This window comes from Pseudoclavibacter sp. RFBA6 (assembly GCF_002931575.1).
Classification (GTDB): Bacteria; Actinomycetota; Actinomycetes; order Actinomycetales; family Microbacteriaceae; genus Pseudoclavibacter; species Pseudoclavibacter terrae.
On the sequence record NZ_PSUA01000002.1, the window covers coordinates 1 to 41,076 of the forward strand.

Here is a 41,076-nt window from a genome sequence, read left to right on the forward strand (position 1 = left end):
GGTCGGAGCCGGGGCCGTGAACGCGTGGGCTGGGTCGTTGTCGGTGACCTTTGTGCCCTTCGGCGTGGTTGCCTCGACGGTCATGGTGTTGACGTGCTGGACGCCAGCACCCAGCGCGGGCAGGATCGCGGTGCAGTTCGTCGAAGCACCTGGTGCGAGCTCGTACGTCTCGCAAGTGATCTTGTCTGCGGCGATCACGTCGTCCGTGACCTTGATCGTCACCGGAACCTTGAGGGGGTTGGTGACGACGCCCTTCACGTTGCCGTCCTCGTCGGGCTTGAGCTCGACGGCATCTGCCACCGTGTTCGCGTCCTTGTCGTTGATGAACTTCACGATGTTGATGCCCGGGTTGTAGGCGTTCGCCGGGTCCTCATCCTTGACCGGCGTTCCACCGTTCGGAGGCGTACCGATGACGGTCAGCGTGTTCTTGTGCCACTCGCCCGGCTTGAGCACGTCGCCCGTGGCCTTGCACTCGGTCGACGCGAACGGAGCAAGCACCATCGTTTCGCAGGTGAATGCACCCTCCGGCAGCACGTCATCCTGGAGCGCGAGGTCAAGCGTGGTGCCACCCTTGTTCACGATCGTCGCCGTGAACTCGAGCTTTTCGCCGTCCTTCACTTCGGCGGCGGTGTCGGGGTCGTTTGCGTCCTCACCGTTGACGTACTTGGTGACCTCGATGGCTGCCGGGATGAGCGGCACGGTGAGCGCGTCGCGTGCCTCGACCTTCTGGAAGGCCCAGTCGTCCATGATGCGCATGTCGCCCCACGAGCCGGTGCGGCCGTTGTTCTGGTTGGGCGAATCGCCACCGGCGTCCCAGCCGTGCACGCCACCGTTGGAGGCCGTGCCGTTGCTCTTGAGCTCGGGCGTGGTCGACCAACGCTCAGCGCTCGTCGCACCCTCGAACATCGTGTCGTCCCAGTAGAGGGACGAATCGCCAGCTGAGGGGCCGTTCAGCGTCGTGATCGACAGGCCGCCGATGCTCGTCTCCGTGTCGTTGCGGATGAAGTGCAGGGGGTTCGCCTGCTCGGTCGCGACCTCGATGTTGACCGGGACCTCGATGTTGACCGGATTACCAGCCGCGTCGAGGCCGTCCCACTTGAGCGAGAACGGGCCCTCCTCGAGGACCTGGACCTTCTCGTGACGATCGACAGCATCGGAATAGGACCCGTTGCCGTCAGCGTCGATGTTGACCGAGACAACGCCGGAGCCACCGGTCATCTCGCCGGTGATGGTGCCCGCGTTCGCGGTTTCCGCATCGCGCGTGAAGCCGGTGATCTTAAGGCTCAGTTCCTGAAGAGCTGGGTTGACCCATGTGTCGCTGCTCCGACCATCGCCCCAGTTCTCGACCGAGGCGGGGAGATCCGCTGCCGGCTCGTCGAGGAACAGTCGGAAGGAGTCCAGGCCTTCGACCTCGCCGGCCGTTGCGGGCGTCCAGTAGTCCGCACCCGCACCGTCGAGCTCCGGGCTGTGCTGCTGCGGCACGGACTTGAAGACGCTGACGCCTTCGCCCTTCTTCGCGTTGCCGATGTTGTTCATGACGAGCGTGGAGTCCACGCCGTCGTAGCCGTTCAGGTCGATCTTGTACTTGGCGCCCGCCGAGTTGATCGCGTAGACAACGTGATCTGCGACACCGGATGAACGGATCGCGAGGGACTCCGACCACACGCGGCCCGGCTTGGACTGACCATCAGCGCCGAGCACGGCTACCGACCACTCCATGTTCGCGGCCACGTAGTCGTCGGCTGGCTGCGTCTTGAGGTCGATGATGTCGATGGACCAGTTGCCGGAGACGGTGGACGTGAAGGTGCCACCGAGGGTGGCGGATGGGGCAGTGACCTCGCCGGAGTCATAGACCACGGCACCGGCCGGGTCCTTGATGACGACGCGGCCACCCTGAGTTGCCGGGTTCTCGGCAAAGTGGTGCGCCTCGAACTCTGCGTGCAGCTGCTCGCCGGCAGCGGCGAACGCGAAAAGCGTTGTCGTGCCGGCGTTCGGCTTCCCACCCTGAATGAGGGTGCCGTCGAGAGTGGACGTCGCTGAGCCAGCAGGAGTCGAGACGGCAGCGTTGGCACCAACGCCACCGCTGATGACCGATCCCGCGAGCACGGCGAACGCCAACGCTCCGAGTGTTGCCCGTCGAGCGCGCTGGCGCTTCGTTGGAGCCTTAGTAGTGGTTTCCATGGTTCCCTCCCGGCACGACTGAGGCGCGCCGTGTGGACGTGTACGTACCGCACAGGCTTCGATTAAAGCTGTACTGTTACAGTAAATCTCACTACTAACATTTAGTGCAAGTCCAGGTTTGGTCGTCTCGGCACCACGCGAGCCGGACCGCACGTTCCGATAGAAAGGGGTCACAATGGGGGCGTGCCTTCGTATGTATCCGACTATCCCGAGCCAGAGGTGGCGGGTGCTATGGCACAGCGCGGCCTGCTGATGCAGCCCATCCGCAGCAAGATCGTGAGGTTCCTCGTGCGTCAAGCCGAGCCGGTCACGGTGCCCGAGATTGCTGCGTCGATCGAGGTCGACTACCACCCGACGCTGCGACACGTGAAGGAACTTGTCGCCATGGGGTGGATGGACCCCGTGCTGAAGGCCGAGGACAACATTCGGCGCTACACGCTCAATATCGATTCGGCCGGTGAGGCGATGCTCGAGTACGTGCATGACACGCTGGGCGAAAGCTTCGACGAGCTACTGCGAGTCCACCTCGACAAGACGACCACGGCGCGCAATACGCAGGAGTAGATGCGCTAGACAACGAGGGTGGGGCAGGAATCCAATTCCTGCCCCACCCTCGTTGTCTATGACTGGCGACTAGTCCGCTGTCTCGCCGCCCTCAGCTGCCAACACAGCCCGTTCGATGCGCCGGAGGTCCGCTTCGGTGAGGACCTGACCGGATGCGACAAGCTCGGCCAGAAGGCGGCCGATGCGGTTGAGTGCCTTCGTGTGCTCGCGCAGGGGCTTGAGTAGTTGAGGTTCCAGCTGCCGCGGGTCGGCGGGCGGATTGTCCTTGCGTGCCTCGATCTGGCGGTTCACGAGTTCACGCGCCCAACGAGCGATCTGCCCGTATCCGTCCTGGCGAGACTCTGACTCCCATGCGCGGCGTTCGGCGTCGTCGAGTCGCACGGACACAACATGCTCGCGGTGCGCGCCAGACTTAGCCATGAATCTCCCGGTTGATCGTTGCGCGCAAGCATACCGATTCCCGAAAATCCGTCACCGCCCCACTTCATCGCGGCACCTAGCGGTCGCCGGCCACGAGACAAGTGCGGCAGTCCCATTCCCCGCGAGCTAAGAGTTCTTCCTGCCACCGGAGCTTGGGCCACATGGACGTGAGCAGATTCAGCACCGCGTGGATGTTCAGTGAATACAAGCCGGCCTCCTCGATTACGAGGCCGAACGCTACGTGCTCGTCGAGCATCTCCTGTGCGGCTGCCGGGCCCAGGCACAGGTGGCGGGCAATGTCACCCACGTTCTTAGGTCCGACGGCAAGCATGTGCAAGAAGTGCCCTCCTTGATACCGGGGCCACCGGTCAAGGTCAGGGGCCGGCACAACGAGCTCAAGGTAGTGCGACGACGGCGCGAGTGATTCTGGTTGAACGGAGGGGGCCCCGTGTAGCTGAGCGTCAATCATGAACGCACACTACCGCACCTATAAGTGGCCTTTTACCGCTACAGATGCTCTAGAAGGTCGCTTCTGTTGTGTGTCAGGCAACTCATCCATGGACGATACGCCTGGGGGGCCCGTGGATCTGCGGAAATCCCCCGATTGCGACATATTGGATCACTTTTGCGCATCCCGGAGAAATCTGCCGGGGTGGACAGTCGTTCGAAAATAGTCCGGTGCAATCGTCCACTCGTTCTCGTTTGCTGAGATTTTCGACGATGACTCATTCGTGTGTTACGTCACTGCCGCCAGTGTTAGAGTGGTCGCATGTCCGAAGTAGACGAAGCGTATGCGTGGCTCAAGGCTCACATCACATCCGGCCGTGTAGCCATCGGTCGGCGCCTGCCGTCCATTTCTGAAACCCAGCAGGCCGTCCCCGGGACAAGTACCCGTCACGTTCGCGCTGCGGTGACACGACTGCGCGATGAGGGCATGGTGTGGGTCGAACACGGCCGCGGATCGTTCGTCGTCAGCACGGAGCGCCGGCAAGACAAGGACGTGGCCGAGCTGCTCGAGCTCGCAGGGCAGCAGCTCGCGAGCGCCCGCCGGTTGATCGCTGCACAGAACCACGATGCCCTTGTCATCGACCTCAATGACGAGGCGGAGCTCACGGTGCTCTCAGGAGCTCTGGATGCCTACGAGAGTCAGTGCCAATCCCTCATCGACGACCGCTGGAACGAAACCGAGGCCAGGCAGCATCTCGCCGTCGTACATCACCTCCGAGTGCGCATGGGGCTCGCAGGCGGTTCGGAACCTGAGCGTTGACCAGGCGAGGTTCGTGAGCTCACCGCTACTCTCGTGCCCCGACTAACAGAATGAGGACCCATGCCCGAAACTGACCTGCTCAACATCGAACGAGCCTCGGCCTACGCCGCACGCTACGGGATCACCCGAGCACGCCTTGAAGAGGCGTTGAGGGCGAGCGAACTCCCCGCCGGCATCCTGCCTCGCGGGGGATGGGTTATTGCTGCTTCCGACCTGGAGGCGTGGGTGGATGCAGAGGGGCACTGAGTCGTAACGGGGCGACCGCGCCGAAATCGATCGTTTCCGACGCGGCAGCCTCCGAGGTCGTCGACGACGCCGACATGCCGCCCCTCGTTGCGTCGGAACTCCGCGCCGAAACGCAAACGCGCCGTAAGTTCAATCGCACCCATTGCGGCGCGCGCGGATAACCTCACCTCATGAGCAGCATGATCGGATACGCGCGAGTCTCGACCAGGGATCAGAGCGTCGACGCCCAGATCGCGGAACTTGAAGCCGCGGGCTGTGCTCGAGTGTTCGTCGACCATGGCCAGTCCAGTCGCAGCGCCAACCGACCCGAGTGGCATGCATGCCTCGACTACGTGCGTGAGGGCGACACGCTCACGATCAGAGCGCTCGACCGCATCGCCGGCACCGAGCAAATGGCGATCGAGCAGATACGAGCCCTCGCTGCGCGTGGTGTCCGCCTTAAGAGCCTCACTGAGTCCTTCTTGGACATAGACCCCTCAACAGCCATGGGCGAGGCCATGCTCGGCATCATGGCCGTGCTGGCGCAGCTGCGCGTCTCGTCTATCCGAGAGAACACGAAGCGCGGAATTGCACACGCTCGAGAGCAAGGCAGGGTCGGCGGGCGCCCGACAGTGATGACTGATGACAAGACCCGCGAAGCGTTGAGGATGCGAACTGAAGGCGGTATGAGTCTGCGCCAGATTGCCAACGTCCTCAGCGTGGGGGAGGCATCGGTACGTCGAGCTCTCGCCCGAGCAGGCGACGTCGAGGCTGCGCAACTCTCGGAGGTCGCGGCCGGCCTGCATCCTCCCGCCCTGACCGGGATGTAGTCGGGGCGGGAGTCGGGATCGTCGAGCGCTCCGCGGGCGAGGATTACACCCGACGTGGCAGTCGCTCGAAGGTCAGGATGAAACCACGCAGAGCATCCAGCGCCTTCGTGGGGTCAGTAGTGGTCCGGTCGTCACCACCCCTGCCGTTGGTCGGTACGTAGCCAACACTGGGGCCACCGTCCGAGAACTGCACTTCGATCCTGACGCGGGGGGAGTCCTTGCCGGAATGGTCATTCGTGATTGCCGAGATTCGCACGATGTGTTCGGTATTCAGAATCTCGGTCTGGTTCGTGTCAACGTTGGTCAGCGGAAAGAAAGCCATGGCCGTCTCCTTGGTTCGGTGTGGATGGGTAGCTGATTGTTGCAGTTACCACCGACATTCCCGGAAGGGTGTCACGTCCACCCACGCGCAAAGAGAGCACCTCCCAATAGGGAGATGCTCTCTCGCGTAGCCCGTTACTCGGGTGAAGAGTCAGAGGCCCCAGTCGTTGGTGCCGGCGGGGCGGGTCATCGTGAAGGTGTGTGACTTATACCCCACGCGTCCGTAGTCCAGTCGGTCGAGGCGCTCGATCTTCTGGCTCTTCGCATTGAATACCCACGCGGTCACGCCTGCAGCGCCGTCACTGAATGTTCGCTGCCATCCGATGACGGGGGCGTAGTCCAGGTCGCTCGCGTCGCGGCCGCGCTGCTCGTACTCGAACGCTGCCCACCAGCCCGAGACTGGCGTCATTGGATCTGTTCCGTGCGCGGCGACATTCGGGCCTGTCACGGAGAGCCATGACTGTGGCGCGAAGGTGATGATGGACACCTCTCCGATCTCCGCGGGAGTTCCTGGGAGCTTGGGGTGGGTCGCGTACGACTGGGTAAGGATCTCCAGAGCACCACTGGGATGAACCACTGCCAGCGGCGTGTGCTGCTCGAACTTCCCGTTCTCCTCAATTCGGGCATCCCAGAAGAGGTGCTCGTGACCGCTCGCGAGAGTCACGGTGACATTGTGTTTCCGTGGGGAGTGGCGACCGTCGTGGCCACGAACGTCCTCACTCTTGTAGGGGCCTGCCCATTCTGTAATTGCGGTCATTGTTGGTTTCCTTTGGCTTGATGGGGTGGCTTTCGGTGGCGAGCTGGCTGCTGTGCACGCCTCCATGAATCACTGTGTGCGGCGGCGCGAAGTGCTGCCCTGTCCTGCTCAACCATGTCCTCGTAACGCAGCTCTGCCAGCGAGAAATCCTCGAAGCCGACGGCGTGCAGGGCATCCAGTCTTCGCTGCTCGTCTGTCGTCGGAATGTTCATGTCTACTACCCTCCGAGTCCGCTGCCCGGGGTCCAGCGCTGCACGGCAACGGATGCAGGCCGGACGGAAACCCCATAGAGCGCACCCAGGGCCGTGGAGACGTCGAGCGCTGCGAAGAGAAACTCTGGGCGAGCCTGGGCTGAGCTGGCCGCCGCGAGGATGCCAATGACGTCCTCTGACAGGAGTTGGAATGCTGAGGAAGCCTGCCCGGTGATCGAGAGTGTGTCCACGCCGTCGCACCATTCGTCGACGAGTTCGGGGGCGCGCGGGTTCAGGTGTGTAGGTGCGACGCGACGAACGATCGGCGTCACTCGATGCAAGAAGTCCCCGACCTCCAGGTGCTCGCCCTGGCCCATCACAGGGTCACCGCTCTCTCGGCGGCGCGCAGTCCATCCGGTGATCCTGCAGCTGCCTTCTTGGCGGCTTCGTGACTGTGGCTGCGCACGGCGTCGCGCGCCGGTGACCTGGGGGTCGCATGCTCGCGTTGTGCCGTCCGAACGATGTACTGCTGCAGGTTGCGCAGGACGGTCTGCTGGTCTGTCTCCGTGGGGTCGAGGGACCCGTCGGCGTGCACGGGAACATATCCGCGTTCGATGGGCTGATCCGACCGAGCCGCGATGACGAGCAGGACGGGTTGCGGGGCTGCGGGGTTGTTGCTTTCAACCGCCGTCGCTGGCCGCGCCGTGAAGTGCGCAATGTGATCCGCGTTGATGAGCTCTGTACGCCCCGCGTAGACCTCCGTGAGTGTGATGAATGCCACAGCCCACCCCTTTCACTGAATGTATGGACTTACATTAAGTGTAAGCCCTATCGAGTCAGAAGATGTGGACGAGTGACCACTGTTCGCCGTCGAATTTGAGGTCATACAGCTGGGGCTCCTCACCGGTTCCGTCGCGTGCTGCGCTGACGCGCCAGAAGGCGTCGTCGAGGCGTCTCATTGACCCGGTGCCGTGCCACCAGGCTGGTTTCCGTCTGTAGAAGAGCAGTGGTTGGGCGGTGATCAGGTACGGGAAGCGCTGCCACCAGAACACCCGCGGTTCGTCGTTCGCCATCTCGACGGTGATCGGGTCGTTGATGATTGTGGACATGTGTTCGAGTGTCTCTCGCGCCACCGACAATCGCCCAACTGATCGCTGATAGCTTTCCCTATCACTCTTTGATAGGATTGCCTATGAGGCGGGCAGTCTCAGTGCTCGCCGCGAGGTGAGGAGTCCTCATGACCATCACGAACATGCCTCCGGCAGTCGCGAAGCTGAACCAGCTGCGCGCGGAGCGCGAAGTGCTTGACCTGGACATACGCCGGACGCTCAACCGCGTCCGACAGATGGACAGGACGCAGCGAGAGATCGCTGACTGGACGCATATCGCTCAGCCCACGTTGAGTGGTCTCTACCGCACCGCCGAGAAGGTGGCTGACCCGCTGGATGGCTTCTCTGGCGCCACCCCAATGGAGATCTGCCTGCGCTACGCGGCCGGCGAGCTCGAGCAGGAGCAGCTCGTCGACGAGCTCGCGCGGTTCCCGTACGCCGACATGGATGCGCCCGACGACGTTGACGGTCTGACGGTGAACCCTGCTGGCACGTGGAGCGAGGTTGTGAGCGCGAAGCGGCGAGGTCTCATCGACGCCGAGATCTACGCGGCTGTCTTTGAGCGCCTGCACGGCTCCGCTGCCGCGTGAGCGATCCAGACGTCGCACGTCATATGGAGCTCGTGCGTGAGCTTTCACGCGAAGTGCTCCACCGAGATTCCCCGCACTCAACGAAACGCAACCCGCAGTGGTGGCGCGGGGATATGCCGACGCCGGCGAGGGAAGCGCTGCACGAGCGCATCACGGCCGAGCTCTTGGCGGAAGCGCCGAAGGTGGAGTTCAATCGGCTAGCACTCGTGATGGCTGGTCCGCCTGGAGCCGGAAAGGGCTCCATTCGCAAGGAGATCCTGGGCGATGCTGAGGAACAGTTTCTCGTCGTCGACGCTGACAAGTTCAAGGAGAAGCTGCTTGAAGCTGCCGTCGAGGATGGCAGCTTCGAGGAGTGGATCAAGCCCAAGGAGATCCGCGAGCTCGAAGCGCGCGGTGAGGTGTTTTACCCGCTGGAGTTCGCGGCGCTCGTGCACGAGGAGTCGAGCTATCTGGCGACACAGCTGCGCGACGATGAGATGGAACGCGGCCGTAATCTCGTGATCGACACTGTGCTGGCCGATCCCGCCAAGGCCGTCGCGCTCGGAGAGCAGTTGGAGGCTGCCGGCTACGGCGTGCGCGTCGTCGACGTCGAGGTGCCGTACGAGGTGTCAGAGGCGCGCATCCGCCAGCGGTGGGAAGAGCGGTACACCGAGGCAGTCGCAGGCAAGGATGTGCTGGGTGGTCGCTGGGTCCCCAGCACCTATGCGCGCGAGGTATACGCCGGCCCGGGGCGCTCGTCCATGCCCCGTGAGAGCGCCCGCCGGCTGGCGGAGGAATGCCAGGCGGTCACGCACTACCGCGTGTACTTCACCTCCCCGGAAGAGGCAAAGAAGGCAGCCGCAACGCCGACCCTTGAAGTCAACCAAGCGCGCGACATGGAGGACGAGGTGCCCCGCGCGCTGCGCGACGTGAAGAAGCCGGCGGGTGGGCGCATGAAACCGCCGACGCCGCCGCGACCGACGACGGCACCCAGGCGCACACCGCCAACCAAGGGGCGCTCGGGGCCAGAGCGCGACTAAGCGACGATCCACCCCCCTGCACGCGCAAATCTCCCCCTGGTGAACATTCATCAGGGGGAGATTTGTCTTTCCCGTGGGTGCGAGGTCTAGCGCCCCAGCTGTTCCCTACTGGCCGCCGTCTGAGTGCGTTCGATGGGCGAGGGTGCGCCCGCTTGCGCGGTTCCGGCGAGCGCGGGCTGCACACTCGAATAGTTGGCAGCGCGCAGTCTCGTGATGCGTTCCAGGTCCACGTCAGGACCCGACGTGATCGGGTGCGCGGCGTTGTACTCGCGCAGCGAGTCCGCAAGCCCAGCATGGAGCTTCTCGAGGGCGAGAGCTGCGCTGCCCTCGCTGACGAAAAGCGCTTCCGCGAGCGTCGCCTGCGGCGTCTCCGCGCGCAGTCCATCGCGCGCGAAATCCCGGACGTCGAGGGCGCCGTTCCTGGACCCATCGACGTCCACAGAGATGGCGACCATCGGGGACAGCTCCCTCTCGTTCTCGTCAACCGCGCCTGGGTAGGCATAGATGAATGCCCGTTGCATCTGCGGGCCGTGTGAGGTCCCCATGAACTGGAACGTCCCCCACTCGACTTCCTCGGGCGCAAACTCGGGCAGCTGCTCGATCGCGTCGAGCGCGTCGATAACGGGGCGATCCCAAGTATTGATCGCGGCGGACGGATCTTGGTCTTTCATGATGGCTACCGCTCGACCGAGGGCGCGTGCGTTGAGAGCCCGTGCCGCAGGCCGGCGGCTTCCGTGGGAGGCACCTGCGCGGCCGGAGCCGAGCCGCTGCCGTGAGCGAAGTTCGCCTGCCGGAGCCGAGTGATGCGATCAAGCGTTTCGTCTCTGGCTGGACCCTCTACCCCGCCGCGGGCGTTCGCTGGCTCGGTCATGGACGCTGCTCGGTCCGCGCCGTGCCCCGCGTTCGTCGCGGTTCGCTGCGCGAACTCCGACGCGAGCGCTGGTTGCAGGAGGTCGACCATGCGTTTCGTATCGGCGTCGCTGATGTTGAGGCGGCTCGGAACGTCGCCAAAGACGTGGTGAAGGGACCCGTCATCTCGCGGAACGAGGGTCTTGATTGATCCGCGCTCCGCGTCCGATGCGTCAACACTGAATGTCACTCCCGTCGCCGGCACATCAGGCTCAAATGGCAGGTCAGGGAGCACATGCACCTGCATGCTCGGACCAGTCGGGCCCTCAACAAGAGCGGCGTCCCCGAACACGAGCTCGCCCCTCAGTGACGGCAGTGCCTCGATGGCCGCTCGTGCCTCAGTGACGCTCCCCAGCGGCGGCGCTTCACCCTCCCGCTCGAGCGCGGGAGCGGTGGCATCACGCGAGGTGTCAACGGCGACGCCCGCGAACGCAGCCTGCATCTGCCGCTCTGCCGAAGCAAGCCTCTCGCGCGCGTCGAAGTACGCTGCCGTGTAGACCTCGTGGTTGCCTTCCATGGTGCCGCGGACGCTCTCGATCGTGGGTGCCGTCCGCGAGGGATCGAGCTGACCGGAGTACCGGTCGCGCAGTCCACCGTCGATCACGTCGACGGCCCGATCAACGCCAGCGTCCAATCCTTCCCAGGTGCTCGCCGCCAGCATCGCCGCGCTCATTCGAGAGCGCAGCTCGCCCTCATTCAGGAGCGGTCCTGTCGCCACGGCCTTCGCCGTGTCGGTCAGCGATCGGACCGCGCTCAGCCGATCAGCCATCGCCACCCGGTAGTCGCCTCGCGAGAGCTCATCGCATCGCTGCTGGCCGTAGACCATCGCGTCCTGCATCGACTCTTCAAGATAGCCCTCTTCGAGTTCACTCATGGCCGTTCATCCCCTGGTCGCTCGACTCCACCGCAGCCGCCGAGTCGTCGACCGCGGGCCCCGGTTGCGGTGCTGCGCGCCGCGCTGTCGCCTTGGCGCGCTTGCGGACGCGCTGCGCTTTCTGGGGCTCCTCCAAACCGATCCGGCGCAGCTCAGCCGGGGTCCACCCTGCCGTAATAGCTGCATTGAAACTGCGCACGTCGTCGGCCTCCGCGTCACGGATCAGCGAAGCCAGTTCAGCCTCCAGCTCGGCGCGCCGCCGCTCCGCGTCGGCGCGCACCTCCTCCACCATCTGCCGCGACTCCGCGAGGCCGCGAACAGCCTCCAAGCGAACCCGTTGCGCACGCTCCGCGCGAGCAACGGCCTCCTCTACACTCACTGTCTTTGTCATGCATTAAGTCTAAGCCCTGTCATTTACTCCAAACCACTGCGGCGGCGCAGTGGGAAGGCACGGGGCGGCGGAGCCGCTGCCGCGCCCTCCCGTTGGTCGGCGCGGCCCGTGATGGAGTCCCGGACGGAGCAAGCTATACACTTACCCATGGTAAGTGGCTTGATTCCTGGCCTTCCGCCCAGGAATAGGTCACACTGGAGGTGTGGTCCCCGCAGGGTGCGGGGTCGCTGCGCTGGGCCTGGAGGTGGTGTTGTGACGGACGAGGCGAACGCTCGACCGGGCCGTGTTCGTCGACGCCGCGCCAACGTTCCGGGCGGGCGTGCGAAGAAGCACGAGGTGTGGGTGTCGGCCGAAGAGGAGGCCGAGCTGTACCAGCGAGCGTTGCGCGCCGGGGTCGGGATTCCGCGTCTCCTGGCGGAGGCTGCCATGGCTGATGTGCCGGGCGAGACGATGACGGAGCGGCGCAAGCAACTCACTGAGCTTTTCCGCCTGCACCGCACGCTCGCGGGTGCCGCGAACAACCTCAACCAGATCGCTCGCGTGACGAACGCGGAGGGCATGTTGCCGGTGGAGCTGAGGGCCGCGCTCGCATCGACGATGGCCGAGGTGCGCACGGCTGCCGAGCACGTCCAGGGCGTCATCGAGGCGAACGGGTTGCGCTCATGATGCCGAACGTCGTCAGGGGCGACCGCATGGCTGGCCTGATGACGTATCTCGTCGGTGACGGCAAGCGCAACGAGCACACAGAGCCGCATGTCGTTGCCGGGGATGCGGCGATCATGGCTTGGTACTCGGATACCGAGTTGGGCCGCGATTCCGGCCTCCAGATCGCGCGCCACTTGGACCTCCCGCAGCGCACGTTCGACGCCGACGTTCCCGGCGGTCACGTCTGGCATTGCTCTCTGTCGCTCCGTGCCGAGGAAGGCATGCTCACCGACGAGAAGTGGGGCGAGATCGCTCGTGACTTCATGGTGCTCATGGACTTCGACGATCCCGCCAGCCCGAAGGAGCCGACACGATGGGCGGCGGTGCGTCACGGCGTCAGCCAGAACGGCAACGACCACATTCACCTTGTCGTGAACCTCGTCCGCGAGGACGGCACCAAGGCGAGCGTCCACAACGACTTCCACCGCGCCCAGCAAGCCGCTCGTGCATTGGAGGTCAAGTACGGACTGGAAACGCTGGAGTCGGTGAACGCCGAACGCTCCACGCGCGGCTACGACCCCGCCGAGATGGAGGCGCAGTCACGCGCTCGAGCCCAGCGCCGGCACGAGCTCGCGCACCAGGCGGACCCCGCGAACGTGCCCGCTTGGGCGCAGCTGCCGGCGCTTGAGCGACAGCAGAAGATTCGCGCGGAGGTACGCACCGATCAGCCTCGCTACGAGCTCGCACGCACGGTCCGCGCGTGCGCCGCTGCGTCGCAGGACGAAGCCGAGTTCGTCCGCCGTGCGCGCCGCAGTGGCCTCCTCCTGCGCCCCCGCTTTGCGGAGGGCACCCAAGACGTTGTTGTCGGCTACAGCGTGGCCCGCAGGCCCGAGGTAGGCGAGCGTCCGATTTGGTACGGCGGCGGTCATCTCGGCCGCGACTTGACGCTCCCGAGGCTGCGCGCTGAATGGCCGGACACCCCGACCGGCGCGACCGAGGCAGCAGCGGAATGGAACGCCGCGTACCGAGGCCGCAGAGTCGTTGCAGTCGGCCGCGAGAACGACGAGCACGACCCCGAGATGCTCGGCGCTCTCAGCGAGCAGCTGCGCTCCGTGCGGCAGCAGCTCGGCTCCGTGCCGCTCGACGACCGCGAGACGTGGGCGCGTGTTGCTCGCCACACTGCCGGCGCGCTCGCCGCGTGGTCGAAGGCGACAGAGGATCAGCCTGGCGACCTCGCCCACGCGTCCGACGTGCTCGCACGCTCGGCACAGACCTGGCGCGCTCCGATCAAGCCCAAACCCACGGGCATGCTGTCCTCGTTTACGGGTACTGCAATGCTCCTCGCCGCGGCCGCGCAGGGAGGCCGGGGCGTTGCCGCGCAGATGGCCGTCGCCCGCCAGCTCGGCAACCTCGTTCGCACGATTTTCGACGCGGCACAGGCAGCCGGCGACCTCCGCCAAGCGACCGCGATTCGTGACGCACACAGCACCAACCTGCACCAGGTGCACGAGCGCCTCGCAGCGTTCGAGAAGGCTCAGGCGCACGTCCACGCGCCCGCAGCTCCCGCACCGGCGCTCGACCCCGAGATGCAGGCAACGCTTGACCGGCTCAACGCGACCCGCGGTGCCCGCCCGGGCACGAGCTCACCACTCCCGACGCAACTTCCCGAGCGAGCGACCGCGCGCCCGCTCGCGCCCAAACACGACCGCGGCATCGAACGATAAGGGGACCACCATGGAAGAGAACGACGGCATCGAAGACAGCCTGAACGGGATGATGCGCACGGCCGTCATGGCCGGCACTCGCTTTGCCGAGTCGTTGGGGCGGGAGATCGAGCGCAAGGTGCGCGAGCGCGAGGCGGAGCGCCGAACCGAAGCACGCGAACTCGCTACCCGATTCGACGCGGAGCGCTCCGTGGCGGTCGCGGATCTGCGCCCTGTTCATCGCCCCGATTGGTGGGACAAGGCAAGCCCCGAGCAGGTCGGACGCACCCTGGCGACTGCGCAAGCGTGGCGCGAGCACGAACCCGAGGCGGCGTTCGCTGAACGTCGCATCCGCGCGGAGCTTTCCGACCGCTACGGCATCGACGTCGATGCCGCCGGTGGCGACCCGGCGCGCGTGCAGGAACAAGTTGCCCGATGGGAAGCCGAACGCCTGCAACGTGACGCGGACCTCGAGCGGCAGCGTGAGCAGCAGGAGCGTGGCGAGGCCACGGCCACACTGGCGGAAGCCGACCGGCTCGACCGTGAAGCCGAACGCGCAGAAGAAGTCGCTGTGCACGAGCCTGACCCCGCGGAGCGCGAACAAGCGCACGGCGAGGGCGTCGAGCTGCGGGACCGCGCCGCGGACGCCCGCGAGGACTCCGGCGTCAGCTACGACAGCGCCGAACGCCGAGCGCGCGACGCCGCCAAGCTTGAAGGCAAAGCCATCGACCACGACGTCATCGCAACGCGCATGCGCGCCGATGTGAGCCAGGGTGCGCCCGCGACCGAGGCCGTCGCCACGAAGCGTGCCGCGAAGGCCCGCAAGGGTCGCACCAGCACGACTCCGGGGCTCCAGCAGCAACGCGCTCGCTAGACCAGGTTCACGCGAGGAAGGCCGCACCAATAGGTGCGGCCTTCCTCGCGTCCTGGATGCGCGAATTGCCCTACGGCGAGAACACCCACCACATCAGACCCATGACACCAGACAAGATCCCGAAGGCGAAGCTCGGTAGCCACCAAGGCGAGGCATTCCCGACCGGACGCCGGCGACGATCGATTCGCCACACGACCCAACATGCGATCGCCATGACGCCGTACCCGAGCGCCGCAAGCGCAAGTAACGACGCGTCGTCGGGTCTGGGTAACCCAGTCGAGCCCGACGGCAGGGGGTCCGGCCAAACGAACAAGACGTTCTTAATCATGCGCTGCCTCCCGCTGGCGCTCGTCGATGAACAGACCTTCCGGTGGTTCGGTGTGCGGCAAGGGCTCGCCCCGCGACGTCTTGACGTCGCTCGCGCCGAACGGACCATCCCCGGCCATGAGCTTCGGCATGTGGTGGTCAGCATGATCGCGCCACCACACCGATGTACCTGTAGCGCCGTCCGTGCGCAGATGCTCCCACGAGCGCCAGAGCGATTCGAGACGCATCACGGCCTCGTCGTGACGCCACCATTCCGGGTCCCAGAACGGCTCCTGCCGCCCCGTCAGCACGCGTTTGTATGCATGACGCAGGAACTCGCGGAAGAACTCGCTGACGTTCCCGTAGACCAGCTGCGGTGCCGGCGTCTCCGCGTCCTCCTCGAGGATTTCACCCGCCTCGTTAACGCGGCCAACTCCCTCCACCTCCTCGGAGTCATCCCAATTCTTGAAGCCGCTCATCGTCACTCACCCGGCCCGCGCTGACGCTCCCAAGCCGCAGCCGACGACAGCGCTTCTTCGTTCTCCGTGAGCTCCCTGGCTCCGTCCTCGATGGTGCGACTGCCCTGGGGGTCGTAGGTCATGATCGATTCCCGCACCGCCTCCGCCTGGCTGCCGCGCATCCACGGCATGGTGCGAATCAACGTGGCCCGAGATCCTGACGAAAGAACGATCGCCCGCCCCTTCGGCATGGCCGAGAGCTGCTCAATGTCGAGCGTCCGTTCGCGCTGCACGCTCTGTGACACCGACCGGGTGCCGGCGCTCGTCGAGACGGTCGTACGCACCCGGTCATGATCGCCCACCAGGCGCGAGAGCGTCTCCAAGAACTTGTCCTCCTTCACGCCGCCCCCATACACCGCGACATTCGCAGCCGACCAGAGCTTGGTCATCCCCGACTCACCCCACACGTCGACGCCCTGCGACCAGGACTGCAGAATCGTCATGAGGATGATCCCGCGGCTTCCGTAGTGGCTGTAGAGATCTGGAAGTGTTCGCCAGCGGCACACGTTCGCGGCTTCGTCCAGCACGCCAAGCAATGGCCGCGCGAGGCGACCGCCCGCAGACCGTGTGGCGAGCTCTTCGGCAGCCTCGACCACGGCCACCGTCAGTGCAGTCACGAGCGGACCGGCGGTGCCCTTGCCCTCTTTCGAGAGGCTGTAGAGCGTCCCCATGCCGCGCACGAACACCTGAGGGTCGAACGCCGCGCGCGTCTCGTTCGGCTCCCGCGTGATCCACTTCACGATCGTCCGGTTTGTGAGGCAGTTCGCCATCTGCTGCGCGGTGCCGTAGATGCCCCCACGCTGTTTGTCGGGCGCGTTCACGACGCCGGCAACTTGGTCGGCCATCAGCGTGAACCCGTGGTCCTCGAGGATGCCGACTGGTGCGGCTTCCGTGGGCCGGGTCAGCCACGCGTAGACGTCGGTGATCGGGCGTCCGTCGAGCGCGGCCGCGAGGAGCAGACCGGCAAGCAAGTCTTGGCCCGCCGGGTCGAAGTATGCGTCACCCTTCGCGCCGGGCTCGCGACTCCCGGAGGCGAAATGCTCTGCGAGCTTCGCCGCTCGCACTTCATCCGTGACGTAGCTGAGCGGGTCCCAGTACCAGTTTGTCGGCTCATTCGCGATGCCCTGGGGATCGAACACCCACACCGGCCCCAGCGGCGCTCGAACGCCGCGGGTGGCATCCACAATGTCGCGCTTGTTCGAGGTCACCAGGCACGCCCCTGGGGCCGCCAGAATCGCAGGTACGGCCCGAGAGGTGGTCTTGCCCGTTCGTGGCCCCCAAATGTCGATGTGCATGTCCTCCCACGAACCGAACAGCGGCTTGGCCGTCAACAGGTGGTTGCCGATCGGCACGCCTGTTGCGTCGACCACGCCGAGGCGCTGGGCGGTGGCCTTCGCGGCCTTCTCTCCCAGTGCCTCGATGTCGCGGCCCGTCCCCAGGTAGCGCGCGGCGCCGTCGACCCGTGTTCGGTGCTTACGCCCCGAGCGCGCTGTGAGCGCATATGCGCCCACCAGGAGCCCGAGGGCCACCACGAACAGCACCACGAGCCACGTCGCCGTCGACGGCCACTCAACCCGCCCAGTGAAGAGCCCGATGATGAGTTCGAACGGGTCGGAGGGCACCCCCGCCGAGGTGCCCTCGATGCGATGCCCCAGGGACACGGAGCCCCAGAGCAGCGCGATCAGGGCGCCAGCTGACAGCGCCACCCACAGGACGCCGAGCGACTGTCCTGGCTGGTCTTTGCGGCGGTTGTTGACGCTCATACTGCTGCCCCCTCTGCCCGGTCAAGCAGCCCCACGCGGGACTGTTCCTCCCACAGCGTGTTCGTGTTGTTGACGCGCAGGGTCGTGCCTTCGGTGACCCACTCGCGCTCCACCGCCGTCAGCTCCACATTCACTGGAATGCCTGGCCGGCCTCCAACCTTGATGAGGAACTTTCCTCGGCCGGGAGGCGCGATTTCGCGACCCGATGCCGGGTCCCACTCGGGCGGGTCCTGCCACCCCACCATGAGCTGTTGTTCTGCGCTCGAGAACGGCACCGCACTCGTGAGCAACGGCATCTCGGCCGAGGGCAGACCTCCACACACGACCATGCCGGAGCGCTCCACGAAGCCCTTGGCCTTCATGCGGTCCTCTTCGCTGGCGAGCGCTTCGAGGTCGCTCATCGTGTGCGACACCATCGCCATGCCGACGCCGCGCTGCCGGTTCAGGCGCGTCAGTGCGTCGACGCGATCGACCATGCCGCGGCCCGCGCGCAGCGCCCGCCACAGCTCGTCGAGCACCACGAAGTAGTGCCGGCGTGGCTCCAATCCCGCATCCGCCAGCGCCGTCGCGACGTTGACGGTCCCAAACCCCGCCGACCAGCAAGCGAGCAGCGCGGCCGCCTGCAAGTCGGTGTCAGAGTCATCGAGGGAGGACACGTCGTAGACCACGGCCCGGTCGCGCACCATTGGATTCGTGGTCTGCTTCGAGAACATCTCCCCGAGACGGCCACCACCCACGAGGCCGATGAGGGAGGCTTCCAGATCCTCCGTGATGGCCTTGTACCGCGTCTCGTCGCCACGATCCAGCGCAACCTCACGCAGCTCGGCGGGGCCTTGCTGGATAACCTCGAGGAGATCCGCGAGCACCGGAACTCCGACGTGGTGCGCGTCGAGGTACTTCAACGCCCGATCCAGGATCGTTTCTTCACGGTCCGTGGGCGGAGCCGATCGGCTGATCGTCAGCAGTGCCGACACCATCGTGTGCCGCCGGCTGTGCGCGTCCGCGATGACTTGTCCGGCTTCCTTCTCGAACCCGGCCTCGCGCAGGCGCATCGCCGCCTCTGTCGCTTCGCCTGGGTCGAGCACGTTCAAGTACCCCCGGCCACGGCCGAGGGTGATGACCTGCCCGCCGAGGGCCCGAATCAAGTCCACGTAGTCGGGCTTGAGGTCACCCAGAACCACGGGAATGACGCCGTAACCGGCAAGACCCGTTGCCATGCGCCGAACGACCGTCGACTTGCCGAGGCCCGGCTTCCCGAGCACGAACATCGACGGGTTGCTGATGAGCTTCGCCCGCTGGAACCACGAGATGGGATCACAGCAGACCGTCGAACCATTCATGAGATGCCGCCCGAGGGGCACGCCGATCATGGGCGTGCCCGCCCCGACCGCAAACGGCCACAGACCGCACACCTGGACCGTCGTGGCACGCCACTCGGCAGCTTCCTGCACGTACACGGCTTGACCCCGAGCACGCCCCATCCACCCACGAGGACCGGGGCGCTCCACCCGTGCCTCCCTCGCAATGACGCGCTCCAGCTGGCGTTGCCGCCGCTTCGCCAGCGCTGCTTCCTTCTCCACACGACGGCGCACATGCCGCTCCTGCGCGCGAGTCTCCCGAGTCATAGGTTGCTCCTCAGTTCGGACGGAATCTTGATGTGTTTCGGAAGGACCAAGCCGAGCGGCAGAGCGGCCGCGAACGCCGAATCCTGTGAGCCATACACGCGGCGCAGGCGCAGGCGAGCGCCCGCGCTCAGATTGTCGATCGCGGCCGAGACGTCGGCTTCCTCCGCCGGATCGAACATGGTGGCTGTCACGAGCATCCCGAAGTTCACAAGGCCGGCCCCACTCGCCTCTTCCCGCGCGGTTTGCGCCGCCGACGAGACGGCAAGGGTGTCCCTCGCCGAGGGCTTGGCCGACGCCGACGACCGGAACTGTGCCGCTGAGAGATCCGCCTCGACCATCCCGGCCGCACGGCCCGCAGGAATCGGACGGTAGAGCAGCGTGACGCGCTTGCGGGCAATATCCGCCCGCGGTGCGAGCAAGCGCGCGAGCACCCCCGACTGCACATGCCCGTGCGGAGCGCGAGTCATCGACCAGGTGACGGAGTGCCCCGAATCATGCCGATAGCTCGACCACGACGCCTGCGCGGCCGAGGGGCCGGCGTCCGCCCAGCTGCTAACGAGCGAATCGCCCGAGAGACGCGCGTTGTCGATGAGCGGTGCAACAATCGGGTCATACGCGACCCGCACGAGCTCACACAACTGCTGTGCGGTCACCGGGTGCGCAGCCCCAGCACCCGTCGCTTGCAATGTCTGCGTCAGGCCCGGCAGGCGCGAGGCGAGCTCGCGCGCCATCTCGTCCGGCTTGCGCCGCCGACCACCCGGGCGAGCTGCCGCCCGGAACGTGATGGCAACGTACGCGCGAACCACGCTCGAGCCGGCTGGATACCCCTCGACGGCCTGCGCGAGCGTCGCCCGCGCGAAAGCTGGCGCCGTGGGGTCGATGTTCGCTTGCACCTCGCGGCGCAGACGCTCGCCAGAGTCGGGCGCTGTCTCGATGGTCACCGAAGCCGACTCGACGCCAGCTTCATCCGCCAGCTGCGCGAGCCAGTGGCCCCAATCAGCCACCCACACGTCGATCTGCTCGCCATCGACAAGGACCGCGCCGGAGGGTTCCGTGCCGATGACCACGCTGAACGTAGCCGTGGCCGGCGTGTAGAGCAGCGCAAAGGGCCGGTTGTACGAATCGACGTGCTCGCTCAGGCGCATACCGGCGGCCAGCCCCGGCAACTGGTTCGTGCCCCACGGGGTCTGTCCCGTCGGGCCAGACCGGTAGACGTTCGCGCCCTGAGCCCGTGTCGCCCACCAGCCAATACGAGTGGAGCTGCGCGCCAGCGCCGACTTCCCGTCCGAGTCCTTCACAAGGAGGAACGCCAGGAACATGATCAGAACCACGGCGAAGATGAACGCGGCGAGAATGCCGGCGGTCATCATCAGCAGTGTGCCGAACAGCAACCCTCCGAGGAGGATTGCTGTCCCAACCTTGCCGAGTCCGAGGAGGCCAGCCGACACGGGCTGCCTCCAGTTGCCATATGTCCGAACGACGTTCGGTGTCTCAATTGCTGCCACTGGGTCCTTCTCCTGTCATGTGGTCGCCCACGCTCTTCGCGGCCCCTGCGGCCGCGCCACCGATTTGCTTGCCGACGCCGATCGCGGCCCCTGCCGCCGCACCGACGGGACCACCGGCGGCGCCCGCCGCGGCGCCCGCCGCGACGCCGCCACCGGCAGCAGCTCCTGCACCAGCACCGCTCGCCGCTGCACCCGCACCACCAGCCGCGGCACCGGCACCTCCACTTGCTGCGCCACCGGACGCGGCACCGGATGCGACCCCAGGCCCGGGAGGCGTCATCTGCGCCTGCCCGGACGGCGCGCCCGAACCGGGCCCGCCCGTGGAGCCGTTCTTTCCGCCGGCTCCCTGCCCGCCATCGAGGCCAGACGAGCCGGTCTGCGACGAAGCGGGCGACGAGCTCGAACCCTGAGGGGTCGAGGGTGTGGAGCCCTTGTCTCCACCACCGCCTTGGAACAGGCGGCCGAGCTGCGCCGCACCGCTGGGGAGGGCTGCGGCTGCGCCCGCGGCCAGGGCGGCACCGCCGGCGCCACCACCGCTACCCGATGCGGCGGACACCAGCGGCGTCACCAGGCGCATCATGGCTGGCAGCGCGACGATCGCCAGCGCCAGCATCATCACGCCGGTCATCACGGACAGGATCTCTTTGCCTTCACCAGAGAACACGTCCGCGCCCGCTAGCTGGAAGGCGACCGCATACACGATCGCCGCGGCAGGCTTGTAGAGCACAAAGGCGATCAGCCACGTCACGATCTTGTTGAACCACGCCAGCCCACTCGGGCCAGCCATTGCCGAGGCTGACGCCACGGGCAGCAGGCCAGCGAAGATCACCAGCGCACCAGAGCGGGCCAGCATGAGCACGATCTGCGTCATGGAAGCGAACATCGCCACGAGGCCAATGACGATGACCAGCAGCGGCCCGAGAGCGCTGCCGGTCGAACCCGTCAGAATGAGCAGGGCGCTCACGTTCGTTCCGAAGCAGGCCCCGTCGTCCATCGAGCAATCCAGTGACGCGTCGAGAATCCACACGGAGAACGTGTCCGCGATCGAGATGAGCAGTGACACGAACGCGATGCCGGCGCTGGAAACGACGACGAGCCGGATGATGCCCGTGAGGATGTCCTGGCCCGGTTTCGCGCGCATCTCCCACGCCATACGTGCCGCACCCACGATGGTTGCTCCTACGGCCACCGCGAGCATGATCCACCAGAGGTGCCCCTGGAGGAAGCCAGCAGCGCCCCCAACGCCGACCGGGCTGTTGGGGACGAGGCCGGACACGAGCCCCCCGGCAGCGCCGATGAGGATGACCGCACCGAGCACGACGCCAAGCCGGCCTACCGATCGCGCACCATCACCGCGCCGCATCTGCATGGTCATCATGACCGCGAGGATGATGAGCGCGAGAGCCGCGATGCCGAACGAGATCCAGGTGATGTAGCTGAGCAACGTGAGCACGGACGAGCCGACCACCACGGACTCATCGACCGCGGCCGGCGCGTCACCGCCAGCCAGGTCGGGGGTCGGTATGTCCACCCACATGGTGCCAACGGAGCCGACGACTTTCCCGACGCCTTCCGCGATCGCTCGCGCCCAGTCCTCGATCACCCCATCGAGGACGGCCTTCGCGCCTTCGGCCGCGATGCACTTCGGATCGAACCAGTCGCACGCCACGAGCTACACCCCCCACATGACGTAGCCGGCGAGGTTGGGCAGCAAGGCTGGCGTTTGAGCGTCCTGTCGCTCGTAGGCGAGCTTCCAGTCACCGTCCGCCCATTCGAGCGGAACAATGCTGGAGAGATAGACCGTCTGGCCCATCCCTACGCCCGTCATGCCGACGTCGACCCGCGCTGTCACGCCGTCGTACGACAGCAGTTTGTAGCCGCTGACACTCATCCGCATCGCCCCGTCATCCGGCGTTGCCGTCAGAGCTGCCTCCTGAAGCTCTGCGCGCAGCGGGCCGACCACGGACGCGTCGACGAACGCTTGCCGCCTCCCTGGGTCGCCCAGCTGTGCCACGCCAGCGGAGGCAGCGAACACTGCCCCCGCGGGTGTGCGCTCGAAGCACGCTCGTACGCCCGAGGGCAGTGTCACGCCTGGCCCGGATTCGGTGGAAATCGGGTAGGTAAACGAACCCGTCGCCTCCCAGAGAGCCGCGGGAGCAGCATCGAGCCGGCCTTCCATCTCCACCCGCGGCAGACCGCACATCGACGCATCCGACACCGGTTCCGCGACCGGCGTCGGTTCCACCGTTGCCGTCACGCTGGCGCTGGCGCTCGGCGTCGTCTCAGTCGGCGCGGCGTCCGGTCGCAACAGGCCGACCGTCACGACGACGACACCAAGCACAGCAATCACGCCCACAACTGCCGCCGAGGCGATGAACCCTGGCTTCCGGTACGGGCTCTCCGCCCGCCCCATGCTGTCCCGCGCCACGGTCAGCCGCCCATGAGGGTCGTGACGAGTCCGACGCCGCCACCGATCAGGATGACGCCACCGAGAATCCAGCCGAGTGCCCCGAGGTGTTCCCCGCCTTCACCGCGACGTGCGTTGAAGAACATGCGAATGGCAACGATGATGAGCGCGACCCCGGCGAGGGCGTATCCAATCCACTTCGCCCACGAAATGATCGTGTCGAAGCCGCCGAGTCCCGGGGGCCGGATCGGCCCCGGGTTCGGGATCATCGGCGCAACTGCCGCCGAGTATTCCAGTGAGTGCGCGAGTGTTTCCAAGAGAGGCATGTGCCCCGTCCTTTCCTAGTTGGGTGTGATGATGAGTGCGCTGAGCTCGTCGACGACGCGTCGAGCTTCGCGCGGGATGACGGACGGGTCGCTACCCGGAATCCGCCAAGATTCGATCCACGGCACATGCCAGCTGCGAGCGAATCCACCGCTCGCGAGCTGCATCTGATCGCGGAGAGGTCGCGGCAACTTGCCTGGCGCGTCGCTCATCACGACGAGGCCGAGCAGATCCACGTTCGGGACCAGGCCAGCCGCCCACTGCTGCGCCGCAGCCTGCGCCGAACGCAGGCCTTGCGTGTTGGAGCGGGCAACGACCAGAACCCGTGACGGCGCGGCCTGTCCGGCCGGCCACCGATGCGCGGTCGCGTGCGCACCGGGCAGAAGCCTCGCCAACGACGATTCACCGGCACCGCCATGCGCGCCCAGCACATGCACTGGAGCCCAACCCGGATACGGCAGCACAGGGAGCAATGAATCGGCGTCCGGCACCGGCACGCCGACCTGCGGTGCAGTCGGTCCGGTCGGTGTCGGTGGCTTCGGAGTCGCGTTAACGACGACCGGAGCCGTCTGCGGCCCGAGATTCAGCCATGGGTTGGTCACTTCAATCCCCCCGATAGTGTTACGTTTAGTATCACGACTTAGATTTAGTGTAAGTCATGCTGGAGGGTGGGATAACCCCCGCTGACTTGGCCCGTCAGTCAGGAGAATTCATGGAACGAATGCTGCGCAGCGCCCTCGTGGGCGCGGTCGCGCTTGCCGCCCTCGCCGGCTGCGCCACCCCAGCGACAGACGCTGCACCCGCGACCAGCGAGGCGCAGCACGCGCATGAGCACGGCCACGCACACGGTCAGATCGACTCCGACACGGGCGAGGTCATCACCTCGGAGCCCGTCGCGACCCTTGACGCCGATGCCCGCACCAGCGCCGAAGCGACCGCAGACCAGGCCATGCGCGCCTACGCGCGCCCGACGCTCGACGCGCAGACCTGGTGGACTGAGCTCAGCGCCCTCATGACACAGCAGGCCCGGCAGGACTACCAATACGTCCAGCCCAGCGCGATCCCGGCGAACGCCATTACGGGGCCGGCTGCACTCACCGACGACACCAGCGCCTACGTCGTGCACGTTGACGTGCCGACCAACGCCGGCATCTACACCGTCATCCTCACTCGTCAGGATGGCGCGAGCTCATGGCTCGTCGCCCGCATCACGCCCCCCATGCCGGAGGCGTAGCCATGGCCGAGCAAGACACCAAGCGCGGCGGAACACTCGCGCTCCTGGCGGCCCCGCTGCTCGCCGTAGGCCTGCTGTTCCCGCTCATGCTCACGAGCTCTTCCACGATGGACACCTGCAACCCCACCGCAGGTAGCGCCTCCAGCGTCACCATCGACCCGTCGAGCATCCCCAACGTCACCATCGACGAGTACGGCCCCGATCGCCTCATCAATGCCGCGTACATCGTGCAGGCTGGCAAGGCACTGGGCCTCGGGGCACGTGACCAGACCATCGGCGTCATGACCGCGATTGGTGAGTCGTCCCTGGAGGTCAAGGACTACGGCGACGCCGTGGGCCCCGACTCGCGCGGCCTCTTCCAGCAGCGCGGCAACGGTGCATGGGGCAGCTACGAAGACCGCATGAACCCGACGATCAGTGCGACCAACTTCTTTAAGGCCATGCTCGTCGCCGTCCCTGATGTCGAACGGCAGACCGCTCCCCCAACTCTTGTCGCGCACCGCACCCAAGGCAACGCAGATCCGTACCACTACGAGTCGTACTGGGACACCGCCGTCCGCATCGTTGACACCCTCAGCGGAGTCAAGACCGGACTGGCGACCGGCACCGGCGGACAGGCATGCAGCGCCGCAGGCACCCTTCCCGGCCAGGTCAGCAAGGACGGATGGGCCAAGCCCGCTGACGGCCCCAACACTGACGGATACGGCCCTCGCAGCTGCGAGGGGTGCTCCTCATTCCATCGCGGCGTAGACCTCGCTCCCGGATGCGACGCACCGATCTGGGCCGCCCAGAAGGGTGTAGTCACCTTCGCTGGCTTCGACAGCGCCGGAAACGGCACCATCAAGCTCGACCACGGCGGCGGCATCGGCACGAACTACCTGCACATGTACGAGAGCGGCATTCTCGTCCGTGAGGGCGACACCGTGAACGCCGGACAGCAGATCGCCCGCGTCGGCAACACCGGCCAGTCCACCGGCTGCCACCTCCACTTCGCCGTCGTCCAGAACGGCGAACTCATCGACCCCGCGCCCTTCATGGCGCAGTTCGGCATCTCGCTCAACTAGAACAGGAGCACGCTCATGGTGGAACCCACCGCTTGGCCACGAATCGACGCCGAGACTCGCGACGATGGCACCGGCATCTACGTGATGGAGGGCCAACGAACCCTCATCCACGCGGCCGACGCCGCAGCAGCATCACGCCAGATCATCGACATGGCCGCCGACACTGCCGCGCAGATCAACCGCGGGGTCACCGTCCACGCGACCCACGGGGGCGCCACCGTCGAACTCGCCGTGTACCCCGATAAGACGACGCGACAGATCAGCACCGGCCCGGCCACACCCTCGCCCGTGCTTCGCGAGAAGCCGGCCCCCGCGGCACCCGCTGCGCCGGTGCCGGCCTCACCTCAGCCGTCGACCGCGCCGCAGTACCTCGCGCCCAGCACGGCACCGTCACCCGTGACCGCACCGACGCCACGCACGTACGGCGCGCCCCCACCCGCCGCACCGCCGACAGGAGCCCCCCAGGTGGTGCTGTCGAGGCGCGAGGCACGTACCTCGTTCCTTCAGGCCGAGCGGGCCGAGCGCGCCGCGACACAAGGCATACGCGGACTCCTCGCACGCAGCGGTATCCGTGTCTCGCCCAGCAGTCGCGAGCGCACCGAGCGCACCTACGAAACGATCGTCAGTCAGCATTGGGCCGGCCACCCCCGCACCATTGCCGTCGTGAACGGCAAGGGAGGCGCGGGCAAGACCCCTGTAGCCATCAATCTCAGCTCTACGTTCGCGCGCTACGGCGGCGCCGGCGTACTTGCCTGGGACAACAACCAGACCAGAGGCACCCTCGGCTGGCGCACCGAGCAAGGCCCACACGACAAGACGCTCCTGGACCTCCTCCCAGAAGTCGAACGGCTCCTCGGCCCCCACGCCAAAGCGTCGGACCTCACCGCGTTCGTGCACCATCAGACGCGAGATAAGTTCGACGTGCTGCGCTCCAAGCCGATCGCGCTCGCCCAAGACCAGCGCATCACTCCCGACGACGTGGACGCGCTTCATCGCGTCGCGTCCAAGTTCTACCGCCTCATCGTCATGGACTCCGGCAACGACGAGTCCGACCCGATGTACCGGCGAATGATTCACCACACTGACCAGCTCGTCGTCGCGACGTCGACGCGCGCCGATCATGCCGAAGCTGGCGCGCTACTTCTTGAGGAGCTCACGCGCCAGGGCGGGCGCGCCGAACACCTGGCGCGCCAGGCGGTCGTGATCGTCAGCAAGTCCGATCCCCGAGCTTCCGCCAAAGACATTGCAGCAATCGTGCACGGCTACGAGGATCTCGCTCGCGTTGTCGTCGAGATCCCCTTCGACCCAGCGCTCGTCGACGGGCAGATCATCGTCGAGAACCTCCGCCCAGCGACCCGCGCCGCATGGCTCGAAGCAACTGCCGCAGTCGCCACCGGGCTCGGAGATCCCCGACCATGAACGCGCTGCGCTCCCGCACGGAGAGCAGCTGGACGGCGCTGCGACACCGCACCGAACCAATCGTGCTCGCCATGGACGTCACTGCCGTTTTCCGCGCCTTCGGACTCATCGAGCAAGCCCGCACCCAACGCGAGCAACTGCACGAACAAGCAGCGACCGCGCGCGCCGCTGACGTCGACGAGCTCGCCATGCTCGCCCTTCACATCGCACAGCTCGCACAGGACGACCAACGCGACTACCTCGCCGCGTTCCAGCGCGCCGCAGGAACCGTCTTCCGAGAGAACGGCATCCTCGCGCCAGTCCATGTCATCGACAGCAGCGGCGACACCAGCGGCCTCTTCGAGTACGACAACCCCTTCATCGAGCGTCTCGCGCGCCTGGCGCGCACACACACGCCCCTCCCGATGACCGGCAAACCCGCAGGCGCCCACCCTGGGTGCATCGCCGCCTGGCTCATTGACGCGCACCTCGACTACCGCTCCCGCGCGCTCAGCGCGCTCACGCAACATCGCGAGGGGCAGGCATGACCATGACCCTCGAGCGCCCCCGCGTCGCCGCCGGCGTCTGGACGCCGCCACAGCTGCGCCTTGCAGCCGCTCGGCAGATCCAGTTCCGCCCCACACGTCTCCCCCGCATCGCCTGGGCCCTCGCCAACCCGCGCATCGACGAGACAGCCGCGGACGCCAGTGCAGCACTTGGCATCGACGTCACCTATGACGAGCTCATAGCAGCGTGCCAGCGCGGACAGATCGTCACGGCGATCGGCCAAGCAATCCGCGCCCGGCCCGGCGGCCAGCCGGGCGTGTTCCTCGTAATCGCGGACGCCGCATGACCGCGCGTGCGTGCAGTTCACGACCACGGCGTGTCCAAACGTTTTCCGTAACGGATATCCGCCATGCTTTCTGCCATGGGACGACCAAGCAAGGGACACCGGGTGCCGATCATGGCGAAACCTCTCGCGCCCCTCGCGGAGGTTATCAAGCAGAAGGCCGACGCGATCGGCCTCAGCTACGGCGAGTACATGACGGCATTAGCAGCCGACGCGCTCGGCATGCCCGAGTACGCCCCGCGCCCAAAAACCACCCACACGCAGCTCAACTTCCCCGAGGAGCCAGCCACGAACGCAGCATAGACAAATGCGAAACCCCCGCCTTTGGCAGGGCGGGGGTTTTCGAAGATGAGGCCTGATCTGACTGAGTTTGGCGACGATCTCAGATCAAGCGGAGAACGGAACCGGGTTGGCACCCGGAGCCGCGCTTTTTCGAACCTGTAACAGATTGCGAGACGATCATAACAGCCGACTCCAATAACGGAAGTCTCGGCACCCTCAGCGAGTTCTGGGAACTCACTGAGGCGATCAGCCCGAGGCCCACCGTGCGTGTGGCCGCGGTCGACGCCTACGGATCGGTACTCAACGAGTACCGACCAGGCGGCGACCGCCGCGTCAACGACGACGCCCCACAACGTCCCTGGGCCGTCTACCTCGCCGGCGCCGACCACCGCTACCGGCTCCTCGCGTTCGACCTCGACGCCAAGACGCCTGACGCCGCTGCCAACGCCGAGCGCGACGCGCTCACAATCGCCGCCACCCTCACTGACGCAGGCCTCGAAACCGTCATCTGCGCATCCGGCCCCACCGGTGGCCGGCACGTCTGGACCGCACTGCGCGAGAGTGTCGACGCAGACACGATCGCGACGCTGGCACGCCTTCTCCGACACCTGTGTCCAACCCTCGACCTCGCACCCCTCACCAATCCCGTCACAGGATGTGTGCGCCCACCCGGTGCCCCACACCGCGCCGGCGGCACCTCCCGCATACTCAGCGGCAACACCTCAGCGCTGTCCTCACCACGCGGCACCGCGCAGCAGATCCGCGCCGTCATCGACCGCCTGGCCGCGCACATCACCCCGGAATCCGACGCGCGCCCGAACGCCCCCCACGAAATCCCCGTGGACGCTCACCAACGCCTGTACCTCCCCGGCCCGCGACGACCGCTCCCACCCGCCAGTGCAGCCGCACTCAACGAGGATGCCGCCCACGGCGACGCGTCGTCGACTCTCTGGCGCGTGCTCATAGGCGCTGCCGGTGCGCGCTGGCGCCATGCCGACGTCGCAGCCCTCGTCGACCGGCACGCCGGCCTCGAGCACCTACGCAGCCGCCGCGACGGCACTACCCGCGCCCCACGCAGCTCCGCAGCTGCCGCCGCGATCCTCCGCCGGCAATGGGACAAAGCGGTGCGCTACGTCGCCAACAGCGACCGCCGACGCGGCAGCGACCCAACCTTCGACGCGCGCGCCGCCGACGTCGCCGCGCACGTCAGAGCCGTCCAAGAACGTGCTGACGCTGCCGCAGGCCGGTGGAGCCGCGGCGGTGGCCCGGCAGACCGACGCGTCCTCGACGCCCTCAGCATCCTCGCTCTCCAAGCCGTCAACACGGTCCTCGAGGCCGATATACGCCGCCTCGCACTGCTCGCCGGCATCGGCCGCGAGACGGCCCGCACAAGCCTGCACCGTCTCGCTGCGGATGGGTGGATCGCCCGCGAAAGCCTGGCTGACGGACCTCACGGAGCTCGCTGGACCATCGACCCTCAGCGCGTTCTCCACAGGGACCCGGGGCTAGCCCGGTCACAAGCGGACCCGCGCCCCGGCGCCCTCACCACCGCCGGAGCTGCTCTCCGCCGACTGCTGCTCGACGAGCTCACAACTCGCGCCACCGCGGCCCGCCACGACGTCTTTACCTACGGCCGCAGCCTCGGGATCTCCGCCGGCAACATCTACGCGCGCCTGACCTCCACTCCTACCCCTATCGCTGCGCTCGCCGCCCTCACCACTGACAACGCAGACTCCCTCTCACTGCCCCTGCATTCCCTCACCCGGTACGGCCTGGTGCGAGACACTGCGAGGGGTTGGATCGCCACGGAACCCGAACGACGAGACGCCGCCGCTGCCTCCCTCGGCGTCACCGGACGACTCGACGCCCGCAGAGCCCGATACCACCTCGAGCGCGAGCTCTGGGCTTGGTGGCAAGCAGAGCAAACCTGGATGACGAGCCGACGCACGCAGAAGCGCCGGCGCCACCACCCCACCCAGTTCGCCCTCATTCCCGACGCACAGCTGAACCGCCACGGAGGCCACCCACGCCGACCCGACGGCCGCGCTGACTATCGAGTCGCACGAACCTACGTGCGGGTCGCAAACGGCGAGATCCAACCGCCCTCGACCGCCCCCGTTGACACGGTTGCCACCGGCCCGCTGCGCAAGGCATTCGAGCGCGCTGAGAAACGCGCGCGCGTGATCTTCCAGACCTCCCCCACCCCGTAGTCCGGCCCAATTTTGGTGTCGCACGCATCGAGCGTCCGACACCAAAGACGGGCACCCCCTGACCACCTGTGGACGACCGAGCTTCGCCCGGGCTCACTCGCCCACAGGATGGACAGCGGGACCCACCCGCCAATACGGCATCGTCCTGACCACCGCCGCCACTTCGTCATCCCCGCCTCGATCGGTGATGACTGCGCAACGGCCATGGACAGCACAACCCAACCCGATCCCCTCGAGGGCAAGACCGCGAAGCGGGTGCGGCAGCCCAATCGCCCACGCACCCCAAGACCAACGCGACCGCACCACGAGCAACGCGACCCCAGCGAGAGCGCCACCGGCGCCCGCGTCACCAAAGTACGGTGCCCCTGACCAGACATTCTCAGCTCTAACACTCTCTCTGCGAGGGATACCAAGCGGAGTACACGCCCAATGCCGCAGCTCGTGCGAGCTCGTCGCGACCAACGAAACTGATTTGACGGCCGCAAACGGCCGACTCTGCCCCGCCACCCCTGCGGGGCGGCGTTTCTTTGCCGGAAGCCTGCGGCAGTCTACGGTCGCTCTGTTCCGCACAAGCCCGCTGCGCGGGCCGTCTCCGCCGAGACTTTCGGCACGCGCTCGCAAGCTCGCTGATTTCGCGCCGAAACTCTCTCCCCCGCCGCCCTCCGGGTTGCTGCTCCACTGCCGCTCCCTGACAGGCACTACGTGCCTTCCGGCAAAGAAACGCTGAGAGAGATAGGGAACACCATGACCACCACCCAGGGCACGCTTGAGTACATCGACCCCACCACGCTCGTCATTGAGACGAACGTGCGCACCAGCGCCGCGCTCACCCCCGACTTCATCGCGAGCATCCGCCTGCACGGCGTGCAACAACCCGTGATCGCCCACCGCGACAGCACCGGAACGGTGACCGTCCGCGCCGGTCAGCGTCGCACCACCGCCGCCCGTGAAGTCGGCCTGACCAGCATTCCGGTGCTCATCGTCACCGCAGACGACGACAGCACCGCCGCTCGCATCGTCGACCAGCTGATCGAGAACGAGCACCGCGCGGAACTCACCGACTCCGACCGGATCGGCGCGTGGCATCAGCTGGAAATGGAAGGCCTGAGCGTCGCCAACATCGCTAAGCGCCTCGGCACCGACAAGAAGCGCATCGCGAGCGGCCTGGCCGTCGCCAACAGCGACACCGGAACGCGCCTCGTGCAGGAAGTTGCACTCACGCTGGACCAGGCAGCTGCCCTCCTCGAATTCGCGGACGACACCGACCTCGTAGACGAACTCAGCAAAACCGCCGCCGAAGATCCCGGATACTTCCCCGTCGCCGTCCAGCGAGCCCGCGACGAGCGCGAAGCCACCGCCCTCCGCACCGCCGCAACCGAAGTCGAGGAAGCCAAGGGACACACAATCCTTGACCCGAACGGGTACGACGGCCCCGGCCACCGACTCGACTACCTGCGCACGGCAGAAGGCGAGCCAGTCGACCCCGAATCCATCCAGGGCAAGGAAGGCATCGCCGTCCGCGTCCAGGCGTACCGGGGATACAACGAGGACACGGCCAGCGTTCGCCTCACCTACTACGTCGCGAACCCCGCCGATATCGGCCTCACAATCCGCGCCGGGTACGAGAACACCGGCACGGCGAACACGGGCCCCATGACCGACGAACAGAAAGCCGCACGTAAGGTCCTGATCGCTAACAACAAGGAATGGAACGCCGCCGAGTCAGTACGCCGCGAGTGGCTCGCAAGCCTGATCGCCCGAAAGGCGCTCCCCAAGGACGCCGCCAGGGTGATCGCCACGGGCCTCACCAGCCAGCGCTACAGCGTCTCCCAGGCCATGAGCCGAGGCAACAGCCTCGCAACTACCCTGCTGGGATTGAAAAGCGACTACGAGTCGAGTGCAATCGCCACCTACCTCGACAAGCACCCGGCCCGAGCCGCATTCGTCTCACTCGCCGTCGTCCTCGGCGGCATCGAGGACAGCACCAGCACCAACAGCTGGCGCGCCCCAGATGCGCGAACCGCCGCGTACCTCAACACCCTCGCAGGCTGGGGATACACCCTCTCCCCCGTCGAGCGCATCGCCGCCCAGCTGGACGCAGAAACCACGACGTGAGCACCCGCTATCCCCGTTATGCCGGTATAACCGGCATAACGGGCGCGTGGTCCCGGCCTGCTGGCCGGGGCGCACCGCCGGCGACGGAGGCCGGCGCTGCGCGTGGTTCGCCGGCTGCGCCGTCGAACATTCGGACGGCCGCGAGCGGCCGGCTGTGCTGCGCCTGCGGCGCGTTTTTTGGCCTGGAAGCCTTCGGCATCCTACGGTCGCTGCGTTCCGCACAAGCCCGCTGCGCGGGCCGGCTCTCCCGAGACTTTTGGCACGCGCTCGCAAGCTCGCTGATTTCGCGCCAAAACTCTCTCCCTCGCCGCCCTCCGGGTTGCTGCTCCACTTCCGCTCCCTGCGCGGCACTACGTGCCTTCCAGGCAAAAAAACGAGGGGAGAGATGGACATGCACACCAACACTCAGGAGGACACCGTGAGCACCGCACCCGCTGGCTACCGCCCAGCGCGCGTGACGATGTACGTCGACGACTACTCGCCAGAGTCGATCATCCCCGCCTGGCTCCCCGAGCCATGGCGGCACTGGAACGGCTGGGCGCTCCCCGTGTTCGATCTCGACGTGCTCGCAACCCACCAGGACGCGCTTCGTCGGCTCTTCCCCGCAGACGGCGCGACGCTCACCTTCAACGAACACGGCCACCCGTGCATCATCCTCGACGATGCACCCGAGGACGGCGACCAGGTGGAACGCCTGGACGACGACCGAGCAACCATCGGCTACGCCTCGATGGTCTGGCAAGAAGTCACCCAAGCCTAATACCGGCATTACATCCGAAACCACAACTGAGGAGACACCATGAGCGCCATCATGCTCGCACCCGAACACATCAACGTTCTCATCTGGGCGGCCATCCACGCAGACCGAACACAGGGCGATCTCTACACCTCAACCGAAGTGGGCGGCACCCCCGCCGTCGGCATCCACAGCTGGGGAACGCGCGGTAACCACCGCTACCTCTCGGCGGGAACCGAAACCCCATACGGACAGATGCTCGTCGACGCGAACGCCGCCAGCTGCGCCGCCCGCTACGACGACGATCAGGGATACGCCTACACGTACACCCGCCCCCAGCACACTGAGTGGTCGCCGCTTGAGCTCCTCTCCGCGCTGAACTGCTACGAGTACCAGGCGTGCGAGGTCAGCGACTGGCCCGCCACCGAGGCCAAGCAGTTCTGCGACACCCTCCGCCGCCGCATCGAGTCCCGCATCCTGGACACCTCAGCAGGCCCGGGCGCTATCGGCCCCGACACGTTGCCCGCCATCGTCAAGCAACGCCAGGCAAACATGCGCCGCCACGGACTCCTGTAATCCTAAATACCGGCATTGCCCCTAATGCCGGTATTACCGGTATTGCCTGGGTGGTCCCGGCCTGCTGGCCGGGGCGCACCGCCGGCGACGGAGGCCGGCGCTGCGCGTGGTTCGCCGGCTGCGCCGTCGAACATTCGGACGGCCGCGAGCGGCCGGCTGTGCTGCGCCTGCGGCGCGTTTTTTGGCCTGGAAGCCTTCGGCATCCTACGGTCGCTGCGTTCCGCACAAGCCCGCTGCGCGGGCCGGCTCTCCCGAGACTTTTGGCACGCGCTCGCAAGCTCGCTGATTTCGCGCCAAAACTCTCTCCCTCGCCGCCCTCCGGGTTGCTGCTCCACTTCCGCTCCCTGCGCGGCACTACGTGCCTTCCAGGCAAAAAACGAGGGGAAGAGAGAGACGCATGTACGGGAACGACGACGAAATCGGCTACGAGAACACGATGCCCGCCGAGCGCTACGCCTGGGGCTGCGCGTGCACCGAATGCCGCACCGAGGGATACGCCTACGTCGAGGGCGAGACGTGCACCGCAACCCGCTACCAGGACAGCTTCGCCTAAACCTCACCTAATGCCGGTATTACCGGTATTCCCTGCAATCTCGAAAGGAAGTCAGACATGCTCACCATCACCCACAACCACGAAGAGGGAACTCTCATCGAGGGCACCAGCAAAGGAGACGGCACCAGCGACATTCTCAAGCGATCCGGTTGGCGCTGGGGTTCCAGCATCTCCGCCTGGTACGTACCGTTCAGCCGTGACCGCCGACCGAAGCTCCACGTAATCAATCGCACTATCGAAGCCCTAACCGCAGCAGGATTCACGGTCACCGCCGAGCTCGACGAGACCACCCGCACCACCGCCGAGGTAGAAGCGGGCAAGATCGAACGCCAAGCCAACCGCGTCGACGCCCTCGAAGCGAAGGCCGAACGCAAGTCCGCAGCCGCGGAGGTGGCCGAAGCGCGCCGACAGGCCGACCTCGCGCGCCTCCCGGACAACGGCCAGCCAATCCTGGTCGGTCATCACTCCGAGCGCGGCCACCGCCGCGCCATCGACAAGGCCTGGTCCAGTCTCGGAAAGAGCGTCGAAGCCGACCGGGAAGCAGACGAGGCCGCACGCAAGGCCGTAACGGCCTCGCACACCACAGGAGCGCGCTACAGCCCGATCACCGTCGCAAACCGAATCAAGAAACTCACCGCAGACAAGCGCCGCTACGAACGCCAGCTGACAGAGAAGTTCTGGGACAAGTCCACACCGAGCGTCTACCGAGCACCGAACGAGACCGAGAGCGAAGCCCGAGCGCGACGCCTCAACCCCTACATCGAGGAATGCGCCGACCAGCTCGCATTCTGGGAAGGTGTCCGCGCCCAGCAGATCGCAGACGGCACCGCCACGAACTACAGCCAGGCCAACGTGAAGAAAGGCGATCGAGTGAAGATCCGGGGCACCTGGTACACGGTCGCGCGCGCCAACGCCAAGACCGTGGCCGTCGAGACGCAATACACCTGGACAGGCAAGAGCCCATGGCACGAGGTGCAACGCCACGTCACTGCCGAGGCGTACGCGGAAGCACTCGCTCAGCGCGACGCCGCGGCAGTAGGCGCACACTAGATCAGTAATACCGGCATTGCCCCTAATGCCGGTATTACCGGTATTGCCTGGGTGGCCCCGGCCTGCTGGCCGGGGCGCACCGCCGGCGACGGAGGCCGGCGCTGCGCGTGGTTCGCCGGCTGCGCCGTCGAACATTCGGACGGCCGCGAGCGGCCGGCTGTGCTGCGCCTGCGGCGCGTTTTTTGGCCTGGAAGCCTTCGGCATCCTACGGTCGCTGCGTTCCGCACAAGCCCGCTGCGCGGGCCGGCTCTCCCGAGACTTTTGGCACGCGCTCGCAAGCTCGCTGATTTCGCGCCAAAACTCTCTCCCTCGCCGCCCTCCGGGTTGCTGCTCCACTTCCGCTCCCTGCGCGGCACTACGTGCCTTCCAGGCAAAAAACGAGGGGAAGAGATGGACATGAGCACCACCGATCGCAAGCAAGTATCCGAAGCCCTCACTGCGTTCGTCGACGTTTGGAGCGCGAGCGATACCGCGCACGACGTCGGGGGAGCGCTCCAGTGCTCCGAGGCCGACGCCCTCGCGGACCTCATGCGCGCAGTCGGCCATAGCGAAGCAGCCGAGCATTGGGTGAACGCGCACCGCGCCCACGACGAGCCCGGTGACGAGCACTACATAACCGCGCCCGACGACCTCATCCGAGCGCTCGAGAACATCGAGGCCCAATGGGCGTCGGTCACGTTCGAGCACGGCGACCCAGACGCGTTCGGGGCCGGACACCTGGTTCTGGATCGCGGTGACGAAGAACGCCTCGCCATCACTGAGCTCACGGATCGCCCCGATGACGACCCACAGCGCGAAATCACCGGGTGGACCTACCAAGCCGAAGTTCGCCACGACGGGAGCTGGCAGGTCTGTGGGGGAGGAGAGTGCGACCGTGCTCACATGGCGCGGCTCGTGGCCTATGCCCGAGCGTGGGCCTCGTGTGGGAACGGCACGCTCGCCCAAATCCCGGCATAACCGGCATTCATTCACCCCTGGACTTGCATTCCATGTAAGTCCTGACATATAATCTAACTGGCGGGTGTTCTCCGGGGGAACAGCACCCGCCATCCAGTCCACCTAATCCCGGCATTACCGGTAATCACGGGATTACCGGCAATGTGCACCCGCAGATTGAACCCAAGGAGAACAGTCATGAGCTACATCAGCCGCGTAGGAAACCTCGCCAGCACCCCGGTCCTCAGGGAGGGGGACAAGGGCTTCTACTGCTACGCACGGGTCATCGTGTCCGATCGGCTGCGTGCCGACGATGGCTCGTACGGTGACGGCCCTAGCGTTGGCTACGACGTGCAGGTCAGTGGCGACCTCGCGCGGCAGCTCGTGGCGACCGCCGAGGAGTCGGGCAACGTGCGCATCCACTTCGAAGGCCAGTACCGAGTCACAGAGTATGCGCCCGAGGGTGGTCCCGTGCGCCTACAGCACGAAGTGAAGGCCACGGAAGTCAGCATCAGTCTTCGCAACCAGCACGTCGTCGTTGTCCCGAAGTAGGCCTCTCTGGGGGAGGAGGTGCCTCCTCCCCACCTGGCGCACCAAATCCAGGTATAACCCATAACCCCAGCAATGCCCGTAATCCCGGCATAACCGGTATTCTTGATCCAGCCCCGACCGGAGGACACCCATGACCGCTCAGATTCTCGCCTTCTGCAACCAGAAGGGCGGCGTCGGCAAAAGCACGACGACGTTCCAACTCGCTCGTGCTGCGGTCCTTGCAGGCCGACGCGTGCTCATCGTGGACAACGACCCCCAAGGCAACATCACGAGCAACGCCGCGCAAGACGACGTGCCCAGCGATCAGCCCGGATTGGCTGACGTCCTCAGTACCCGGACGACAGACACGCTGCGCGACGTCATAGTCCCCGGAGTCTGGCCCGGACTCGACCTGGTGCCAACAGCAGGCGGTTCGCTCGGCTTCGTCCGAGACGAGCTCACCATTGCCGGGGCAGGCCGCGAAGTGCGACTGCGTGAAGCACTGGAACTCGTGCTCGAGGACTACGACCTGGTGCTCATCGACTGTGCCCCGTCGCTGGACCAACTCACCGTCAACGGCCTCACTGCCGCCGATGGGGTTGTGATCGTCACGCACACGAAGAAGTGGAGCCTGGACGGCCTCTCACAGCTCCTGGACACAATCGACACCGTAAAGCGCTACTACAACCGCCAGCTGCGCGTTGCAGGCATCATCGTCAACCACCACGAAGACCGCACCGTTGGTGGCAAGGAATGGCTCGAAGCGCTCCACGCCGCCGCGGATCTCCGCGAGCTCACTGTGCTGACGCCCCCCATTCCGAAGCGGGTTGTCATCGCGGACGCCACCGAGGCATCACGAGGCGTCGACGAGTTCGGTAGCGCTGAGGGCGTCGCCCTGGGAGCCGTCTACGCCGCTCACCTCGCCAGCATCGAAGGAGCACTGGCATGACCCGCCCAGCACCCCGCAAATCGAGCCTCAGTGGCACCACGGCGGCCATGCCGCAGCAGGAGCAGGCCGCACCAGCACCAGCGCCTACACCGGCCGCTCCGCAGCCCACACAGGCGCGGGCCACTCCACGCGCTAAGCCAGCAGCCAAGGACCGCCAGCAGCAGAACTACTACACCTACGGTGACGAGGGCGGGCGCATCCGCGCGGCCTTCTTCGTCGGCCGCGACGAGTTCGGATGGCGGAACATGACCGACATGCAGCGGCAAGGGGTGATGGCTATCGTTGAGGACCTGGAAGCGCGCCACAACGGCGGGGAGCCTTTCGAGGGTCTACCTCCCGGCACCGGACCTGTAGGACGCCCTATCGAGTGAAGCCACGCCCACGCCGAGGGCGCGGACACCTCACGGGTCAGCCAACGCGTGTGGCATTCACCCTTGCGGGGATTCTTCCACCGCTACTGAGCGACGTTTGCTTGACAACTCCCGTGACGATGTAAGCCCCAACGCACGATGCCCCTTGGTCTTGGACCAAGGGGCATCGTGCGTTGGGGCTGGCCCAGGAGGGCGGTACGCGGCGCCCTACGAGGGAGTGGACCCATGCAGCACCAAGCCGAGTGCTACGGCCCCGAGTCCGCACCAGAACGGCATCACCACTGCGAGAGAGGCAAGGATGCCATAGACAGGGCTTCCCGCACGCCCAGACGCCCAAACGTGCGCCACTGGACCGGACGGCTCGCAATGGCCCTGGAGCGTCTCAGTACGCAAGGGTCTCCCCTCCGTCCGTGAGACGCAGGGGAGCGTCAAGAATGATCAGCTCCGCATCGTCGAGCTGCACAATCCGAATCTCCGCGCGGTGCGCGTCGACGAACTCGGTAATCCGCTCGTCGGGCTGGAATCTGGCATCGTCACCAATGACGATCGCGCGCACATCTCTCACGGCCAGCTCGTCGAGACTGGTCACGGCCAGGTCGGCCCAGTACGGCCCGTACTGGTGCCCCGGCATCGCCGCAACGAGGATGGACCCATCGATAGCCGGGTCCAGCGCCAACGCTTCCTGCACGAGCGCCGCACCACGCGGGCGGTCGTTCGCGACGTAGGCCGTCATGCCAGCGCTCACGCCAAGAGCGAGAACGAGCGCAACGACGCCCACGCCTCGACCAACCCCCGTCACGCGATCCCGGTTTCCGGGGGCAAGCAGCGCCGCGACACCGATACCGGCAAGCGCGCACATCAGCCAGAACCAAGCCGTGTAGTAGTGCGACAACGCCACGTTGGAGCCGACCAGATGGAACGCCAGCAGTCCCGCGAGGCCCGTCCCAAGGAAGAGCACCAAGCGAGATGGCCGACCCACCACGAGCGCTGCCACGCTACCGACGCCGACGAGCACCAGCGCTGGAGCGCCCATGCCGACGAGCATGTACCAGAGGTTCGACCACCATGGCGGCGAGGCCGTGACTTCGCCGGCCACCGCGACCATGTGACCGACCGTGTTGTGTTCCGACTGCATTTCCAGCATGTAGGTGATCGCGGCGACCATATCGACGGGGGAGTACAGCGCTACAAACGTGCCACCGAGCGCCGCAACGAAGATCGCCACGTCGCGCAGGATGCGCCACACGGGGCGTCGCACGAAGGCCAGCACGAGGAACGCCACGAGGAAGATTGCGGCCGATACCTTCGACGTGACGGCCGCACCCATCAGTACGCCCGACAACGCGATCCACCACCACCGGTCGTGCCGGTACCACTGCCACGCTGCCGCAGCAGCAGCGACGAGGAAGAGCACCATGACGGGCTCGAGCAAGGCGAAGCGATCAAGCCTGACAATCGTGTCGTCGTTCCCGCGAGGCAGGCCGAACCACAGCAGAGTTGGAATCAGTGCGAGTGTTCCGCCGAGCTCCCGCCTCAACCACGCCCACAGGATGATGCCCGTACCGAGCACGCACAGCCCCGCGAGCACACGCCCCGAGAGGAGGCCTTGGCCGCCGATCAGCTGCGCGATGCCATAGAGATACTTGGCGGTCGGCGGGTGCTCCAAGTTCAACGTCATGTCACCGTGGAGATACGCCCAGCCCGCGTCGATGTACGCCCGCTCGTCGACGTTCTCGTTGGCGGCACCCAAGTTCCAGAGGCTCAGGTACGCGCCCCATAGGAACACGAGCGCCGCCAGCACGCCTTCGGAGATCCGGCGATGCGCGGGGGACAAGGGAAGCAGGCGCCGGCGATGCGCGGGCGCTTGATCGGCGGGCTCAGTTTCAATCGGGACAGGAAGAGTCGGTGGTGCTGTGGTCATGGCATGGTCTTTCGTTTCGCGCCTACCAGGGCGCATGAGGGGAAAGCGCGCGCCGGTGGCGCAGCGCGTGGGGGAGGCGCGTTTACGCGGCCTCGAGCGCGACAAAGCGCATGAGCGGTTCGCCCCAGTGGCAGGTCTGCAAGAGCAGCGACCCGTCGAGGCCCAGAACATCGCGTGTGGAGCTGCCGAACTTGGCAACATCACGGAGGTCAGAAACGACATAGACCGAGGCGGAGCCGTCGAGGGTTACGACCTCGACGCGATCACCGATTGACCAGGGCAGAATCACGTCGCCCCCACAGCCGTTGTGGGCTGCGTAGACAGGCTGGAGGCCGTCTTGGGTCGCGTAGCTTTCGAGCTGCGGGAAGGAGCCGTCGCAGGTATCCATGAGGGCCTCAGGGCCCAAAGCTCCGAGACGCACGCTTGGCATTCGTTCCCCGTTCGATGTTGACGGGGGAGCCAGCAGAAGTGTAGCTTCGTTCGCCGCAGCGCGGGCCTCGCCATACCCCCGCTCGACGAGTTGCGGGGCGAAAAGTGAAAGGCCGAGCGTTGCAGCTCCGAGGGTCATCGCGCACGCACCGAGCGTGTAGAGGACGACGCGTCGCAGCCGGCGGCGAGCCCGGGTGCGGGCCCGGGATCGGCGCGCGTCACGACGACGGATCGGAACATCGGGCGTCAGGAGTGTCTCAACTGGCGCAGTGGTCGGGTGGAACATCGCATCTCCGCTTCGGTTAAAGCGACGGCCCACACCCGGGGGGTTGGGTGTGGGCCGTCAGTTCAGGGGTTAGTAGGGATTAGCTCTCGTTCGTTGCCTCGCCCTCAGCGTTCTTGCGACGCTTCGTCACCAGCACAGCGCCGCCCACGAGGGCCGCGATGCCGAGGAGGATGCCGCCACCGATGGCGGCCTGCTCAGCACCCGTGGTCGCAAGCGACTCGGGCTGCGACGGCTTGCCGGGAACGGTCGTCGGGGTCGGGGTCGGGG

General features: G+C 66.4%; 48 protein-coding genes. 25 read left to right on the forward strand and 23 right to left on the reverse strand.

Annotated features, from left to right (window positions below; genetic code table 11):
- On the reverse strand, positions 1 to 2,181 hold a 2,181-nt coding region (locus C5C17_RS00315), incomplete at its 3' end, for a hypothetical protein (protein ID WP_146079025.1).
- Positions 2,182 to 2,364: 183 nt separating this feature from the next.
- Here C5C17_RS00315 and C5C17_RS00320 point away from each other — a divergent pair.
- Positions 2,365 to 2,745, forward strand: coding sequence for a MarR family winged helix-turn-helix transcriptional regulator (locus C5C17_RS00320; RefSeq protein WP_219820441.1), 381 nt, complete (start codon positions 2,365 to 2,367; stop codon positions 2,743 to 2,745).
- A gap of 69 nt (positions 2,746 to 2,814) precedes the next feature.
- Here C5C17_RS00320 and C5C17_RS00325 read toward each other — a convergent pair whose 3' ends face one another.
- The gene (locus tag C5C17_RS00325; RefSeq protein WP_146079026.1) at positions 2,815 to 3,165 is read right to left on the reverse strand and encodes a hypothetical protein; all 351 of its coding nucleotides are present in this window, start codon (positions 3,163 to 3,165) and stop codon (positions 2,815 to 2,817) included.
- Between the two features lie 76 nt (positions 3,166 to 3,241).
- Complete coding sequence (locus tag C5C17_RS00330) at positions 3,242 to 3,496, reverse strand: hypothetical protein (protein ID WP_104251395.1); 255 nt, start codon at positions 3,494 to 3,496, stop codon at positions 3,242 to 3,244.
- Between the two features lie 438 nt (positions 3,497 to 3,934).
- On the opposite strand from C5C17_RS00330, the gene C5C17_RS00335 reads away from it, so the two are divergent.
- The 3 genes from C5C17_RS00335 to C5C17_RS00345 all read left to right on the forward strand — a co-directional run bounded on the left by C5C17_RS00335 (position 3,935) and on the right by C5C17_RS00345 (position 5,487).
- On the forward strand, positions 3,935 to 4,432 hold the full coding sequence (locus C5C17_RS00335; RefSeq protein ID WP_104251396.1) for a GntR family transcriptional regulator: 498 nt from the start codon (positions 3,935 to 3,937) through the stop codon (positions 4,430 to 4,432).
- Between the two features lie 60 nt (positions 4,433 to 4,492).
- Entirely contained in the window at positions 4,493 to 4,678 is a 186-nt protein-coding gene (locus C5C17_RS00340; RefSeq protein WP_104251397.1) for a hypothetical protein, read from the forward strand.
- A gap of 170 nt (positions 4,679 to 4,848) precedes the next feature.
- On the forward strand, positions 4,849 to 5,487 hold the full coding sequence (locus C5C17_RS00345) for a recombinase family protein (RefSeq protein ID WP_104251398.1): 639 nt from the start codon (positions 4,849 to 4,851) through the stop codon (positions 5,485 to 5,487).
- 43 nt (positions 5,488 to 5,530) lie between these two features.
- Here the strand turns inward: C5C17_RS00345 and C5C17_RS00350 are convergent, their stop codons facing one another.
- From C5C17_RS00350 to C5C17_RS00370, 6 genes are all read right to left on the reverse strand, one after another.
- Positions 5,531 to 5,809, reverse strand: a complete 279-nt coding sequence (locus tag C5C17_RS00350; protein WP_104251399.1) for a hypothetical protein — start codon at positions 5,807 to 5,809, stop codon at positions 5,531 to 5,533.
- A 150-nt stretch (positions 5,810 to 5,959) separates the two neighbouring features.
- Complete coding sequence (locus C5C17_RS00355; protein WP_104251400.1) at positions 5,960 to 6,472, reverse strand: hypothetical protein; 513 nt, start codon at positions 6,470 to 6,472, stop codon at positions 5,960 to 5,962.
- Positions 6,473 to 6,561: 89 nt separating this feature from the next.
- Complete coding sequence (locus C5C17_RS18295; protein WP_146079028.1) at positions 6,562 to 6,777, reverse strand: hypothetical protein; 216 nt, start codon at positions 6,775 to 6,777, stop codon at positions 6,562 to 6,564.
- A 5-nt stretch (positions 6,778 to 6,782) separates the two neighbouring features.
- Positions 6,783 to 7,007 carry a hypothetical protein gene (locus tag C5C17_RS18300; RefSeq protein WP_146079029.1) on the reverse strand — a complete coding sequence of 75 codons (225 nt, stop codon included), beginning with the start codon at positions 7,005 to 7,007 and terminating at the stop codon, positions 6,783 to 6,785.
- Positions 7,008 to 7,132: 125 nt separating this feature from the next.
- Entirely contained in the window at positions 7,133 to 7,537 is a 405-nt protein-coding gene (locus C5C17_RS00365; RefSeq protein ID WP_104251402.1) for a hypothetical protein, read from the reverse strand.
- A gap of 55 nt (positions 7,538 to 7,592) precedes the next feature.
- A complete protein-coding gene (locus tag C5C17_RS00370; RefSeq protein WP_104251403.1) occupies positions 7,593 to 7,865 on the reverse strand; it encodes a hypothetical protein in 273 nt (90 codons plus the stop codon).
- Positions 7,866 to 7,993: 128 nt separating this feature from the next.
- Here C5C17_RS00370 and C5C17_RS00375 point away from each other — a divergent pair, with 128 nt between their 5' ends.
- A complete protein-coding gene (locus C5C17_RS00375; RefSeq protein WP_104251404.1) occupies positions 7,994 to 8,455 on the forward strand; it encodes a hypothetical protein in 462 nt (153 codons plus the stop codon).
- Positions 8,456 to 8,568: 113 nt separating this feature from the next.
- Positions 8,569 to 9,474 (forward strand): zeta toxin family protein, encoded by a 906-nt coding sequence (locus C5C17_RS00380; RefSeq protein ID WP_181028411.1) that lies wholly within the window; start codon positions 8,569 to 8,571, stop codon positions 9,472 to 9,474.
- A gap of 86 nt (positions 9,475 to 9,560) precedes the next feature.
- Here C5C17_RS00380 and C5C17_RS00385 read toward each other — a convergent pair whose 3' ends face one another.
- The 3 genes from C5C17_RS00385 to C5C17_RS00395 are packed head-to-tail and all read right to left on the reverse strand — an operon-like array spanning position 9,561 to position 11,648.
- Positions 9,561 to 10,145 (reverse strand): hypothetical protein, encoded by a 585-nt coding sequence (locus C5C17_RS00385; protein ID WP_104251406.1) that lies wholly within the window; start codon positions 10,143 to 10,145, stop codon positions 9,561 to 9,563.
- A 5-nt stretch (positions 10,146 to 10,150) separates the two neighbouring features.
- On the reverse strand, positions 10,151 to 11,257 hold the full coding sequence (locus C5C17_RS00390; protein WP_104251407.1) for a hypothetical protein: 1,107 nt from the start codon (positions 11,255 to 11,257) through the stop codon (positions 10,151 to 10,153).
- The gene (locus C5C17_RS00395) at positions 11,250 to 11,648 is read right to left on the reverse strand and encodes a hypothetical protein (RefSeq protein WP_104251408.1); all 399 of its coding nucleotides are present in this window, start codon (positions 11,646 to 11,648) and stop codon (positions 11,250 to 11,252) included. The genes C5C17_RS00390 and C5C17_RS00395 overlap by 8 nt, the downstream gene beginning before the upstream one ends.
- 252 nt (positions 11,649 to 11,900) lie before the next feature.
- On the opposite strand from C5C17_RS00395, the gene C5C17_RS00400 reads away from it, so the two are divergent.
- From C5C17_RS00400 to C5C17_RS00410, 3 genes are read left to right on the forward strand one after another with little or no spacing between them, the layout of a single operon-like run.
- Positions 11,901 to 12,314, forward strand: coding sequence for a MobC family plasmid mobilization relaxosome protein (locus tag C5C17_RS00400; RefSeq protein WP_258065756.1), 414 nt, complete (start codon positions 11,901 to 11,903; stop codon positions 12,312 to 12,314).
- A gap of 38 nt (positions 12,315 to 12,352) precedes the next feature.
- Positions 12,353 to 14,017, forward strand: coding sequence for a relaxase/mobilization nuclease domain-containing protein (locus C5C17_RS00405; protein WP_258065757.1), 1,665 nt, complete (start codon positions 12,353 to 12,355; stop codon positions 14,015 to 14,017).
- A gap of 10 nt (positions 14,018 to 14,027) precedes the next feature.
- Complete coding sequence (locus C5C17_RS00410; protein WP_104251411.1) at positions 14,028 to 14,870, forward strand: hypothetical protein; 843 nt, start codon at positions 14,028 to 14,030, stop codon at positions 14,868 to 14,870.
- 320 nt (positions 14,871 to 15,190) lie between these two features.
- On the opposite strand, the gene C5C17_RS00415 is transcribed toward C5C17_RS00410, so the two are convergent.
- Genes C5C17_RS00415 through C5C17_RS19055 form a run of 8 tightly spaced genes read right to left on the reverse strand, consistent with a single transcriptional unit; the run spans position 15,191 to position 23,920 of the window.
- Positions 15,191 to 15,655 carry a DUF4913 domain-containing protein gene (locus tag C5C17_RS00415; protein WP_104251412.1) on the reverse strand — a complete coding sequence of 155 codons (465 nt, stop codon included), beginning with the start codon at positions 15,653 to 15,655 and terminating at the stop codon, positions 15,191 to 15,193.
- 2 nt (positions 15,656 to 15,657) lie between these two features.
- A complete protein-coding gene (locus tag C5C17_RS00420; RefSeq protein ID WP_104251413.1) occupies positions 15,658 to 17,457 on the reverse strand; it encodes a type IV secretory system conjugative DNA transfer family protein in 1,800 nt (599 codons plus the stop codon).
- Complete coding sequence (locus C5C17_RS00425) at positions 17,454 to 19,082, reverse strand: ATP/GTP-binding protein (protein WP_374953876.1); 1,629 nt, start codon at positions 19,080 to 19,082, stop codon at positions 17,454 to 17,456. Before C5C17_RS00425 ends, C5C17_RS00420 begins: the two co-directional genes overlap by 4 nt.
- A complete protein-coding gene (locus C5C17_RS00430) occupies positions 19,079 to 20,587 on the reverse strand; it encodes an SCO6880 family protein (RefSeq protein WP_181028412.1) in 1,509 nt (502 codons plus the stop codon). The genes C5C17_RS00425 and C5C17_RS00430 overlap by 4 nt, the downstream gene beginning before the upstream one ends.
- The gene (locus tag C5C17_RS00435; RefSeq protein ID WP_104251415.1) at positions 20,574 to 22,256 is read right to left on the reverse strand and encodes a hypothetical protein; all 1,683 of its coding nucleotides are present in this window, start codon (positions 22,254 to 22,256) and stop codon (positions 20,574 to 20,576) included. Before C5C17_RS00435 ends, C5C17_RS00430 begins: the two co-directional genes overlap by 14 nt.
- Positions 22,257 to 22,259: 3 nt before the next feature.
- Positions 22,260 to 23,015, reverse strand: coding sequence for a hypothetical protein (locus C5C17_RS00440; RefSeq protein ID WP_104251416.1), 756 nt, complete (start codon positions 23,013 to 23,015; stop codon positions 22,260 to 22,262).
- 2 nt (positions 23,016 to 23,017) lie between these two features.
- Positions 23,018 to 23,320, reverse strand: coding sequence for a hypothetical protein (locus C5C17_RS00445; RefSeq protein ID WP_104251417.1), 303 nt, complete (start codon positions 23,318 to 23,320; stop codon positions 23,018 to 23,020).
- Between the two features lie 15 nt (positions 23,321 to 23,335).
- Positions 23,336 to 23,920 (reverse strand): DUF6668 family protein, encoded by a 585-nt coding sequence (locus C5C17_RS19055; RefSeq protein WP_308471298.1) that lies wholly within the window; start codon positions 23,918 to 23,920, stop codon positions 23,336 to 23,338.
- A gap of 110 nt (positions 23,921 to 24,030) precedes the next feature.
- Between C5C17_RS19055 and C5C17_RS00455 the strand changes: the two genes are divergently transcribed.
- The 16 genes from C5C17_RS00455 to C5C17_RS00525 all read left to right on the forward strand — a co-directional run bounded on the left by C5C17_RS00455 (position 24,031) and on the right by C5C17_RS00525 (position 38,173).
- Positions 24,031 to 24,552: a hypothetical protein gene (locus C5C17_RS00455; protein ID WP_104251419.1), complete on the forward strand. Its 522-nt coding sequence runs from the start codon at positions 24,031 to 24,033 to the stop codon at positions 24,550 to 24,552.
- Between the two features lie 2 nt (positions 24,553 to 24,554).
- Positions 24,555 to 25,616, forward strand: a complete 1,062-nt coding sequence (locus tag C5C17_RS00460; protein ID WP_104251420.1) for a M23 family metallopeptidase — start codon at positions 24,555 to 24,557, stop codon at positions 25,614 to 25,616.
- A 15-nt stretch (positions 25,617 to 25,631) separates the two neighbouring features.
- Positions 25,632 to 27,035, forward strand: coding sequence for an AAA family ATPase (locus C5C17_RS00465; RefSeq protein ID WP_104251421.1), 1,404 nt, complete (start codon positions 25,632 to 25,634; stop codon positions 27,033 to 27,035).
- Positions 27,032 to 27,562 carry a hypothetical protein gene (locus C5C17_RS00470; protein ID WP_104251422.1) on the forward strand — a complete coding sequence of 177 codons (531 nt, stop codon included), beginning with the start codon at positions 27,032 to 27,034 and terminating at the stop codon, positions 27,560 to 27,562. Before C5C17_RS00465 ends, C5C17_RS00470 begins: the two co-directional genes overlap by 4 nt.
- Positions 27,559 to 27,867, forward strand: a complete 309-nt coding sequence (locus C5C17_RS00475; protein ID WP_146079030.1) for a hypothetical protein — start codon at positions 27,559 to 27,561, stop codon at positions 27,865 to 27,867. Before C5C17_RS00470 ends, C5C17_RS00475 begins: the two co-directional genes overlap by 4 nt.
- A 75-nt stretch (positions 27,868 to 27,942) precedes the next feature.
- On the forward strand, positions 27,943 to 28,167 hold the full coding sequence (locus tag C5C17_RS00480) for a hypothetical protein (protein WP_146079031.1): 225 nt from the start codon (positions 27,943 to 27,945) through the stop codon (positions 28,165 to 28,167).
- Positions 28,168 to 28,409: 242 nt separating this feature from the next.
- On the forward strand, positions 28,410 to 30,356 hold the full coding sequence (locus tag C5C17_RS00485; RefSeq protein WP_146079032.1) for a hypothetical protein: 1,947 nt from the start codon (positions 28,410 to 28,412) through the stop codon (positions 30,354 to 30,356).
- A 744-nt stretch (positions 30,357 to 31,100) separates the two neighbouring features.
- The gene (locus C5C17_RS00490; protein ID WP_104251426.1) at positions 31,101 to 32,471 is read left to right on the forward strand and encodes a ParB/RepB/Spo0J family partition protein; all 1,371 of its coding nucleotides are present in this window, start codon (positions 31,101 to 31,103) and stop codon (positions 32,469 to 32,471) included.
- Positions 32,472 to 32,889: 418 nt separating this feature from the next.
- On the forward strand, positions 32,890 to 33,231 hold the full coding sequence (locus tag C5C17_RS00495) for a hypothetical protein (protein ID WP_146079033.1): 342 nt from the start codon (positions 32,890 to 32,892) through the stop codon (positions 33,229 to 33,231).
- 39 nt (positions 33,232 to 33,270) lie between these two features.
- Positions 33,271 to 33,783: a hypothetical protein gene (locus tag C5C17_RS00500; RefSeq protein WP_104251428.1), complete on the forward strand. Its 513-nt coding sequence runs from the start codon at positions 33,271 to 33,273 to the stop codon at positions 33,781 to 33,783.
- Positions 33,784 to 34,180: 397 nt separating this feature from the next.
- Positions 34,181 to 34,336 (forward strand): hypothetical protein, encoded by a 156-nt coding sequence (locus C5C17_RS18415; protein ID WP_181028413.1) that lies wholly within the window; start codon positions 34,181 to 34,183, stop codon positions 34,334 to 34,336.
- 57 nt (positions 34,337 to 34,393) lie between these two features.
- Positions 34,394 to 35,386: a DUF3560 domain-containing protein gene (locus tag C5C17_RS00505; RefSeq protein ID WP_104251429.1), complete on the forward strand. Its 993-nt coding sequence runs from the start codon at positions 34,394 to 34,396 to the stop codon at positions 35,384 to 35,386.
- A gap of 396 nt (positions 35,387 to 35,782) precedes the next feature.
- Positions 35,783 to 36,343 carry a hypothetical protein gene (locus C5C17_RS00510; protein WP_146079034.1) on the forward strand — a complete coding sequence of 187 codons (561 nt, stop codon included), beginning with the start codon at positions 35,783 to 35,785 and terminating at the stop codon, positions 36,341 to 36,343.
- 177 nt (positions 36,344 to 36,520) lie between these two features.
- Positions 36,521 to 36,874, forward strand: coding sequence for a single-stranded DNA-binding protein (locus tag C5C17_RS00515; protein WP_104251431.1), 354 nt, complete (start codon positions 36,521 to 36,523; stop codon positions 36,872 to 36,874).
- A 130-nt stretch (positions 36,875 to 37,004) separates the two neighbouring features.
- Complete coding sequence (locus C5C17_RS00520) at positions 37,005 to 37,802, forward strand: ParA family protein (protein ID WP_104251432.1); 798 nt, start codon at positions 37,005 to 37,007, stop codon at positions 37,800 to 37,802.
- Positions 37,799 to 38,173, forward strand: coding sequence for a hypothetical protein (locus tag C5C17_RS00525; protein ID WP_146079035.1), 375 nt, complete (start codon positions 37,799 to 37,801; stop codon positions 38,171 to 38,173). Before C5C17_RS00520 ends, C5C17_RS00525 begins: the two co-directional genes overlap by 4 nt.
- Before the next feature lie 382 nt (positions 38,174 to 38,555).
- Here C5C17_RS00525 and C5C17_RS00530 read toward each other — a convergent pair whose 3' ends face one another.
- The 3 genes from C5C17_RS00530 to C5C17_RS18425 form a co-directional block, all read right to left on the reverse strand.
- On the reverse strand, positions 38,556 to 40,094 hold the full coding sequence (locus tag C5C17_RS00530) for a glycosyltransferase family 39 protein (protein ID WP_181028414.1): 1,539 nt from the start codon (positions 40,092 to 40,094) through the stop codon (positions 38,556 to 38,558).
- An 82-nt stretch (positions 40,095 to 40,176) separates the two neighbouring features.
- Positions 40,177 to 40,809, reverse strand: a complete 633-nt coding sequence (locus tag C5C17_RS18420) for a hypothetical protein (RefSeq protein ID WP_181028415.1) — start codon at positions 40,807 to 40,809, stop codon at positions 40,177 to 40,179.
- Positions 40,810 to 40,888: 79 nt separating this feature from the next.
- A partial coding sequence (locus C5C17_RS18425; protein ID WP_219820442.1) for a respiratory nitrate reductase subunit gamma occupies positions 40,889 to 41,076 on the reverse strand: 188 nt, incomplete at its 5' end.

Coding starts and splice junctions, on each gene's coding strand:
- C5C17_RS00420 (WP_104251413.1), bottom strand. CDS start 17,457: ATGAGCGTCAACAACCGCCGCAAAGACCAGCCAGGACAGTCGCTCGGC.
- C5C17_RS00340 (WP_104251397.1), top strand. CDS start 4,493: ATGCCCGAAACTGACCTGCTCAACATCGAACGAGCCTCGGCCTACGCC.
- C5C17_RS00515 (WP_104251431.1), top strand. CDS start 36,521: ATGAGCTACATCAGCCGCGTAGGAAACCTCGCCAGCACCCCGGTCCTC.
- C5C17_RS00480 (WP_146079031.1), top strand. CDS start 27,943: ATGGGACGACCAAGCAAGGGACACCGGGTGCCGATCATGGCGAAACCT.
- C5C17_RS00395 (WP_104251408.1), bottom strand. CDS start 11,648: ATGACAAAGACAGTGAGTGTAGAGGAGGCCGTTGCTCGCGCGGAGCGT.
- C5C17_RS00335 (WP_104251396.1), top strand. CDS start 3,935: ATGTCCGAAGTAGACGAAGCGTATGCGTGGCTCAAGGCTCACATCACA.
- C5C17_RS00325 (WP_146079026.1), bottom strand. CDS start 3,165: ATGGCTAAGTCTGGCGCGCACCGCGAGCATGTTGTGTCCGTGCGACTC.
- C5C17_RS00505 (WP_104251429.1), top strand. CDS start 34,394: ATGCTCACCATCACCCACAACCACGAAGAGGGAACTCTCATCGAGGGC.
- C5C17_RS00465 (WP_104251421.1), top strand. CDS start 25,632: ATGGTGGAACCCACCGCTTGGCCACGAATCGACGCCGAGACTCGCGAC.
- C5C17_RS00475 (WP_146079030.1), top strand. CDS start 27,559: ATGACCATGACCCTCGAGCGCCCCCGCGTCGCCGCCGGCGTCTGGACG.
- C5C17_RS00530 (WP_181028414.1), bottom strand. CDS start 40,094: ATGACCACAGCACCACCGACTCTTCCTGTCCCGATTGAAACTGAGCCC.
- C5C17_RS18295 (WP_146079028.1), bottom strand. CDS start 6,777: ATGAACATTCCGACGACAGACGAGCAGCGAAGACTGGATGCCCTGCAC.
- C5C17_RS00370 (WP_104251403.1), bottom strand. CDS start 7,865: ATGTCCACAATCATCAACGACCCGATCACCGTCGAGATGGCGAACGAC.
- C5C17_RS00350 (WP_104251399.1), bottom strand. CDS start 5,809: ATGGCTTTCTTTCCGCTGACCAACGTTGACACGAACCAGACCGAGATT.
- C5C17_RS00415 (WP_104251412.1), bottom strand. CDS start 15,655: ATGAGCGGCTTCAAGAATTGGGATGACTCCGAGGAGGTGGAGGGAGTT.
- C5C17_RS00385 (WP_104251406.1), bottom strand. CDS start 10,145: ATGAAAGACCAAGATCCGTCCGCCGCGATCAATACTTGGGATCGCCCC.
- C5C17_RS00520 (WP_104251432.1), top strand. CDS start 37,005: ATGACCGCTCAGATTCTCGCCTTCTGCAACCAGAAGGGCGGCGTCGGC.
- C5C17_RS00445 (WP_104251417.1), bottom strand. CDS start 23,320: ATGCCTCTCTTGGAAACACTCGCGCACTCACTGGAATACTCGGCGGCA.
- C5C17_RS00405 (WP_258065757.1), top strand. CDS start 12,353: ATGACGTATCTCGTCGGTGACGGCAAGCGCAACGAGCACACAGAGCCG.
- C5C17_RS00425 (WP_374953876.1), bottom strand. CDS start 19,082: ATGACTCGGGAGACTCGCGCGCAGGAGCGGCATGTGCGCCGTCGTGTG.
- C5C17_RS00345 (WP_104251398.1), top strand. CDS start 4,849: ATGAGCAGCATGATCGGATACGCGCGAGTCTCGACCAGGGATCAGAGC.
- C5C17_RS00455 (WP_104251419.1), top strand. CDS start 24,031: ATGGAACGAATGCTGCGCAGCGCCCTCGTGGGCGCGGTCGCGCTTGCC.
- C5C17_RS00525 (WP_146079035.1), top strand. CDS start 37,799: ATGACCCGCCCAGCACCCCGCAAATCGAGCCTCAGTGGCACCACGGCG.
- C5C17_RS00330 (WP_104251395.1), bottom strand. CDS start 3,496: ATGCTTGCCGTCGGACCTAAGAACGTGGGTGACATTGCCCGCCACCTG.
- C5C17_RS00390 (WP_104251407.1), bottom strand. CDS start 11,257: ATGAGTGAACTCGAAGAGGGCTATCTTGAAGAGTCGATGCAGGACGCG.
- C5C17_RS00510 (WP_146079034.1), top strand. CDS start 35,783: ATGAGCACCACCGATCGCAAGCAAGTATCCGAAGCCCTCACTGCGTTC.
- C5C17_RS00490 (WP_104251426.1), top strand. CDS start 31,101: ATGACCACCACCCAGGGCACGCTTGAGTACATCGACCCCACCACGCTC.
- C5C17_RS18415 (WP_181028413.1), top strand. CDS start 34,181: ATGTACGGGAACGACGACGAAATCGGCTACGAGAACACGATGCCCGCC.
- C5C17_RS00410 (WP_104251411.1), top strand. CDS start 14,028: ATGGAAGAGAACGACGGCATCGAAGACAGCCTGAACGGGATGATGCGC.
- C5C17_RS00470 (WP_104251422.1), top strand. CDS start 27,032: ATGAACGCGCTGCGCTCCCGCACGGAGAGCAGCTGGACGGCGCTGCGA.
- C5C17_RS00500 (WP_104251428.1), top strand. CDS start 33,271: ATGAGCGCCATCATGCTCGCACCCGAACACATCAACGTTCTCATCTGG.
- C5C17_RS18420 (WP_181028415.1), bottom strand. CDS start 40,809: ATGTTCCACCCGACCACTGCGCCAGTTGAGACACTCCTGACGCCCGAT.
- C5C17_RS00380 (WP_181028411.1), top strand. CDS start 8,569: ATGCCGACGCCGGCGAGGGAAGCGCTGCACGAGCGCATCACGGCCGAG.
- C5C17_RS00460 (WP_104251420.1), top strand. CDS start 24,555: ATGGCCGAGCAAGACACCAAGCGCGGCGGAACACTCGCGCTCCTGGCG.
- C5C17_RS00375 (WP_104251404.1), top strand. CDS start 7,994: ATGACCATCACGAACATGCCTCCGGCAGTCGCGAAGCTGAACCAGCTG.